The 56,272-nt window shown below is 73.3% G+C and carries 54 protein-coding genes (1 of these 54 cut by a window edge); 35 read left to right on the top strand and 19 right to left on the bottom strand.

Going from position 1 to position 56,272, the window contains the following annotated elements:
• A protein-coding gene (locus AB0C33_RS13520; protein ID WP_358286893.1) for a serine hydrolase crosses the window boundary here: on the top strand, positions 1-426 show its 3' portion. It extends 51 nt beyond the left edge of the window; only the last 426 of its 477 coding nucleotides appear in the window; its start codon lies off the left edge, out of view; it ends in the stop codon at positions 424-426.
• On the opposite strand, the gene AB0C33_RS13515 is transcribed toward AB0C33_RS13520, so the two are convergent.
• The gene (locus AB0C33_RS13515) at positions 419-1,006 is read right to left on the bottom strand and encodes a helix-turn-helix domain-containing protein (RefSeq protein WP_358286891.1); all 588 of its coding nucleotides are present in this window, start codon (positions 1,004-1,006) and stop codon (positions 419-421) included. The two genes, AB0C33_RS13520 and AB0C33_RS13515, sit on opposite strands and share 8 nt — an antisense overlap.
• Before the next feature lie 99 nt (positions 1,007-1,105).
• Between AB0C33_RS13515 and AB0C33_RS13510 the strand changes: the two genes are divergently transcribed.
• Positions 1,106-2,209 (top strand): FAD-dependent monooxygenase, encoded by a 1,104-nt coding sequence (locus AB0C33_RS13510; RefSeq protein WP_358286889.1) that lies wholly within the window; start codon positions 1,106-1,108, stop codon positions 2,207-2,209.
• Between the two features lie 25 nt (positions 2,210-2,234).
• On the opposite strand, the gene AB0C33_RS13505 is transcribed toward AB0C33_RS13510, so the two are convergent.
• Genes AB0C33_RS13505 through AB0C33_RS13495 form a run of 3 tightly spaced genes read right to left on the bottom strand, consistent with a single transcriptional unit; the run spans position 2,235 to position 4,995 of the window.
• The gene (locus AB0C33_RS13505) at positions 2,235-2,840 is read right to left on the bottom strand and encodes a response regulator transcription factor (protein WP_358286887.1); all 606 of its coding nucleotides are present in this window, start codon (positions 2,838-2,840) and stop codon (positions 2,235-2,237) included.
• Positions 2,837-3,973, bottom strand: a complete 1,137-nt coding sequence (locus AB0C33_RS13500) for a histidine kinase (protein ID WP_358286885.1) — start codon at positions 3,971-3,973, stop codon at positions 2,837-2,839. The genes AB0C33_RS13505 and AB0C33_RS13500 overlap by 4 nt, the downstream gene beginning before the upstream one ends.
• The gene (locus tag AB0C33_RS13495) at positions 3,970-4,995 is read right to left on the bottom strand and encodes a hypothetical protein (RefSeq protein ID WP_358286883.1); all 1,026 of its coding nucleotides are present in this window, start codon (positions 4,993-4,995) and stop codon (positions 3,970-3,972) included. Before AB0C33_RS13495 ends, AB0C33_RS13500 begins: the two co-directional genes overlap by 4 nt.
• Positions 4,996-5,253: 258 nt before the next feature.
• Between AB0C33_RS13495 and AB0C33_RS13490 the strand changes: the two genes are divergently transcribed.
• Positions 5,254-5,484 (top strand): hypothetical protein, encoded by a 231-nt coding sequence (locus tag AB0C33_RS13490; protein WP_358286881.1) that lies wholly within the window; start codon positions 5,254-5,256, stop codon positions 5,482-5,484.
• On the opposite strand, the gene AB0C33_RS13485 is transcribed toward AB0C33_RS13490, so the two are convergent.
• The gene (locus tag AB0C33_RS13485; RefSeq protein WP_358286879.1) at positions 5,468-7,108 is read right to left on the bottom strand and encodes a bifunctional metallophosphatase/5'-nucleotidase; all 1,641 of its coding nucleotides are present in this window, start codon (positions 7,106-7,108) and stop codon (positions 5,468-5,470) included. The two genes, AB0C33_RS13490 and AB0C33_RS13485, sit on opposite strands and share 17 nt — an antisense overlap.
• A 112-nt stretch (positions 7,109-7,220) precedes the next feature.
• Between AB0C33_RS13485 and AB0C33_RS13480 the strand changes: the two genes are divergently transcribed.
• Genes AB0C33_RS13480 through vph form a run of 8 tightly spaced genes read left to right on the top strand, consistent with a single transcriptional unit; the run spans position 7,221 to position 14,706 of the window.
• On the top strand, positions 7,221-8,084 hold the full coding sequence (locus AB0C33_RS13480; protein WP_358286878.1) for a MurR/RpiR family transcriptional regulator: 864 nt from the start codon (positions 7,221-7,223) through the stop codon (positions 8,082-8,084).
• An 8-nt stretch (positions 8,085-8,092) separates the two neighbouring features.
• Positions 8,093-9,328 carry an extracellular solute-binding protein gene (locus tag AB0C33_RS13475; protein WP_358286876.1) on the top strand — a complete coding sequence of 412 codons (1,236 nt, stop codon included), beginning with the start codon at positions 8,093-8,095 and terminating at the stop codon, positions 9,326-9,328.
• Positions 9,319-10,203: a sugar ABC transporter permease gene (locus tag AB0C33_RS13470; protein ID WP_358286874.1), complete on the top strand. Its 885-nt coding sequence runs from the start codon at positions 9,319-9,321 to the stop codon at positions 10,201-10,203. Before AB0C33_RS13475 ends, AB0C33_RS13470 begins: the two co-directional genes overlap by 10 nt.
• Positions 10,200-11,003, top strand: a complete 804-nt coding sequence (locus tag AB0C33_RS13465) for a carbohydrate ABC transporter permease (RefSeq protein ID WP_358286873.1) — start codon at positions 10,200-10,202, stop codon at positions 11,001-11,003. Before AB0C33_RS13470 ends, AB0C33_RS13465 begins: the two co-directional genes overlap by 4 nt.
• A 10-nt stretch (positions 11,004-11,013) precedes the next feature.
• Positions 11,014-11,760, top strand: a complete 747-nt coding sequence (locus tag AB0C33_RS13460) for an SIS domain-containing protein (protein ID WP_358286871.1) — start codon at positions 11,014-11,016, stop codon at positions 11,758-11,760.
• Positions 11,757-12,779, top strand: coding sequence for a hypothetical protein (locus AB0C33_RS13455; protein ID WP_358286869.1), 1,023 nt, complete (start codon positions 11,757-11,759; stop codon positions 12,777-12,779). Before AB0C33_RS13460 ends, AB0C33_RS13455 begins: the two co-directional genes overlap by 4 nt.
• The gene (locus AB0C33_RS13450) at positions 12,776-13,786 is read left to right on the top strand and encodes a BadF/BadG/BcrA/BcrD ATPase family protein (protein WP_358286867.1); all 1,011 of its coding nucleotides are present in this window, start codon (positions 12,776-12,778) and stop codon (positions 13,784-13,786) included. Before AB0C33_RS13455 ends, AB0C33_RS13450 begins: the two co-directional genes overlap by 4 nt.
• Positions 13,787-13,845: 59 nt before the next feature.
• Positions 13,846-14,706, top strand: a complete 861-nt coding sequence (vph, locus tag AB0C33_RS13445; protein ID WP_358286865.1) for a viomycin phosphotransferase — start codon at positions 13,846-13,848, stop codon at positions 14,704-14,706.
• Positions 14,707-14,727: 21 nt separating this feature from the next.
• Here vph and AB0C33_RS13440 read toward each other — a convergent pair whose 3' ends face one another.
• Entirely contained in the window at positions 14,728-15,264 is a 537-nt protein-coding gene (locus tag AB0C33_RS13440; protein ID WP_358286863.1) for a helix-turn-helix domain-containing protein, read from the bottom strand.
• Positions 15,265-15,317: 53 nt separating this feature from the next.
• Between AB0C33_RS13440 and AB0C33_RS13435 the strand changes: the two genes are divergently transcribed.
• A complete protein-coding gene (locus AB0C33_RS13435) occupies positions 15,318-16,211 on the top strand; it encodes an alpha/beta hydrolase (protein ID WP_358286861.1) in 894 nt (297 codons plus the stop codon).
• Positions 16,212-16,233: 22 nt separating this feature from the next.
• Here AB0C33_RS13435 and AB0C33_RS13430 read toward each other — a convergent pair whose 3' ends face one another.
• Positions 16,234-16,836, bottom strand: a complete 603-nt coding sequence (locus AB0C33_RS13430) for a TetR/AcrR family transcriptional regulator (RefSeq protein WP_358287569.1) — start codon at positions 16,834-16,836, stop codon at positions 16,234-16,236.
• A 121-nt stretch (positions 16,837-16,957) separates the two neighbouring features.
• On the opposite strand from AB0C33_RS13430, the gene AB0C33_RS13425 reads away from it, so the two are divergent.
• Together AB0C33_RS13425 and AB0C33_RS13420 are read left to right on the top strand one after the other, a co-directional pair.
• Positions 16,958-17,770: an SDR family NAD(P)-dependent oxidoreductase gene (locus tag AB0C33_RS13425; RefSeq protein ID WP_358286859.1), complete on the top strand. Its 813-nt coding sequence runs from the start codon at positions 16,958-16,960 to the stop codon at positions 17,768-17,770.
• A gap of 76 nt (positions 17,771-17,846) precedes the next feature.
• Positions 17,847-20,990 carry a BTAD domain-containing putative transcriptional regulator gene (locus tag AB0C33_RS13420; protein WP_358286857.1) on the top strand — a complete coding sequence of 1,048 codons (3,144 nt, stop codon included), beginning with the start codon at positions 17,847-17,849 and terminating at the stop codon, positions 20,988-20,990.
• A gap of 307 nt (positions 20,991-21,297) precedes the next feature.
• Here the strand turns inward: AB0C33_RS13420 and AB0C33_RS13415 are convergent, their stop codons facing one another.
• Positions 21,298-22,083 carry an alpha/beta hydrolase gene (locus AB0C33_RS13415; protein ID WP_358286855.1) on the bottom strand — a complete coding sequence of 262 codons (786 nt, stop codon included), beginning with the start codon at positions 22,081-22,083 and terminating at the stop codon, positions 21,298-21,300.
• A 134-nt stretch (positions 22,084-22,217) separates the two neighbouring features.
• Here AB0C33_RS13415 and AB0C33_RS13410 point away from each other — a divergent pair, with 134 nt between their 5' ends.
• Positions 22,218-25,022: a LuxR C-terminal-related transcriptional regulator gene (locus AB0C33_RS13410; protein ID WP_358286853.1), complete on the top strand. Its 2,805-nt coding sequence runs from the start codon at positions 22,218-22,220 to the stop codon at positions 25,020-25,022.
• A gap of 28 nt (positions 25,023-25,050) precedes the next feature.
• Here the strand turns inward: AB0C33_RS13410 and AB0C33_RS13405 are convergent, their stop codons facing one another.
• Positions 25,051-25,374, bottom strand: a complete 324-nt coding sequence (locus AB0C33_RS13405; protein ID WP_358286851.1) for a hypothetical protein — start codon at positions 25,372-25,374, stop codon at positions 25,051-25,053.
• A gap of 165 nt (positions 25,375-25,539) precedes the next feature.
• Here AB0C33_RS13405 and AB0C33_RS13400 point away from each other — a divergent pair, with 165 nt between their 5' ends.
• A complete protein-coding gene (locus AB0C33_RS13400; RefSeq protein ID WP_358286849.1) occupies positions 25,540-25,764 on the top strand; it encodes a hypothetical protein in 225 nt (74 codons plus the stop codon).
• A gap of 72 nt (positions 25,765-25,836) precedes the next feature.
• Positions 25,837-27,912, top strand: coding sequence for an NAD-dependent DNA ligase LigA (gene ligA / locus AB0C33_RS13395; protein ID WP_358286847.1), 2,076 nt, complete (start codon positions 25,837-25,839; stop codon positions 27,910-27,912).
• Between the two features lie 201 nt (positions 27,913-28,113).
• On the opposite strand, the gene AB0C33_RS13390 is transcribed toward ligA, so the two are convergent.
• Positions 28,114-29,727: a thiamine pyrophosphate-dependent enzyme gene (locus AB0C33_RS13390; protein ID WP_358286845.1), complete on the bottom strand. Its 1,614-nt coding sequence runs from the start codon at positions 29,725-29,727 to the stop codon at positions 28,114-28,116.
• Positions 29,728-30,032: 305 nt separating this feature from the next.
• Here AB0C33_RS13390 and AB0C33_RS13385 point away from each other — a divergent pair, with 305 nt between their 5' ends.
• Both AB0C33_RS13385 and AB0C33_RS13380 read left to right on the top strand, forming a co-directional pair.
• A complete protein-coding gene (locus AB0C33_RS13385; protein ID WP_358286843.1) occupies positions 30,033-31,169 on the top strand; it encodes an FAD-dependent oxidoreductase in 1,137 nt (378 codons plus the stop codon).
• 149 nt (positions 31,170-31,318) lie between these two features.
• Positions 31,319-31,663, top strand: coding sequence for a hypothetical protein (locus AB0C33_RS13380; protein WP_358286841.1), 345 nt, complete (start codon positions 31,319-31,321; stop codon positions 31,661-31,663).
• A 151-nt stretch (positions 31,664-31,814) separates the two neighbouring features.
• On the opposite strand, the gene AB0C33_RS13375 is transcribed toward AB0C33_RS13380, so the two are convergent.
• On the bottom strand, positions 31,815-32,192 hold the full coding sequence (locus AB0C33_RS13375; protein ID WP_358286839.1) for a hypothetical protein: 378 nt from the start codon (positions 32,190-32,192) through the stop codon (positions 31,815-31,817).
• A gap of 68 nt (positions 32,193-32,260) precedes the next feature.
• Between AB0C33_RS13375 and AB0C33_RS13370 the strand changes: the two genes are divergently transcribed.
• Entirely contained in the window at positions 32,261-33,478 is a 1,218-nt protein-coding gene (locus AB0C33_RS13370) for an FAD-dependent oxidoreductase (protein WP_358286837.1), read from the top strand.
• A 240-nt stretch (positions 33,479-33,718) separates the two neighbouring features.
• On the opposite strand, the gene AB0C33_RS13365 is transcribed toward AB0C33_RS13370, so the two are convergent.
• Both AB0C33_RS13365 and AB0C33_RS13360 read right to left on the bottom strand, forming a co-directional pair.
• Complete coding sequence (locus tag AB0C33_RS13365; protein WP_358286835.1) at positions 33,719-34,489, bottom strand: hypothetical protein; 771 nt, start codon at positions 34,487-34,489, stop codon at positions 33,719-33,721.
• The gene (locus AB0C33_RS13360) at positions 34,486-34,842 is read right to left on the bottom strand and encodes a hypothetical protein (protein WP_358286833.1); all 357 of its coding nucleotides are present in this window, start codon (positions 34,840-34,842) and stop codon (positions 34,486-34,488) included. The genes AB0C33_RS13365 and AB0C33_RS13360 overlap by 4 nt, the downstream gene beginning before the upstream one ends.
• 68 nt (positions 34,843-34,910) lie before the next feature.
• Here AB0C33_RS13360 and AB0C33_RS13355 point away from each other — a divergent pair, with 68 nt between their 5' ends.
• Positions 34,911-39,470: a CHAT domain-containing protein gene (locus AB0C33_RS13355; protein ID WP_358286831.1), complete on the top strand. Its 4,560-nt coding sequence runs from the start codon at positions 34,911-34,913 to the stop codon at positions 39,468-39,470.
• A 30-nt stretch (positions 39,471-39,500) separates the two neighbouring features.
• On the opposite strand, the gene AB0C33_RS13350 is transcribed toward AB0C33_RS13355, so the two are convergent.
• The 5 genes from AB0C33_RS13350 to AB0C33_RS13330 form a co-directional block, all read right to left on the bottom strand.
• Positions 39,501-40,412, bottom strand: a complete 912-nt coding sequence (locus AB0C33_RS13350) for a hypothetical protein (RefSeq protein WP_358286829.1) — start codon at positions 40,410-40,412, stop codon at positions 39,501-39,503.
• Complete coding sequence (locus tag AB0C33_RS13345; protein WP_358286827.1) at positions 40,409-41,239, bottom strand: hypothetical protein; 831 nt, start codon at positions 41,237-41,239, stop codon at positions 40,409-40,411. Before AB0C33_RS13345 ends, AB0C33_RS13350 begins: the two co-directional genes overlap by 4 nt.
• A 158-nt stretch (positions 41,240-41,397) precedes the next feature.
• On the bottom strand, positions 41,398-42,294 hold the full coding sequence (locus AB0C33_RS13340; protein WP_358286825.1) for a hypothetical protein: 897 nt from the start codon (positions 42,292-42,294) through the stop codon (positions 41,398-41,400).
• 178 nt (positions 42,295-42,472) lie between these two features.
• Positions 42,473-43,396, bottom strand: a complete 924-nt coding sequence (locus tag AB0C33_RS13335) for an endonuclease/exonuclease/phosphatase family protein (RefSeq protein ID WP_358286823.1) — start codon at positions 43,394-43,396, stop codon at positions 42,473-42,475.
• A gap of 79 nt (positions 43,397-43,475) precedes the next feature.
• On the bottom strand, positions 43,476-44,051 hold the full coding sequence (locus tag AB0C33_RS13330) for a TetR family transcriptional regulator (RefSeq protein ID WP_358286821.1): 576 nt from the start codon (positions 44,049-44,051) through the stop codon (positions 43,476-43,478).
• Between the two features lie 65 nt (positions 44,052-44,116).
• Between AB0C33_RS13330 and AB0C33_RS13325 the strand changes: the two genes are divergently transcribed.
• Together AB0C33_RS13325 and AB0C33_RS13320 are read left to right on the top strand one after the other, a co-directional pair.
• Entirely contained in the window at positions 44,117-45,070 is a 954-nt protein-coding gene (locus AB0C33_RS13325) for an SDR family NAD(P)-dependent oxidoreductase (RefSeq protein ID WP_358286819.1), read from the top strand.
• 155 nt (positions 45,071-45,225) lie between these two features.
• The gene (locus tag AB0C33_RS13320) at positions 45,226-45,624 is read left to right on the top strand and encodes a hypothetical protein (protein WP_358286817.1); all 399 of its coding nucleotides are present in this window, start codon (positions 45,226-45,228) and stop codon (positions 45,622-45,624) included.
• Here the strand turns inward: AB0C33_RS13320 and AB0C33_RS13315 are convergent.
• A complete protein-coding gene (locus AB0C33_RS13315; RefSeq protein WP_358286815.1) occupies positions 45,621-45,992 on the bottom strand; it encodes a nuclear transport factor 2 family protein in 372 nt (123 codons plus the stop codon). The two genes, AB0C33_RS13320 and AB0C33_RS13315, sit on opposite strands and share 4 nt — an antisense overlap.
• 70 nt (positions 45,993-46,062) lie before the next feature.
• Here AB0C33_RS13315 and AB0C33_RS13310 point away from each other — a divergent pair, with 70 nt between their 5' ends.
• The 12 genes from AB0C33_RS13310 to AB0C33_RS13255 all read left to right on the top strand — a co-directional run bounded on the left by AB0C33_RS13310 (position 46,063) and on the right by AB0C33_RS13255 (position 56,191).
• Positions 46,063-47,448, top strand: coding sequence for a LysR substrate-binding domain-containing protein (locus tag AB0C33_RS13310; protein WP_358286813.1), 1,386 nt, complete (start codon positions 46,063-46,065; stop codon positions 47,446-47,448).
• 47 nt (positions 47,449-47,495) lie between these two features.
• Positions 47,496-48,134, top strand: coding sequence for a TetR family transcriptional regulator (locus AB0C33_RS13305; protein ID WP_358286811.1), 639 nt, complete (start codon positions 47,496-47,498; stop codon positions 48,132-48,134).
• A 12-nt stretch (positions 48,135-48,146) separates the two neighbouring features.
• Positions 48,147-48,431, top strand: a complete 285-nt coding sequence (locus tag AB0C33_RS13300) for a DUF6204 family protein (protein WP_358286809.1) — start codon at positions 48,147-48,149, stop codon at positions 48,429-48,431.
• Positions 48,432-48,458: 27 nt separating this feature from the next.
• Entirely contained in the window at positions 48,459-49,019 is a 561-nt protein-coding gene (locus AB0C33_RS13295; protein WP_358286808.1) for an XRE family transcriptional regulator, read from the top strand.
• A 20-nt stretch (positions 49,020-49,039) separates the two neighbouring features.
• On the top strand, positions 49,040-49,570 hold the full coding sequence (locus AB0C33_RS13290; protein WP_358286807.1) for a GNAT family N-acetyltransferase: 531 nt from the start codon (positions 49,040-49,042) through the stop codon (positions 49,568-49,570).
• Between the two features lie 78 nt (positions 49,571-49,648).
• Positions 49,649-50,947, top strand: a complete 1,299-nt coding sequence (locus AB0C33_RS13285) for an alpha-amylase family protein (protein ID WP_358286806.1) — start codon at positions 49,649-49,651, stop codon at positions 50,945-50,947.
• 175 nt (positions 50,948-51,122) lie between these two features.
• Positions 51,123-51,797 (top strand): DNA/RNA non-specific endonuclease, encoded by a 675-nt coding sequence (locus tag AB0C33_RS13280; RefSeq protein WP_358286804.1) that lies wholly within the window; start codon positions 51,123-51,125, stop codon positions 51,795-51,797.
• A 61-nt stretch (positions 51,798-51,858) separates the two neighbouring features.
• Positions 51,859-52,452, top strand: coding sequence for a biotin transporter BioY (locus AB0C33_RS13275; RefSeq protein WP_358286802.1), 594 nt, complete (start codon positions 51,859-51,861; stop codon positions 52,450-52,452).
• Positions 52,452-53,792 carry an AMP-binding protein gene (locus AB0C33_RS13270; RefSeq protein ID WP_358286800.1) on the top strand — a complete coding sequence of 447 codons (1,341 nt, stop codon included), beginning with the start codon at positions 52,452-52,454 and terminating at the stop codon, positions 53,790-53,792. Before AB0C33_RS13275 ends, AB0C33_RS13270 begins: the two co-directional genes overlap by 1 nt.
• A 1-nt stretch (position 53,793) precedes the next feature.
• Complete coding sequence (locus tag AB0C33_RS13265; RefSeq protein ID WP_358286798.1) at positions 53,794-54,918, top strand: thiolase family protein; 1,125 nt, start codon at positions 53,794-53,796, stop codon at positions 54,916-54,918.
• Positions 54,915-55,589 (top strand): ABC transporter ATP-binding protein, encoded by a 675-nt coding sequence (locus AB0C33_RS13260; protein WP_358286796.1) that lies wholly within the window; start codon positions 54,915-54,917, stop codon positions 55,587-55,589. Before AB0C33_RS13265 ends, AB0C33_RS13260 begins: the two co-directional genes overlap by 4 nt.
• The gene (locus AB0C33_RS13255) at positions 55,586-56,191 is read left to right on the top strand and encodes an energy-coupling factor transporter transmembrane protein EcfT (RefSeq protein WP_358286794.1); all 606 of its coding nucleotides are present in this window, start codon (positions 55,586-55,588) and stop codon (positions 56,189-56,191) included. The genes AB0C33_RS13260 and AB0C33_RS13255 overlap by 4 nt, the downstream gene beginning before the upstream one ends.
• The last annotated feature ends 81 nt before the right edge of the window (positions 56,192-56,272 follow it).

Here is a 56,272-nt window from a genome sequence, read left to right as displayed (position 1 = left end):
AATGTCCCACGAGCCATCGCGCCGTGCCCTGCTGACGGTGGCGGCCCTGCTGACGGGCGCTTCGCGTTCTGCTCCGCCTTCAAGGCCCTGGCCGCGGCGGCGGTCCTGCACCGCAACCCGCTCGGCCACCTGGACGACCGCATCACCTACACCTGGGCCGACATCGACTCCGTCTCACCGATCACCCGGCGGCACGTCGTCACCGGCATGGCCGTCCGGCAGCTCTGCGACGCCGCCATCCGGCACAGCGACGGCACCGCGGGCAACCTGCTGATGCGTGACGCCGGCGGCCCGGCCCGGCTCACCGCCTCCCTGCGCGGGCTGGGCGACCGGGTCAGCCGCATCGACCACTACGAGCACGGCACGCCGCCCAGGGAGGCGCTGATCGCCGAGGCCACCCGGGTGATCGTCGCCTCGCTCACCTGACCAGCCCGAACCGGGTGGTGACGGCCCGCAGCCCCTCGATCACGTCGGCGGCCGAGGGCGCGGCCTGCGGGTCGTTGAGCCACTGGGCCATCACCCCGAGCAGCAGCGCGAGCTGCACCGAGCCGACGGCGCGCACCTCGCCGTCGCCGATCGCCTCCTCCGGCACCCCGGTGAGCTGCGCGGCCATGCCCCGCCGCCCCTCGCGCTGACCGGCCACGAGCTGCTCGCGCAGCTCCGGCGAGTGCTCCGCCTGGACCAGCGCCTCCAGGTTGGCCAGCCACAACGTGCGGTGCTCGTTGATCGAGCCGATCAGCTGCGCCCACAGCGCCTCGAAGCTCTCGGCGGGTGACCTGCCGGGGTCGTCGAGGGCGGCCAGGGCCGCGCCGACCTTCTCTCCCCATTCGCCCATGGCCTCGACCAGGGCCGCGTTGAGCAGCGCCTCACGCGAGCCGAAGTGGTAGCCGATGGCCGCCATGCTCACGCCCGAGGCCGTGGCGATGTCGCGGACGGTGGTGCGGCCCCAGCCCTTCTCCTCCAGGCAGCGCCGCGCCCCGGCCAGCAGGTCTTCGCGATTTCCCATGGCCGGAAGCCTAGCACGCACGCCTTAGACGCCCGTCTTGCGCGTTTGCCCAAATCTGCGTACGGTGTGGAGCGTTCACCGACGAAAGAGGACATGGCAATGCGCATCCTGATCTCCGGCGGCAGCGTCGCCGGCCCCGCCCTGGCCTACTGGCTGCACCGTCACGGCCACCAGGTCACCGTCGTCGAGCGCGCCCCGGCCCCGCGCGGCGGCGGCGCGGCCATCGACTTCCGCAGCTCGGCCCTGGACGTGCTGGACCGCATGGGCCTGCTGGCCGAGATGCGCCGGCACGCGACCACGATGACCTCCATGACGCTGGTCGACGAGGCCGGCGACGCGCTGGCGGTGCTGCCCGCCGACGCGATCTCCGGCGAGCTGGAGGTGCTCAAGTCCGACGTCACGAAGGTCCTGTACGAGGCCACCCGCGACACCGTCGAGTACCTGTTCGACGACACCGTCACCGCGCTCGACCAGGACGCGGCGGAGGTGCGGGTGCGGTTCGAGAAGGCCGCGCCGCGCACGTTCGACCTGGTGGTCGGCGCCGACGGGATGCACTCCAAGGTGCGCGCGCTCGCCTTCGGCCCCGAGTCGCGCTACGTGCGCGACCTCGGCATCTACGGCGCGCTGTTCACCACCGGCAACATCCTGGACCTGCGGGACGCGGGCCTGATGCACAACACCCCCGGCCGCAGCGCCCTGGCCTTCACCGCCCACGGCAACACCGAACTGCGGGTCGGCCTGTCGTTCGCCGCCGACGACCTGGTCTACGACCGGCGCGACCGCGCCCAGCAGGAACGCCTGGTGGCCGAGCACTACGCGGGAGCGGGCTGGCAGGTGCCCAGGCTGCTGGCGGCCATGCGGGAGGCCGAGGAGTTCTTCTTCGACTCCTCCGGCCAGGTCGTGATGGACACCTGGACGAACGGCCGGGTCACGCTGCTGGGCGACGCGGCCTACTGCGCGGCGCCGACCTCCGGCCGCGGCACCTCACAGGCCCTGATCGGCGCGTACGTGCTGGCCGGGGAGCTGGCCGAGGCGCCCGACCACGCCGCGGGCCTGGCCGCCTACGAGCACCGGATGCGCGACTACGTCGAGCGCAACCAGCGGCACGGCCGGGCCGCGGCCCGCTGGTTCTTCGGTGCGCCGGACGAGCCCATGCCGGACGACGTCGACGACACGGTCCCGCTCAAGGAGTACGCGCTCTGAGGCCGTGGCCGAAGACCCCGGCGGCTCAGAGCCAGCCCGCGTCGCGGGAGATGCGGATGGCGTCGATGCGGTTGCGCCCGCCGACCTTGCTGATCGCGTTCGACAGGTAGTTGCGCACGGTGGCCTGCGACAACGAGAGCTGGGTGGCGATCTGCGCGGTGCGGATGCCGGACGCGGCGGCGCGCAGCACCTCGGTCTCCCGGGCGGTGAGCGGGCTGCTGCCGGTCTCCAGGGCGGCGGCGACCAGCTCGGGGTCGATCACCCGTTCGCCGCGGGCGATGCGCCGGATGCCGTCGGTCAGGGTCTGGGCGGGGGCGTCCTTGACGATGAACCCCCGCGCGTGCACCTTCAGCGCGCGCAGCAGGTTCCCCGGCTGGCTGAGCCCGGTGAGCACGAGCGTGCGGCAGTCCGGCAGCCGCTGCGACAGCTGCTCGGCGGCCGACAGGCCGTCCAGGCCGGGCATGTCGATGTCGAGCACCGCGACGTCCGGGCGCACCCGGAGGGCGGCGGCCAGCACCTCGTCGCCACGCTCGATCTCGGCCACGACCTCCATGTCGTCCTCCAGCGAGAGCAGGGCGACCAGGGCCGAGCGGATCATGTGCATGTCCTCGGCGATCAGTACGCGGATCACGGGCCTTCCTCGGGAACCTCGACCGACAACCGGAAACGGCCGTCGTGGACGGCGGTGGACGACGAGCCGGACGCCGCGCGGGCGCGTTCGGTCACCCCGGCGAGCCCCGACCCCGGCCGCCCGACGCCGCGCACGCCGTCGTTGACGATCTGCAACCGTACCCTGCCGCCGCCGCGGGCCACGGTGATCGCGCAGGTCGTGGCCTCGCTGTGCCGCAGCAGGTTGGTGGTGCCCTCGCGGATGGCCCACGCCAGCGCGTCGTGGGCCGGGCCGGACAGCGGCGGCAGCGCGGCCACGTCGAGCCGGGTGCCCACCCCGGCCGCGCCGAGCAGGGCCGCCGCGCCGTCGATCTCGGTGCGCAGCGACACGGCCAGCTCGTCGCGGGTGATCGCGCGCACGTCCCTGAGGGCGTCGCGGGCGACTCCGGTCAGGCTCTCGATCTCGGCACGGGCCGCGCCGGCGTCCTTGACGAGCAGCCGCAGGGCCAGGTCGCCCTTGAGGGAGATGGCCGACAGGCTCTGGCCGAGCAGGTCGTGCAGGTCGCGCGAGACCCGGACGCGTTCCTCGCCGACCGCGGCCGCGGCCAGCTCGGCCCGGGTGGCCTCCAGCTCCTCCAGCAGCAGCACCAGGCGGGCCCCGGCGACCAGCGCCCCGCCGAACACGATCAGGCCGAGCACGGGGTAGACGGCCAGCAGGAGGGCGTGCGGGACCGTGTCGCCGTCGTGCAACATCTGCGCCACCTCCAGCGCGGCGGGGTGCAGGACCTGCGCGACGGCGGCCACCGCCCGCGCCGGGCCGCGCAGCAGCATGACGATCGAGGCCAGGGCGAAGATGGTCATGCCCTCCCACTGCGTGGCGAGCCACCACAGGGGCAGGTTCGCCAGCAGCAGGAGCGCCGCCAGGGTCCAGGGCCAGCCCGCCGGACGCGCGCCGCGGGCGGCGGCCAGGCTGTGGCGGAGCTGGAGCGCGAGGGCCACCAGGACGCCCAGTCCCGCCAGGACGGGGTTCCCGGGCGGCCCCTCCATGCCCATGCCGATGTAGACCGGCACCTGCGCGGCCAGCGGGACGTGCAGCGCGACGAACGGCCGGTGCGGATGCCGCAGCACCCAGGCCGGCGGGATCTGCGCGGTCATGCCGGCACCTCGATCGTCTCGGTCACGTCGTCGGCGCGGACCTCCAGCAGCACCCGACCGCCCGCGACGGTGGCGGCGATCGTGCAGGCGCGCACGCCGTCGGCGCGCAGCAGGCGCGTGACGGTGGCGCGCAGGGCCGCGCGCGGGCCGGGCGGGATCGTCTCCGGGACGCCCTGTCTGGGCAGTTCCAGGCGGGTCGGCACGCCCGCCGCCGACAGCAGCGTGGCGGCCGTCTCCAGTTCGGCCCGCAGCGACGGCTGCCGGTAGCCGCGCACCCGCCGTCTGGCCTCGGCCAGCGTGCGGCGCGAGTCGTCGGCGAGCTGGGCGAGCTCCGCCGCCAGCCCGGGGGCGGGGCCAGGGCTGTTTCCAGTGGTCAGGGCCGCCGCCGCGCGTTCGCCGCGGGCGGCGATCGACTCCAGCGCGCCGCCGAGCGTGCGGCGCAGGTCGTCGTCGATGCGCCGCCGCTCCTGCGCGACCGCCTGCTGGGCCAGCGCCTCCCTGGCCGCCTGCAGCCGGGTCAGCGCCGCGGCGAGCCAGACGAGCAGCAGCAACGCCCCGCCGCCGCACAACACCGAGAACGCCGGCCACGACGCGACCTGCCACGGCAGGCCCAGCAGCAGCGCCACCGGCGCGGCCGCCGCCACCAGAATGACGCAGGCCAGGTACGACCACCGCGCCGGCAGCACCAGCACGGCCGACACCACGAGCCCCGCGTACGCCCGCGGCCACATGTTCCCGGCCAGGGGCGTCACGCCGAGCACGACGACGGCCATGACCGCGAACGTCCAGCGACCGGCCGGCGGCCGGCGGGCGTGGGCGGCGTACCAGACGTGGCGCAGGTGCAGGGGGAGGTAGGCCGCGGTCGCGGCCAGGCTCCACAGCCCGGTGCGGCTGTCGTTGCCCTCGTAGCCGAACGACAGCGTCACCTGCAGCAGCGGCAGCAGGGCGCTGCACACGACGGCGACGACCGGCGCCAGCCGGACGACGCGGCCGGACCGCCAGAACTCCGCCTTGTCCGCCACCCTGCCCACCACCCGTCGACGTTCCCCGGCTGACCAGGGTAGGCCGCCCGGCCGGACGGCGGCGCGGCCCGGCCGCCGGGGCCGGACCACGGTGAGCGGCAGGGTCATGAGGGGTCGTCGCCGCCTTCCTCGGGGGATGTCGAGGGACTCAGCCTGCACCCGGAGGACGGCGGCGAACAGATGCAGATGTCATCGGTCGGCCCGTGAGATTCGCGGCGGGTTCGTCCGGGTTGCGGATGGGTTCAGCCCGTCTTGCGGATGGCCAGGCCGTGGTCGCCGCCGGCGGCGATGAACGTGAGCCCCGGCCCCCACGCGTTCGGCCGCGGCGGCATCGGCACCGGGACGCCGGTGCCCGTCTGGCCCGAGTTGTACTGCCCCCAGCCGTACGCCTCGCCGCCGCCGGTCAGGGCCAGGCCGAACGCGCAGCCGGCGACCCCGCTCGCCGGGAGCGCGGCGGGCGGGACGGAGGCGGCTAGTTCACCCGGGTGACCCGGTTCAGGGCCGGGGCGGGCAGCGGGCTCCTCGCCCGGATGTAGGACTCGAACGCCTCGATGTCGCGGACCTTCTCCACCCGCTCGGTGCCCTCGGTCAGCACCGAGAAGCCGTCGCCGCCGGTCGCGACGAAGGAGTTGGCGGTCAGGCGGTACTTCGCGGCGGGGTCGACGACGGCGCCGTTGAGCTTGATGCTCGCCGGGTCGACGCGGTCGCAGGCGGGCTTGGCGTTGTCGTAGGTGTAGGTGAGTCCCTGCGAGACGCCGAGCACGCGCGCGGTGCTCTGGCCGCACCACTGCTGCTCCAGCAGCCGTTCGAGCTGGGCGCCGGTGAGCGTCATGGTGACGAGCATGTTGCCGAACGGCTGTACGCGCAGCGCCTTGCCGTGCGTCACCAGGTTCGACATCTCGTTGCCGGTGGGGTTGACGATCAGATCGCCGCCGATGCCGCCGCCGTAGGGCGGCTGGACGGCGATCTGGGCGCCGCCGTTCTCGGCGGCGGAGGTGGCGAACAGGCGGGCGTCGGCCAGGGCGTGGCCGACGGTGGACTCGCCGGCGGCGTTGCGCTGGGCGGTCAGGTCGCGGGCGAGCAGGCCGACCGGCCGGTCGAGCAGCTTCTGCGCCTGCTCGTCGGTGCGGCGGCGCAGGGCGGCGATCCGGGCGTCGGGCTTGATGTCGTGGGTGACGGTGATGTTCTCGGCCTTGGCGGAGGTCGGGTTGCCGGTCGCCCGGTCTACGGTCAGGACGACCTTGGTGAGCTCGCGCGTGTGGGCGGAGGTCTGCGTGACGGGGATGCCGTTGACCACGCAGTTGTACGGGTTGTGCGTGTGCCCGGAGATGACGGCGTCGACCTCGGGGTCGAACCGCTGCACGATGTCCTTGATCGGCCCGGCCAGGTTGTTGCACTCGTTGGGCAGGCCGCCGCCGGTCTGCCCGCCGCCCTGGTGGATCAGGACGACGATCGTGCGCACGCCCTTGGCCTTGAGCTCGGCCGTGTAGGCGTTGACCGCCTCGGCCTCGTCGCGGCCCTCCAGCGGCTTGGTGGGGCCGGGGGCCTCGTTGAGGGCGTTCTTGTAGTCGACGCCGATGATGCCGACCTTGACGCCCTTGACCTCCTTGACGATGTAGGGCGTCAGCGCGGGCTTGCCGGTGGTGGTGTCGACGATGTTGGCGCCCAGGTAGGGGAACGCGGCGCCCTTGAAGCCGGGCAGCGCGCAGCCGTCGATCGGGTGGCAGCCGCCGTTCTCCATCCGGCGGAACTCGGCGATGCCCTCGTCGAACTCGTGGTTGCCGACGCTGGAGGCGTCCAGGCGCATCAGGTTGAGCGCCTGGACGCCCGGCTCGTCGTGCAGGGCGGTGGCGTTCATGGTGCTGGAGGAGTAGTTGTCGCCGGCCGAGAGCCGCAGCGTGCCGTCGGGGTTGTCGCGCTGGAGCCGGTCCATGTGGGCGGCCAGGTACTCGGCCCCGCCCGCCTCGACCGGCCCGGACGGCGTCATGGCGAAACTGGTCGGGAAGCCGGAGTGGAAGTCGTTGAAGGCCAGTAACTGGATGTCCACGGCGTCGGCGCGGGCGGGCAGCAGGCTGGTGCTGCCGAGCACCAGCGCCATGAGGAGGTTGCGCATGGCCACGAAAGTGACATAGTCCCATCGATTCCCACAAGAGGGAAATTTTCTAACATTGGACGTCGAATGTGAACTATTGACATACCTTGCGGGAAGCGGGAGGGTTCCTCCCATGTCACCGATCCTGGCCAGAATCCGAGGGATCGAGCCCACCCTCACGGCCACCCACCGGCGCATCGCCGAGACGATCCTCGCCGAGCCCGCCACCGTGGCCGCCTCGACCATCGGCGAGCTGGCGGAGCGGTGCGGCACCTCGCTCACCACCGTCACCCGCTTCTGCCGGCAGCTCGGGCTGGCCGGCTACCCCGAGCTCAGGCTGGCGCTCGCCGCCGAACTGGGCCGCAACGACGCCGCCCCGCGCGAGCAGGGCCTGATCGCCTTCTCCCCGGACGACCCCGCGAGCCTGGTGCTGCGCAGCCTGCTGGCCAGCGACATGCGCGCCATGGAGGAGACGGCGGCCCAGCTCGACCTTCAGGCCGTGGACCGGGCGGTCGAGGCCCTGGTGCGGGCCCGGTTCATCGACTTCTTCGCGGTCGCCGGCAGCGCGGGCGTGGCCATGGACCTGCACCTGCGCCTGCACGCCATCGGCCGCCCCGGGGCGTTGTGGACCGACGTGCACAGCGCCGTCTGCAGCGCCAACGCCCGCGACCGCGACGACGTGGCGCTCGGGATCTCCCACTCGGGCACCACGGCCGAAGTGGTCGAGCCGCTGTCCATCGCCAAGCGACGCGGCGCCACCACCGTCGCGGTCACCAACTTCCCGCGCAGCCCGCTGGCCGAGGTGGCCGACATCGTGCTGACCACCGCCGCGCAGGACACCCCCTTCCGCGCCGGCGGCGTGGCCGCCCGCCACACCCAGATGCTCGTCCTGGACTGCCTCTACATCGGCGTCGTCCAGCGCACCCACGAGACCAGCAACCAGTTGCTCACCGCGGCCACCGACGCGGTCGGCAAGCACCGCCTGCCCCCACGCTAGGAGTCCCCATGCGTCTCGCCGCCGCCGCTGTCGCCTTGGCGATGGCGGTCACCGCCTGTGCCCCTTCCGCCACGACGAGTGCCGATTCCGGCAAGATCACCCTCTCGGTCTGGGGCTGGGGCCCCGAGGCGAACTACGACAAGATGTTCGCCGAGTACGAGAAGCTCCACCCCGGCATCGACGTAGACGCCCGCTCGTTCACCACGGCCACCGAGTACGACACCATCCTGTCCACCGGCCTGGCCGGCGACAGCGGACCCGACCTGGCCTGGCTGCGCGCCGGCGCCAACCTCCAGCCGCTGGTCGAGGCCGGACGGCTGCTCCCGCTCGACACCGAGGACGTGCCCGGCCTGGCCGCCTACGACGAGAAGGTCCTGCGCTACGCCAAGGGCGACAAGGACGGCAAGGTCTACGGCGTGCCGTTCGCCGTCCAGACCCTCCAGGTGATCTACAACAAGAAGATCTTCGCCGACAACGGCCTCACCCCGCCGAAGACGTACGCCGACATGATCTCCGCGGCCGACAAGCTCAAGGCCAAGGGCATCGTGCCGTTCGCCTTCGGCGGCAAGGACGACTGGATGCTGCCGATCGTGGCCGGCATCTTCGGCACCGCCCACTGGGGCGGCGACGCGTTCATCGCCGACGTCAAGGCCAAGCGCAAGAAGTTCGCCGACCCGCGCTTCGTCGAGGGCATCGACCAGCTCAACAAGCTCAAGCCGTACTTCCCCGACGACGTGGCCGGCGTCTCCTACACCGACGCGCAGATCCTGTTCTCCTCCGGCAAGGCGGCCATGTTCCCCGGCGGCCTGTGGGAGCTGAACTTCTTCGGCGAGCACGCCAAGGGCGTCGACCTGGGCGTCTTCACCCCGCCCACGCCCGAGGGGGAGGGCGTCATGCCCGGCTTCACCGACGGCTCGTACGGCGTCAACGTCAAGACCAGGCACAAGGCCGAGGCGCTGAAGTTCGCCGCATGGCTGGCCTCCAAGGACTACGGCCAGCTCTACACCGACACCTTGCGCATCTTCTCCGCCGTGCCCGGCGTCACCCCCAAGGATCCGCTGCTCAACGAGGTCTCCGCCACCTTCGCCCAGCGCGGCGGCACCTACTTCATGAACGAGTTCGCCTACGGCAACCCGACCTCGGCCACCGTGTTCTCCAAGGCGTTGCAGGAGATGCTGCTGGGCCGCATCAGCGCCGAGGAGGCCGCCGAGCAGCTCGACAAGAGCGTGGCCACATGGCTCTAGCCGCACGGCGGGGATCGTCGTACCTGTTCCTGATCCCCGCCTTCCTCCTGTACTCGGCGTTCGTGGTCTATCCGCTGTTCACCGGGCTGACCTACAGCTTCTTCTCCTGGAAGGGCACCCTGCGCGACCAGCCGGCCGGGCTGGACAACTACGCGAACCTGCTGTCCGGCGCCTTCCTGGACCAGCTGCTGCCGGCGCTCGGGCACAACTTCCTGCTCTTCGCCGGCACCATGCTGGTGCAGAACACGCTGGGCCTGGCCTTCGCGCTGGCGCTGTTCCGCGTCCGGCGCGGCAAGCGGGCCCTGCAGACCATGTTCGCGCTGCCGTACCTGGTCAACCCGCTGGTCATCGGCTACCTGTGGACCCTGCTGCTCAGCCCGGCCTTCGGCCCGGTCAACGCGCTGCTCAAGCCGATGGGCCTGGCGATGCCGTGGCTGGGCGACCCCGCCACCGCGCTGCCGACCGTCATCCTGATCACCAGCTGGCAGTGGGTGGGCTTCCCGATGCTGCTGTTCAGCGCCGCGCTCGGCGGCATCCCGCAGGAGTACGCCGAGGCCGCCAGGACCGACGGCGCCGGCTCCTGGCAGGTGTTCTGGCGCGTCACGCTGCCGCTGCTCAAGCCGGCCATGGCCACCGTCACCATCCTCAGCTTCATCGGCAGCATGGGCACCTTCGCCCTGGTCTACGCCCTGGGCGGCTCCAACGGCGCCCCCGCGGGCGCGACGGACGTGCTCGGCCTGCTGTTCTACCGGACCGCCTTCGCCTCGGGCGACGTCAACGCGCTGGGCACGTCCTCGGCGCTGGCGGTCTTCATGTTCACCTTCATCTTCGGCTCGACGCTGCTGCTGGAACGGGTCCTGAGGAGGAAGTCGTGAAGGCCGTGGCGATCCGGGTCCTGCTGTGGGGCTACGCCGTCCTGTCCATGTCGCCGCTGCTGGTCATGCTGCTCAGCTCCCTCCGGCCGACCAGCGAGATCTTCGACCAGCCGCTCGGCTGGCCCAGCGGGCTCGGCAACTACGCCAAAGCCTGGACCGACGCCTCCTTCTCCACGTACGTGGTGAACTCGGCGATCGTCGTGGTCTGCTCGGTGCTGCTGGGCGCGGTCGTGTCGTTGCTGGCGGCGTACCCGCTGGGGCGCCGGGAGTTCCGGGGGCGCGGGCTGTTCGCCGCCTACTTCGTCTCGGGCATGACGCTGCCCGCCCATCTGGGCGTGCTGCCGCTGTTCTACCTGCTGGAGAGCATGGGCCTGGTGGACTCGCTGGCCGGGCTGGTGCTGGTCTACGCGGCCGGGTCGGTGCCGTTCAACGTGTTCGTGCTGACCGCGTTCTTCCGCCAGCTCCCGCACGAGCTCGACGAGGCCGCCGCCCTGGACGGCGCGGGCCCGTTCGCCACCTTCTGGCACGTGATGCTGCCGCTGGTACGGCCCGCGCTGGCGACCGTGGTGGTCTTCCAGTTCGTGCCGATCTGGAATGACTTCTTCTACCCCCTGGTCCTGATGCGGGACGAGAGCAAGCTGACCCTGCCGGTCGGCCTCACCCACTTCTTCGGCCAGTTCCAGAACGACTGGGGCACGCTCTTCGCCGGCCTGGTGATGACGACGATCCCCCTGGTCGTGCTCTTCATCCTGGCCACCCGCCAGATCGTCGCCGGGCTCACCGCCGGCATGAACCGTTGAGGACAGTTTGATGGATCTTGTGATGGCCTTCGCCGACGAGACGCGCTCGCGGCTGGAGCGGCTGATGGACGAGCAGCTGCCCGCCATCAGGCGCGCGGGCGCGCTGGTCGCGGCGACCGTGCGCGCCGGAGGCGTCCTGCACGCCTACGGCACGGGACATTCGGAGGCGGTGGCGCTGGAGGTGGCGGGGCGCGCGGGCGGGCTCATCCCGACCAACCGGCTCACCCTGCGCGACCCGGTGGTGCTGGGCTCGGCCGATCCCGGCGCGTTCGACCCGCTGGCCGAGCGCGACCCGCGCACCGCCCACCAGGTGCTGGCCCTGCACACGGTGCAGGACTCCGACGCGTTCGTGATCGCCTCCAACTCCGGCGGCAACGGCTCGACCGTGGAGATGGCCCGGCTGGTCAAGGAGCGCGGCCTGCCGCTCGTCGCGATCACCTCGCTGGCCCACTCGACCGCCATCACCTCGCGGCATCCGTCGGGGGAGCGGCTGTTCGAGCTGGCCGACATCGTGATCGACAACCTGGCCCCGTACGGCGACGCCGTCCTGCCGACCGAGCACGGCCCGGTCTGCGGCATCTCCTCGATCACCTCGGCGCTGATCGTGCAGCTCATGGTGGCCGAGGCGATCGGCGAGCTCCAGGCGGACGGCACGGTCCCGCCGGTCTACCTGTCGGCCAACATCCCCGGCTCCGACGCGCACAACGACGCCCTGGTGGCCCGCTACGCCGGCCGCATCAGGACGGGCGCGCTGTGACCCTGACGATCGCCGCCTTCTGGCCGCCCCCGCCCCACGAGACGACGGCCGCCCGCTACCGGGAGATCGCCGAGGCCGGGATCGACCTGGTCATCACCGGCAACTACCTGAGCGACCGGGTCATCCTGCGGCACGCCCTGGCCCGCGCCGAGGAGGCCGGGCTCGGCATGCTGGTCGCCTCCGACCCGCGGGTGGACGTGCTCATGCGCGACCTGGACGTGGACCCGGCGCCGCTGATCGCCCAGGTCGTCGAGGACTACCGCCCGTTCCGCTCCTTCCGCGGCCTCAGCCTCATGGACGAGCCGGTGGCCGGGCAGTTCCCGCGGCTGGCGGCCGGGGTCGCCGCCGCGCGGGCGGCCGGCGCGTTCGCCTACGCCAACCTGCTGCCGAGCCACGCCACCGGCCCCTACGACGCGTACGTGGGGGAGTTCGCCCGGGTCGTCCGGCCGGACGTGCTGTCGTTCGACCGGTACCCGTTCCTGACCGGCGGGTTCGACGAGGGCTACCTCGCCGACCTGGCCACTGTGCGCGAGCACGCCCGCAGGGCCGGGCTGCCGGCCTGGATGTACGTCCAGACGCTGGCCTACGACGGCCACCGCGAGCCGTCGGCCGCCGAGCTGGCCTGGCAGGTCAACACCGCCCTGGCCTACGGGTACACCGGCATCCAGTACTTCACCTACTGGACGCCCGACCCGGCGCGCGGCGAGGGCTTCCAGCCGGCGCTCATCGGCGGTGACGGCGTGCCGACCAAGCGCTACGACGTCGTGCGCGACCTCAACACCCGCTGGCTGCGCCCGGTGGCGGCCGAGCTGACCGGGTGGACGTCGGCCGAGCACGCCGGCGACGTCCTGGTCGGCCACTACGGCGAGCGGCGGCTGGTGTGCAACGCCCGCTTCGACCGGCCGGCGGAGGTCACGCTCGACGGGATCACGCAGGCGTTCGACCCGGCGACCGGCTCCTACCAGGCGTGCGGCGCCACCCTCACGCTGGCGCCCGGCGCGGCGCGGCTGGTCCGGTGACGCTCTTCGCCGGGGTGGACGCCGGCGGCACCACCACCCGCGCCGCCGTGCACGCGGCGGACGGCACCAGGCTCGGGCACGGCACCGCCGGTCCCGGCAACCCGGCCGCGCACGGGCCGGCCGCGGCCCGCCTGGCGATCGGGCAGGCCCTGCGCCGCGCGCTCGACGGCCTGGACCCCTCGCTGGTGGCCGCCTCGGTGGCCGGCGTGGCGGGCGGCGACGACGCCTTCGCCGCGACGCTGGGCCGGACCTGGGCCGAGTGCGGCATCGCCGCGCCGCCGCGCGTGGTCGGCGACGTGGAGATCGCCTACGCGGCCGGGACCGCCGCGCCGTCCGGCACGCTGCTGCTGGCCGGGACGGGCGCCGCGGCGGCCCGCTTCTCCGGCCGGACGGTGACCGCGGTGGCCGACGGGCTCGGCTGGCTGCTGGGCGACGAGGGCGGCGGGTTCTGGATCGGCCGGGCGGGGGTGCGCGCCGCCGTCCGCGCCCTGGACCGCCCCGCTGACCCCCCCGAAGCCCGCCTCCCGGACCACACCCGGGACCGCGCCGAGGGCCGCATGGGCCGTGCTCTGGGCGCGGACCTGCCGTACGGGCCGCTGGTGGATCTGGTGGGCGCGCACTTCGGGGTGAAGGGCGAGCCGCGGCGGCGGGCGGACCGGATCGTCCGGCTGGCCCAGGCCGACCGGATGCTCGTGGCCGCCGCCGCGCCGCTGGTGTCGCGGGCGGCCGCCGCCGGGGACGAGTGCGCGGCCGGCATCGTCGCCGAGGCCGCCCGGCGGCTGACCGCGACGGCGGCCCGGCTGTCCGGCGACGGGCCGCTGGTGCTGGCGGGCGGGGTGCTGACCGCGGACGGCCCGGTGCGCGCCGCCGTCCTGGCCCGGCTGGCCGGGCGGCGGGTGACGACCGCCCGCGACGCCACGGCCGGGGCGTGCTGGCTGGCCGCCCTCGACCGGCTGGGCGACCAGGCCGCTCACGAACGCTTCACGGCCCTTCCGCCGCCCCGCTAGTACTGTGACCGGGTCGGCGGGTATCGCGCCCGTGCCGCGGAAAGGACGGTTCGCACCACATGCAGGTTCCGCAGATGGATCGTGCTCTGCTGAGCCGGCTGCTGCCGGGTGTCGAACCGGAGCGGCTCACCGTTCGCCAAGGGCAGTTCCACCAGGTGGTGATCGGCGCGGATCGGGTCGTGTGCCTGCCGCGCACCGGGGCCGCGGCCGCCCGGCTGCCGCAGCGGGCGGCCGTCCTGCGCCTGCTCGCCGGGTTCGATCTCGGCTTCCGCACGCCCCGGCCGTTGCCGGAGGCCGGCGCTCCCGGCCCGGACGAGCCGCCGTTCCTGGTCCTCAGCCGCGTTCCCGGAGCCCCGCTGGAGGCGGGAGAACTCGAAGATCCCCGGGTGGCCGCGGCCGCGGCGGCGCAGTACGTCACGTTGCTGCGCGCACTGGCCAGGATCGGCGCGGAGGACGAGGTGCGGGCGGCGCTGCCGGCACCGCGGGATCGGTGGCGGGAGTTCACGGCGGGCGTCCGCGCCGAGCTGTTCGGGCTCATGGCCGGGCGCGGGCGTCAGCGGGCCGAGCGGGAGCTCGCGGCGCTCGACGGCCTTCCCGACATCACCGAGGCCGTGGTGCACGGTGACCTCGGCGCGGAGAACGTCCTGTGGGAGCACGACGACGGGCTGCCGGTGCTCAGCGGGGTGATCGACTGGGACGAGGTGACGATCGGCGATCCCGCCGAGGACCTGGCGGCCGTCGGGGCCGGTTACGGCACGCCGTTCCTGGATCGGGTGCTGAGGCTGGGGGGCTGGTCGGACGGCGCGACGGCCGCCCGCATCGCCGTCATCCGCGCGTCCTTCGCCCTGCAGCAGGCCCTGTCCGCGCACCGGGACGGTGACGAGGAAGAACTGGCGGACGGCCTGACCGGCTACCGCTGAGCTCGTCCGGGAGAACGGGGCTCAGGCGGACGGCTCCTCGGCCGGGAACAGGATCGGGCTGATCAGGTGGCGGGTGCGCTCGGGCGTGGGCGGGTTGGCGATGCTGGGCAGCAGCGCGGCGCGCAGGTCGGCGATCAGCGCGGCGCGTTCGTCCGGGGTGAGCCAGATGGCGTGCTGCCGGTAGCCGACCAGGTCGGCGGCCGGATCGGCCTGGTCGCGGTCGAGATAGGCGCCGAACTCGGCCAGCAGGGCCGCCATGGCCACGGCGAACGCGCGGCGGTGGTCGTCCCGCGAGGCCGCGGCGGCGGTGTCGGCGTCGATGGCCGCCCGCGCCGGGCGCAGCCGGTAGCGCCGCTCGACGGCCCCGCGCACGCGCTGCTCGCCCTCCACGTCGAGCAGGCCGCCCTCGGCCAGCAGGCCGACGTGCCGGTAGACGGTGGCCTTGGAGACGTCGGGCAGCAGGTCGCACAGGTCGGAGGTGGTGAGCGTGCGGCCGCCCGCCATGGCGTGCACGATGCGCAGCCGTACGGGGTGCAGAAGCAGGTCCACCGTGTCCATGGACGTACGATCTCACACCTGCTACCTTTCTCAAACCTGAGAAAGGATGAATCATGACCCACCACGCCCTGGACGCCCCTCCGCTGGGCCGCCTGCACGACGTCGGCGGTCGCCGGATCATGCTGCACCGCTCGGGCGCCGGCGGCCCGCCCGTGGTGTTCCTGCCCGGCGCCGGAGCCGTCGGCCTGGACTACCTCAACGTGCACGACCGCGCCGCCGAGCTGACGACCAGCGTGCTCTACGACCGCGCGGGCACCGGCTGGAGCGAGCCGGTCGAGCTGCCCCGCACCGCGGCCGAGGTGACCGACGAACTGCGCGCGGCGCTGGAGGCGGCGGGGGTGCGCGGCCCGTACGTGCTGGCCGGTCACTCCCTGGGCGGCGCGTACGCGCGCCACTACGCCCGCCGCTTCCCCGGCGACGTCGCGGCGCTGCTGCTGCTCGACCCCTTCCACGAGGACATGGCCGCCCGCGCGCCCCGGCAGGCGCGCGAGATGCTCGACCAGATGCGCGAGCAGGCGCTCCCGGAGCCGACGCCGGAGCAGCTCGACGCCGCCCGCCCGGCCGTCGAGCGGCTGCTGGCCGCCTGGCCGGACGGCGTGCGCGAGGCCCTGGTCGACCATCACCTGACCGCCTGGCGCACCGGCTGGCTGGAGGGCCGCAACCTCTACGACGAGGTCTCGGCGGAGTTCAGGGCCGCGCCGCCGGCGCCCGACGTGCCGGTGATCGTGCTGTCGGCCATGGGAGCGGACGCCACCCAGTCCCAGCTCTGGCCGGAGGACGTGCTGCGGGAGATCAACGCCGGCAAGCTCGCCCTGCACGCCGAGCTGGCCGCCTCCTTCCCGCGCGGCGAGCACCGGGTGCTGGACGACGCCGGGCACGGCTGGCTGCACGAGGAACGGCCCGACGCCGTGCTCCAGGCGCTGGCCGACCTGCTGCGGGTCCGGTGAGGCTCGGGGACCCGGCCGCGGCTCAGGGACGCAGGGCCTTGAGCGCCAGGTCTACCAGCGCGTCGGCGTACTGCGGGGTGAGCGGGCCGGTGCGCAGGAGCCAGCGCTGGTAGAGGGGGGCGTAGAGCAGTTCGAGCGCGAGGTCGAGGTCGGCGTCGGGGGCGAGCTGGCCGGCCTGCTGGGCGCTACGCAGGCGGGCCTTCTTGGCCTCGTCGACCGGGCCGGCCAGCTTCTCGCGGTACTGGGCGGCCAGCTCGGGGTCGGCGACGATCTCCAGGTTGAGCGCCCGGATCGGCGCCTCGAAGCCGGGGTCGGCGAACTCCGCCACGGTCGCCCGCATGACGGTCTTCAGGTCGGCCTCGATGTCGCCCGTGTCGGGCAGCGTCACGCCCTGGTCGCCGTGGCCGCCCTCGCTCAGCGCGAGGAAGGAGTCGAAGACCACGGCGCCCTTGGACCGCCACCACCGGTAGATCGTCTGCTTGCCGACGCCGGCCCGCGCGGCGATCGCCTCGACGGAGACCTTGGCGTAACCCACCTCGGACACCAGCTCCCTGGCGGCCTGGAGGATCGCCTGCCGGGAGCGCTCGCTGCGGCGCGCGGGATCGGGCTGCTTCACGCCACCCATCATAGCCCATCAACGAGACGAGACGGTCCGTCTTGACAGGTCACCGGCCCTAGCTGGCACACTGATGGACCTACGGCGAGACGGACCGTCTCGTCTTGAACGGAGAAGGAGGCGAGAGCGCATGCGCGTATGGTTCGTCACGGGTGCGTCCCGGGGGCTGGGCCGGGCGTTCACCGAAGCGGCCCTGGACCGGGGCGACCGCGTCGTGGCCGCCGCCCGCGACGTCGGCCCGCTGGCCGAGCTGGAGGCCCGGCACCCGGGCGCGCTCGTCCGGCTGCCGCTCGACGTCTCCGACCGCGCCGCGGTGCGGAAGGGCGTGGACCAGGCGGCGGCCGCGTTCGGCAGGCTCGACGTCGTGGTCAACAACGCCGGCGGCATGCTCTTCGGCATGCTGGAGGAGGCCACGGAGGAGCAGATCAGGGCGCACTTCGACGTGAACCTGTTCGGCGCGATCTGGGTCACCCAGGCGGTGGCGCCGTACCTGCGGGCCCAGGGGTCGGGGCACATCCTCCAGGTCACCTCGATGGGCGCGGGCGGCGGCATGGCCTCGGTCGGCCTGTACGCGGCGGGCAAGTCGGCGCTCGACTCGGTCACCCAGGCGCTGGCCATGGAGCTCGCGCCGTTCGGCGTCAAGGTCACCAACCTGCAGATGGGCGGCTACGACACCGGCCTGTTCACGCTGGGCACCACGGCCACCGAGCCCGACCCGGTCTACGACGGGCTGCGGGCCGAGCTGGCCGCCATGTGGGGCGAGGACGCGGGCCCGCCGCCGAGCAACGCCGCGCCCGTCGTCATGGAGCTCGTGGACCTGCCCGAGCCGCCGCGCCGGCTGATCGTCGGCAGCCGCTCGTACGACCTCGTCCAGCAGATGGACGAGGCCCGCACCGCGGAGTACCGCGCCTGGGAACACCTCAGCCGCAAGGCCGACGGCTGACCCCGGGGGACCGGTTCCAGGGGGCGGACGGGCGGGGATGGGCCGGGCGTTGTCCTGGTTCCGGCACAATTGCGGTGTGCGAGTCGGATTGCTGGGGCCCTTCGAGGTCCGGAACGCCCAAGGGGACGTGGTCGAGGTTCCCGGTGTCCGGCTGCGCGCGCTGCTCGCCGCCCTCGCCCTGGAGCCCGGCCGGATCGTCACGCGCGCGCGGCTGATCGACTGGATCTGGGGGGAGCGGCCGCCCGCCGACGAGGTCAACGCCCTGCAGGCGCTGGTGTCCAGGCTGCGCAGGGTGCTGCCCGACGGCGTGATCGAGGCCGATTCCGGCGGCTACCGGCTGGCCGTGCCGCGCGAGGCGGTGGACGTGTGCCGCTTCGAGCAGCTGATCGTCCAGGCCCGCGCCGCCGCGCCCGCCGCCCGCGCCGACCTGCTGCGCAGTGCCCTGGAGCTGTGGCGCGGCGCCCCCATGGCCGACATCGCGATGCAGGACAGCGACGCCTTCGACGCCGTGGTCACCCGGCTCGACGACCTCCACGTCGCCGCGCTCGGCGACCGCATCGACGCCGACCTGCGGCTCGGCCGGGGCGCGGAGCTGGTCACCGAGCTGACCGGGCTGGTGGCCGCGTACCCGCTGCGCGAGGGGTTCGTGGCGGCGCTGATGCGGGCGCTGGCCGAGGCGGGCCGCGGGAACGAGGCGCTGACCCTCTACCAGCGCACCCGCGAGCGGCTGGCCGACGAGCTGGGCGCCGACCCGTCGGCCGAGCTGTCGGAGCTGCACACCGCGCTGCTGCGCGGCGAGGTGGGCGAGCGGACGGACAACCGCAGGACGAACCTGCGCGCCGAGCTGACGAGCTTCGTCGGCCGGCACGACGACGTCTCCGCGGTCGCCGACCTGGCCACCAGGTACCGCCTGGTCACCCTGACGGGGGCGGGCGGCTCCGGCAAGACGCGGCTGGCCACCGAGACCGCCCGTACGATGCTCCCCGAGCTGCCCGACGGCGCCTGGCTCGTCGAGCTGGCCCCGGTCCGGGCCGGCGGCGAGCTGGCGCAGGCCGCCCTGACCACGATCGGCCTGCGCGACCAGGGCATGCTCGGCGGCGGGCGCGGCGGCGACCCGATGGACCGGCTCATCACCGCCATCCGCGACCGCTCGATCCTGCTCGTCCTGGACAACTGCGAGCACGTCATCGAGGCCGCCGCGTCGTTCGCGGACCGGCTTCTGGGCGAGTGCCGCGGCCTGCGCGTCCTGGCGACGAGCCGCGAGCCGCTCGGCATCACCGGAGAGGTGTTGTGGCAGGTCGAGCCGCTCACGCTGCCCGCCGAGGGCGCCTCGCCGGCCGAGAGCGGGTCCTCGCCCGCGGTGCGGCTGCTGCGCGACCGCGCGGACCTGGTGCGCAAGGACCTCGGCTCCGACGCCCCGACCCTCGCGGCCATGGCGCGGATCTGCCGGGCGCTCGACGGCAACCCGCTGGCGATCGAGCTGGCCGCGGCCCGGCTGCGCACGATGTCGGTCGACCAGCTCGCCCGCCGTCTCGACGACCGGTTCCGCCTGCTGACCAGCGGCAGCCGTACGGCGCTTGCCCGGCACCGGACGCTGCGCGCGGTCGTCGACTGGAGCTGGGACCTGCTGAGCGAGGCCGAGCGCGGCGTGCTGCGCCGGTTGTCGGTGTTCTCCGGCGGGGCGAGCCTGGAGGCGGCCGAACGCGTGTGCGGCGACGAGACGTCCGCCGGTGAGCTGGTCTTCGACGTGCTGACCGCGCTGACCGAGAAGTCGCTGCTGCTGGCCGACGACGAGGGCGCCCCGCGCTACCGGATGCTCAACACCATCAGGGAGTACGCGGCCCAGCGGCTGGCCGAGGCCGGGGAGTCCGAGGCTGCGCGGCGGGCGCACCTGGCCCACTTCACCGAGCTGGCCGAGACCGCCGACCCGCACCTGCGCCGGGCCGAGCAGCTGGAGTGGCTGGCCGTGCTCGACGCCGAGCACGACAACATCATCACGGCTCTGCGCGGGGCGATCGCCGAGGGGTGGGCGTACGAGGCGATGCGGCTGGTGGGGGCGGCTGGCTACTACTGGTTCCTCAGCGGCCACCGGGCCGAGGGCGCCGAGCTGAGCATCGCCGCGTCCGGGCTGGAGGGCGAGGTGCCCGACGAGGTGCGGGCGATGGCGTACCTCATGGTGACCATGTTCGTGACGTCCGGCGTGGGCGGCGACCAGTTCCAGGCGCGGGAGTGGATCCAGGAGGCCCACCGGCTGGCCCTGCGCAGCGGGTCCCGCAAGCCGCTGCTCGGGTTCGCCGCGCTGCTGGAGCGCACGCTGCAGGGCCCGGCGGCGTTCCTGCCCGCGTTCGAGCCGCTGATCGCCGACGCCGACCCCTGGGTGCGGGCGCAGGGCAGGCTGGCCGGCGGCCGGTTCCGGCTCACGCTCGGCGGCGACGAGACCGACGTCGATCTCGACGCCGAGACCGCCCTCGCCGAGTTCCGCGCGCTGGGCGACCGCATGGGCATCTCCCTGGCGCTGACCTTCCTGGCCGATCGGCTCGCCATGCGCGGCGAGTTCGCCCGTGCCTGCGAGTACTACGAAGAGGGCGCCGTGGCGCAGACCGAGGTGGGCGCGACCGAGGACGTCGTGGGCGTGTGGGCCCGGCTGGCTCAGCTGCACTGGCTGCTCGGCGACGAGCGGGCCAGCGCCGCCGCCATGGCCGAGGCCCAGCGGCACGCCGACGGGATCGTCTGGCCGGACTCCCTCGCCGAGCTGGCGCTCGGGCAGGCGAAGCTGGCGCGCTGGCGTGGCGAGGCGGACCGGGTGCGCGAGCACCTGGCCACCGTCCAGGCGGTGCTGCCCAACGATGAGATGGTCGGCTCCGTCCGTTCCACGATCATGGACCTGTACGGTTACCTCGCCGACGACGTCGAGCAGGCCCGCGCCTACCGGCGCAGGGCGTTCGACGCGGCCGTGGAGAACATGTTCCCGCCGACCATCGCCGAGGCGCTGGTCGGGATCGCCGACGTCGCGCTGCGCGAGGGCCAGGACGAGCAGGCCGTCCGGCTGATCGCGGCCAGCGAGGCGGTGCGCGGCACGCCGGACCGCTCGCTGCCGGACGCCGCCCGCATCGCCGGACAGGCGCGCGAGCGCCTCGGCGAGACGGCGTTCGCCGCGGCGGACCTCGACGGCCGCCGCCGCGACTTCCGCGAACTGGCCGAGATCACCCTCGCCCGCTGAACGTCCCGCGCGCCGACGGTTGTGCTTGCGGGGGCGGCCACGACGTGGGCCCGGCGTGGACGACCGGGCCGCCGCCCATTCGGCTGATGGTGACGTGCCGGTCCGGCCCCTGCTTGAGGGCGGCGAGTTCGCCGGAGACCGGGCGCGAATTCCTCGTAGGTCCTGCGTCCGAGCAGGAGGATGTCGGCTTCGTCGAGCTGTCCGGAGACGGCCGCGGCCATCTCCTCGTCGTAGTAGGGAAAGTGCCACTGCTCAGGGGCTTCCACGACACCGTCCACCGACACGAACAGCTGCGAGACGATGGTGGTCATGCTGTGGCCTCGGTGAAGAACGCGGCGAGCGCGGGGGCGATGGCCTCGGGGGCCACGTTGTGCGGCTGACCGGTGAGGGTGGCTCGCCGGACGTCCGGCAGCAGGTCGGCAACGGCCTGCGCCGTGCTGCTGATCCACGGGATGGTCTCGCCGTCGATCACCAAAGTGGGCGCCGTGACACCGGTCAGCCGATCGGCGGGCAGGGAGAAGTCGCCGGTGATGGTGGCGTCGTAGATGAGCGTGTGGGCCACGGCCTCCATCGCCGGCCAGCCCGGGAAGTCGCGCATCGGGGCCACGAACTCGGCCGGGATGCCGACCGCGGCGGTGAGGAACAGCTCGCACATGTCGCCCCTGCGGCCCTCGGCCAGCAGCGCCACGAGCTGCTCGCGGTAGTCGGCAGGCACCGGCGTACGGGTGCCGGGCAGGATGTAGGGAACCTCCCACACCGCCAGCCTGTCGACGGCGAGCCCGCGGGCGGCGGCCTCCAGGGCGATGATGCCACCACCGGAGGTGCCGTACAGGTGCGCCGACCCGCCCGCCGCGGCGATGATGGCCTCGATGTCCTCGAACTCGCGGTCCACCGCGTAGGGGGCGGTGTCACCGCTGTCGCCACGGCCGCGCCGGTCGTAGTTGTAGACGGTCAGGTCCTTGGCCAGCAGCTCGGCCAGGGGCGCGGTCGCGGATCGGTCGTTGGGGCCGGCGCCGATGAGGATCACCGCCGGGCCCTGTCCGATCCGGTCGTAGGCGATCGCGGTGCCGTCCTGCGAGATGACCTTGTCCATGTCGTTTCCCTCGTGTTCGTGTTCGTCGCTTGCATGATCAGAATGCTTCACGTGGCGGCTGTCCCACATCCGTGGTCTCCACTGATTCGCTACTGAGACATCCGTGACGTCCGCACGTACGTGATGATGTCCGGATGATCGCAAAGGTGTCCCAGCGTGAGGCCGAGGTGCTGGCGGCGGTGGCGGCGCGGCTGTCGAACGCGCAGATCGCGAACAGGTTGCGCATCTCCGTCCGCACGGTCGAGAGCCACGTCGCCTCGCTGCTGCGCAAGTACGGCGTGGCCGACCGGCAGGAGCTGGCACAGCAGGCGGTGCAGGCCGGTGTGGACCGCGACATCCCGGATGGGCCGCCCCCCGGGGTCCCCACCCCGATGACCTCGTTCGTCGGGCGCGAACGGGAACACGAGGCGGCCCTGGCGGCATTCGGCGCCTCCCGGCTGGTCACCCTGCTGGGTCCTGGCGGCGCGGGCAAGAGCCGCCTCGCGGCGGAGATCTGCTCCTCCTACCCGGCCGGCGGGGCGTTCGTGGATCTGGTTCCCGTACGGGACGGGTTCGTCGCGCAGGCGGCGGCCAAGGTGCTCAGGGTCAGTGAACGCGCCCAGCACCCGTTGGAGGATGCCGTCATCGAACGGCTTCGCCGCGATCGGGCGCTGCTCGTCCTCGACAACTGCGAGCACGTCCTGGACACCGCTGCCGGTTTCGCGGAGCGAATGCTGGCAGCCTGTCCGGGCACCCGGATCCTCGTGACGAGCCGCGAGCGCCTCGGCGTGCCCGGTGAACGAACCGTGCCGATCGGCCCGCTGCCCCTGGCCTCCGACGCGGAGGCGCTCTTCCTCGACCGGGCCACCGCGGCCGATCCGGAGTTCGACGCCGACCCGGCCCTGCTGACGGAGATCTGCGCCCGGCTCGACGGCATTCCCCTGGCCATCGAGCTCGCCGCGGCCCGCAGCGCCTCTCTGGGGCTTGCCGGACTGCTCGTCGCGCTCGACGACACGCTGAGGCTGCTCACCGGAGGACGGGCAGCCGACCAGCGGCATCGATCCCTGCGCGCGGTGCTCGAATGGAGTCACGACCTGCTCGACGAGGAGGAGCAGGCACTGTTCCGACGACTGTCGATGTTCTGCGGCGGCTTCGACCTGGCCGCCGTGACGGCGCTCACCGCCGGCCGTCCGTCCGGCGCCGTGAGCCATGTGCTGGGGCGACTCGTCGACAAGAGTCTCGTCGTACGCGTCCCGGGAACGGCGAGCCGATGGCGGCTCCTGCAGACCGTCAGAACCTTCGCCGAGGACTTGTCACGAGGCGCCGGCGAGTACGACGCGGCTCGGGAACTCCACCTGCTGTGGGCGGCCGGTACCGCGACGGCGATGCGGGAACGGCTGATCGCCGCCGGACAGCGGGCCAGGGCGGCGGCGCCGACCGAGGGCAGCGAACAGGACGGCGAACAGGACGGTGCCGAAGTCTGGCGGCGGGAGTTCGACGAGGTCGCAGACGATCTGCGTGCGGCGCTGGCCGCCGCACCGCCTGGACCGGGCGGGGCGGCGCACAGCCTGGCCCGCTCGCTGGGTCACCTCACCTTCGTCCGCCGATTCCTGGCCGAGGCCCAAGGCCACTTCCGGCAGGCAGCCGAACGAGCGCCCGGTCCCGCCGAAGCAGCCGAAGACCTGCGGAACGCGGCCGACTGCTCTCTGGACAACATCTCCGGGCAATACATGTTCGACCTGCTGCTCGCCTCGGCGGCGCAGGCCCACGCCGCGGGCGACGAGAACGGCCGCGCGGTCGCCCTGGCCCGTGCGGTGGAAACAGCGTCGAGGTTTCTCGCCTCCTTCCCCGAGGGCATTCCCGTCGAGCGGCTTCGCCGTCATCTCACCGAGGCCGCCGAGGCCGGAGACGCGGGCGTCCCGACCGTGGCCGCGGCCCTCACCACGGCGGCAGCCTGGACCGATCGGCCGGGCGCCTTCGATCCGGACCCGGCCTTGGCCGCCCGGGCGCTCGCCGTCGCACGGACGACGGGCGACGCCGTGCTCATCAGCGCGGGGCTCGACGCTGTGACGACCGCCGCCGTACGGGCCGGCCGGCATCGCGAGGCCCGGCGATACACCGAGGAGCGGCTGGCGCTGCTGTCGGAGATGGATCGAGACGACCCGCGTTCGGCCATCGAGATCGTGGACACCCTGCACGTGGCCTGCACCGACGCGATCGTCGCGGGAGATCTGCCCGCGGCGATCAACGCCGGTCGGCTCATGATGGCCGACGACCTCGTCGGGGACCACCCCTACATCTCGGCCAGCAGGCTGATCCCCGCGCTCGTCCTCACCGGAGACCTCGGCGCGGCCCTGCGCTACGGCGAACGGATGTGGGAGGGCTGGGAACGAGCCGGCCGGCCCCCGGCCGGATGGCTGCTGCCCTCCGTGTCGGCCATCGCGCTCGCCCATGGGCTTCTCGACGACCAGGTCCGTTTCCGGCTCTGGCGTCACAGGGCCGGCGTGGTGGTCGGCCACGCGCAGGCCGGGCATGCCCGGCCGACTTCCTTCGGCGCGTTCGTCGATGCCCGGGCCGCGCTGCACTCCGGCGACCTGAGCGACGCCACCGCCCTGGTGGAGCGGGCTTTCGGCACGTTCTCGATGGGACGTTACGCGGCGTACGCGCAGGCGGCGGGAGCCGAGCTCGCGGTCGTCGCCGGGCTGCCCGACGCCCCGGACCGGCTCGCGACCGCGCTCCTGACAGCCGGTGAGAACCACTGGGCCTCGGCCTGCCTGGCTCGCGCCGGCGGCAGGCTCCACGCGGACCCGGACGCGCTGGCGGCCTCGGTCGCCCGGTGGGAGGGCATCGACGCCCGGCTGGAACGGGCCCATACCCTCCTGCTGATCCCGCATCGCGCCGAAGAGGGCCGAGCCGCCCTCGATGCACTGCTCACGAGTACGGGTAGGAGAACCCTGTAACTCGTCCGCTCCCGCCCGTGCGTACCGGCTATGGGGCGTTCGTGCCGTCGCGCGCTGCGATGGCCGCGGCCATGAAGTCCTGGAAACGCGCGAACTGCTGCTGATCCATCTTCAGCGTCACCCCGTTGACGATCCGGTCCTTGTACCGGGTGCCGATCGTGACCTTGAAGCCGTCACCGTGTGGTTTCGCGTCCACGCCGAGGAACGCCACGTGGTATCGCCTGGCCTCCGTCAGGCAATGGAAAATTTCGAAGGTCCTCCCGTCTTGCACCAGGATGTACTCACCGATCGCGAACTCCGCTGCCATGGTTTCCCGTTCATGCCGCTTGATGTGTCCGGGGTCAGGGGTCACCCCAGGCACTGTCGTCGAACTACGAGCCCCTGCTCGGCCTCTGAGGAGCTGGCAGGCCTCCTTCGTGCACGCGCCTGCCCGGACGCGCTTCCGGGGAACACGGCCGGACATCGAGCCGGCACGACGGGCGGTGGGCCCGGCTCGTAACAATCATGAACCGCAATCGTGAACCACCGCAAAGCCACCTGGCGGCTGGGTCATGTGCGGGAGAAGATCCCGACGGGGAGGGCAGCCGGATTCCTCCCGCCCAGGGATCAGCTTGCCTTCACCGGCCTGGCGCAACGCGTCCGCGGTGATCGCGCGATGTGGTACCGGTTGATGAACCGCCACGCGCCCGTCGACGAGTCACTCGCCGACGATGTCACCGCGATGCTTGCCCGGCTGTCGTGACGCCGCTGCCCGATCGTCGCTTGGAAGTGCCACGAGTCGCGGATTGTCGGTTGCGAACGGCATTGTTATGGCATGACCGAGACGCCCCCTTTCACCGTCCTCGCTGATGACACGGCCTACGCCGAGGCCGTGCAGCTCGCCGTGGACTCCGCCGCCGCCTACTACGCCGACGGCACCTCCACCCTCGACGACGACGCCTACGACCGGCTGGTGCGCGGCATTCAGGCGTACGAGGAGGCCCATCCCGAGCAGGTGCTGCCGACCTCGCCGACGGGCAAGGTCGCGGGCGGCGCGGTCGTGGGGGACGTGCCGCACACCGTGCCGATGCTCAGCCTGGACAACGTGTTCGGCGCCGAGCAGCTCGCCGACTGGGCCGCCTCGGTCGAGCGCAGGCTCGGCCGTCCGGTCACGGCGTGGAGCGTCGAGCCCAAGCTCGACGGCCTGGCCATCTCGGCCCGCTACCGCGGCGGCCGGCTGGCCCAGCTCGTCACCCGGGGCGACGGCACCGCGGGCGAGGACGTCTCGCACGCCGTCGGCACCATCGTCGGCCTGCCCGAGCGGCTGGCCGAGCCGGTCACGGTGGAGCTGCGCGGCGAGGTCATGATGACGACGTCGCAGTTCGAGGAGGCGTGCGCCAAGCGCTCGGCGCACGACGGCACCACGTTCGCCAACCCGCGCAGCGCCGCCGCCGGCACGCTGCGCGCCCAGGACCGGCCGTACGTGTGCGAGCTGACGTTCTTCGGCTACGGCGCGCTGCCCGCGCCCGGCGACGACTCGGAGCTGGCGACGCGCCTGCGCGAGCTGCCGCACAGCCAGGTCATGGAGTGGGTGGCCGGTCAGGGCGTGCAGACCACGGCCGCCACCGCGGTCGCCGGGATCGTCACCGACACGCTGGAGCGGGTGCAGGAGCGCGTCGGCGAGATCGCCGCGGCCCGCGCCGGGCTGCCGTTCGGCATCGACGGCATCGTGATCAAGTGTGACCTGGCCTCCGACCAGGCCGAGGCCGGGTTCAGCTCGCGCGCGCCACGCTGGGCGACCGCCTACAAGCTGCCCGCCACCGAGAAGATCACCAAGCTGGTCGGGGTGGAGTGGAACACCGGCCGCACCGGCGTCATCGCCCCGCGCGCCGTGCTGGAGCCGGTCGAGCTCGACGGCAGCGTCGTCACCTACGCCACCCTGCACAACGTCGCCGACATCACCCGGCGCGGCCTGATGCTGGGCGACAGCGTGGTGGTCTACAAGGCGGGCGACGTGATCCCGCGCGTGGAGTCGCCGGTGGTGCACCTGCGCACCGGCGAGGAGCGGCCGATCCCGATCCCGCAGGTCTGCCCGATCTGCGGCGACGCCATCGACCGCTCGCAGGAGCGGTGGCGGTGCGTGCGCGGGCGGGCCTGCCAGGCGATCGCGTCCATCATCTACGCCGCCGGACGCGACCAGCTCGACATCGAGGGCCTGGCCGAGAACCGCATCAAGCAGCTGCTGGACGCCGGTCTGATCGCCGACTTCGCCGACCTGTTCTTCCTGACCCGCGAGCAGCTGCTCAGCCTGGAGCGCATGGGCGAGACCAGCACCGACAACCTGCTGGCCGCCTTCGAGCAGGCCAAGGGCCGGCCGCTGAGCCGGGTGTTCGCGGCGCTCGGCGTCCGCGGCACCGGCCGGTCGATGAGCCGCCGGATCGCCCGCCACTTCGGTTCGATGGAGGCCATCCGGGCCGCCGACGCCGAGGCGATCCAGGCGGTCGAGGGCATCGGCCCGGAGAAGGCGCCGGTCGTGGTGGCCGAGCTGATCGAGGTCGGGCCGCTGATCGACAAGCTGGTCCAGGCGGGCGTGAACATGGCCGAGCCGGGCTGGACGCCCCCCGCCGAGCCCGGCGCACCGGAGACCGGCGGCGGGTCCGGGCTGCCGCTGGCCGGGATGTCGGTCGTGGTGACCGGCGCGATGAGCGGCACGCTGGAGGCGTTGAGCCGCAACCAGATGAACGAGCTGATCGAGCGGGCCGGCGGCAAGGCGTCCTCCAGCGTCTCGGCCAAGACGTCGCTGCTGGTGGCCGGGGAGAAGGCCGGTTCCAAGCGGGCCAAGGCCGAGAGCCTGGGCGTGCGGATGGTGACGCCGGAGGAGTTCGCCGAACTTGTCAGCTCCTTTCTGTAGCTTCATGAGCCAGAGCAGGTTCTGTGGGGGCGAGCTGCGGTCGCGGGTGGCCTCGGCTCCGCAGCTGGGATCTGCTCGGGAGGGCCCCAGCCCCCCGGCCCCTCCTAGGACGGCCTGGCGGCCCAGCCGAACAGTCAGACAGAGGACCCGCCCGCCCACCCACCTTCCTCATTGCGTCAGGAGGTGGGTTCGGGCGGTGGTTCAGGGCAGCACTGCGGGCAGGCCGCGCGAGTCGACCTTCGCGACGATCAGCGCCGGGGCGCTGGACGACGCCTTCACGGCGGCGAGCGCCTGGTCGAGCTCTGCCGCCGTGTCCACGGAGTACGTGGACCGCACGCCCAGAGCGTTGGCGAACTTGACGAAGTCCCATTGGTTGAGCAGGACGTAGGGCTTCGGCGTCACGCCGGGGTCGGTGAAGTAGTCCGAGTCGATGAGGTACTGCTCCAGGCCGTAGATGCCGTTGTCGATGACCACGACGACGGGGTCGCGGTCATAACGTACGAACGTGGACAGTGCCTGGGCGGTCATGTGGAAGCCGCCGTCGCCGCAGATGACCAGAGGACGCCTGCTCGACCCGAAGGACGCACCGACGGCAGCGGCCACGGAATGGCCGATGGAGGCCCACACGGCGCTGCTCAGGAACCCGTCGCGGCCTTTGATCGGCAGGCTCGCCGCCGAGGCGCCACCGAGGAAGGTGTCAGGCATCGCCAGCCATGAGGCGTCCAGGGCGGCGCCGACGCGGTCGAACACCTGGGCGTAGGTCAGCGGGCCGGTGGCGACGGGCGGGGCCGGGTCGACGGCCGCGGAGACGGGAACCGGCGCCTCCTTCGCCGCCTCGGCCACGAGCGCGGTCACCAGGGCGGTGATGTCCGCGTTCTGCTTGCTCCCGTTCTTGATCTTCACCTTGCCGTCGTAGGCGGTGACGAGGTGGTCGGTGTTGTCCCGGATGAACGCGGCGTAGCTGCCGGGGAAGACGCAGCCGAGCATCACGATCAGGTCCGCGTCCCGGACCTCGGGGGGCTGGCAGCTCGGCGGGGCGAAGACCCCGACCCAGCCGTCGTCCTGTTCGGACAGCACCGATTTGGCCAGCACTTGGGTCGACCAGCGGACACCGAGCTTGGCGATCAGGGCGGCGACCTCGTCGGCCAGTCCGTAACGCTGGACCTCGACGCCCAGCAGGAGCACGGGCTTCGTGGCGGCGCGCACGAGCCCCACGATCGTGGTGGCGAGCTGCTGCTCCGTGCCCGCCGCCGGATTGGTGACGGGCAGCGCCCCGGCCGGGGGCGTACAGGCCGCCGTCCAGATGGTCCGATCGATCTCGATGTAGACCGGCCGTTTCTTCCTGATCGCCGTCGAGATCGCGCTGTCGACCAGGGCGGGCACGTCGGCGGCCTGCCCGGCGCGGGCTGCGCTCGCGGTGACCAGCCGGTAGGCGTTGAGGTCTCCGTCGGGCTGGCCGGTCGAGTGCGAGAACAGGACGTCCAGGTTCTTCAGGTTGGCCAGGTTCGCGGCGCTCGGGCCGCCGTTCACGACGACGACCGGGCTGCGCTCGACGAACGCGCCGGCGATGGCGTTGATCATGCTGAGCATGCCGACGCCGTTGGCCACCGCGGCGGCGCCCAGGCCCTTCGTTCGCGCGTAACCGTCGGCCGCGTATCCCGCTTCGAGGTCGGTGGCGGTCACCACCGGCGTGATGTGGTGCGCGCCCACCGCGTCGAACAGCGGGGCACCATATGCGGCGGGCACACCGAACAAGGTGTCGACCTGTTGCTGGCTCAGCCGCTCGAGGATGTAGTCGGCAACGGTGAAGGGCACGATGACGCTCCTGGGCATGCCCGCCGTACGGCAGATCAGTCGAAAGGGATAGGCGCGGATCGTCCGGCCGTTTGGGACGCCTACCCGCGCAGCCGGCCGGGCGAACGCGCGGGAGCCGTGCCTTGACCTTACTCAGGGCGGGTGTTTCCACAGGTCAAGGCGTCCACGTGCGGCACGGCCGGACGTCGTCGCCGCCTTGGAAACAGTCGTCCTGAGGCCGGTCAAGCGTTGGAGTCCGGGGAAGGTCCGGACGCCCGCACGGGTATGCGTACCGGTGGCCAAGCATCTGATCAACGGAGCCCGACATGCTGCTGGACGAGCGTGGAGTGAGCACACCTGCCAACCTGCCCACTCCGGACTTCACCTTCGATCCCCATCAGCCGGGCGCGTGCCTCGCGGGTCTGAGGCCCTACCGCACGCACTCGTATCGGCTCGAAGGAGAGGAGCTTGGCGACAGGTTCGTCATCCACAACTACGGCCACGGCGGTGGAGGCATCACGCTGAGCTGGGGCTGCGCCGCCGCGGTACGAGACATGGTCCTCAAACGTCAGGCCGACACCAAGATCATCGAAAGGGAGATCGCGGTGATCGGCGCAGGCGTCATGGGAATGACCGCCGCGACCCTGCTGCTCGACCTCGGGCTGAACGTCACGATCTATTCCGACCGCAAGCCGGTCGAGACCACGTCGTACAAGGCCGGCGGCCAATGGGCCGCGTCGATCCTGGAGTATTCCAAGGACTTCGCCAAGGTGCAGGAGTTCCAGTACATCCTCGCGACCGCCTACACGATGTTCAAGGCCAGCATCGGCAAGGGCTTCGGCGTGTCCGAGGTCGACAACTACAGCGTCCGCCCCACCTCGGGCATCGACGTGGTGCATGAACTCGTGCCGGGACTGCTGCCGCCGCGCGAATATCTTCCGCGCCTGCCGTTCCAAGGACACAACACCTCCGGATACAGGTACCGGACGTTGCTCGTCGAACCGCCGATCCTCATTCCCAGGCTGGAACGCGACCTGAGGGCGCGCGGCGTCATGTTCGTGAGCCGGAGATTCATCAACAGCACGGACGTGCTCACGTCCCTGACGCAGAAAGTCATCATCAACTGCACCGGGCTCGGCGCGAAGGAATTGTGGAACGACAACGACATGATCTCGTACCGAGGACAGCTCGCGATGTTGCGGCCGCAGGTGAACCTGGAATACCTGTACGGGCAGAAGGGGTACATGTTCCCGCGTCATGACCATGTCGTCATCGGGGGCACCGTCGAGGAGAACGACCACGAGGTGTTCGACCCCGACAAATGCAAAGAACTGGTGGACTACATGGCCGGCGTGTTCGGCCAGGGGCCCGCAGTGCCGATGCCGGACTTCCACGTTCACCATCCGCGCAACGAGCGCCTGGTCGATCCGAGACTGTCGATCGCCCATGACGCCGAGAACTGAACGCGGGAATGTCAGCAACCACAGGAAGTGACGAGGCGTCAATGACTCAGACAGTTCAGGGATTCAGCGTCCAAGCCAAATGTCTCACCCAGGACGGCGAGCCGTGGCATCTGCCCGGACCGGACGACACAGCGGAGAAGGGGGAGAGAGTGACCCTGCACATCACTGCCCGCCTTCTCAACTCGTCGCAGCCCTCCACGGACCTGGCGATGATCGAGTGCGAAATGCTCCGCGGATTCACGCCGGTCACGGACTCGCTCGACGCCCTCGTCGCAGGCGGCCTCGTCACCTTGTACGACATAGATGAGACAGATCAGTTGAACCAGCGACTGGAGCTCTACCTCAAGGAAGTCGGCAGCACCCCCACCGAGATCGCCTTCGAGATCGAGTGCGAACACGCGGTCCACGACCTGAAACCATCGACGATCGAACTGTCCGACTCCTACGACGCCGACAGCGCCGTGACCACCACGTATCCCACGGTCAAAGAATGACGAGCCAGTCGTTGAGGGCAGCGACGGGGATGGCGGCTTCGTAGCGGACAGCACCGGCGCCGGGCCGCCGGTTCCGCCGGATTCCCGGCGGATGCGGGCTACCCCCAGCACGGACCCTGGGCGCTGTCGACCCAGTCGATCTTGGTGACGGTCACGGGCAGAGGGTAGGTCTCATGTCCCCCCCGACGTCACCGTCCTCAGCGCGGTGAACGCACATCGACCCGCTCTGGCCGGCCGAATTGACGAACGAGACCACGACGTGGTCCTCGGTGGCGGGCCAGCCGTAGTTGAAGAAGGACCGGACGTTCTTGTAGGGGCTGAAGAGCACCCCGATGGCCGACCAGTCTTCGCCCCGGCCGATGCCGATCTTCGTTGCTTCCGAGATGACCTCTGTCGAATACACGCAGAAATCTCCCCGCCCGCAGCCATACAGGCGATCGTGAAGGCTTGCCGCGCTCGCGGGTGACACGAACGCCAGCCCTGCGAGAGAGATGGCAGCGACAGCAGCCGGGATGAGTCTTCTCAGCATGAGATCTCCTCGTTAGTTGTCCGAGCAAGCCCAAAGGCCGTGAAACGCCTGCCCGTTGTTCTCGGCTGGTGGGCGATCCAAGCGACGCACTCCTGATCGGATGGCTCGGTGGGCGCCGCTGCCATGGGGCCGGAGACGAGTGTTCGTGCGAGAATCGGGTCGTGGAGCGGCCTGGATGTGTTGCTGTCATCGGGGTGGGCGTTCTCGGAGCCTGTGTGGGCTGGAATGTGGCACGGCACGGCGTCAAGGTGGTCTTCGTCGACGCCGGCCGGCCGGGTGAAGGGGTCACCGACTGGTCGTTCTCGTGGGTCAACGCCAGTGCCAAGACCGCGAGCAGGTCCTACTTCGACCTGAACGTCGCGAGCATGGCGGCGTACCGCGAGCTTGCCGGGATCATCGGGCCGGACCCATGGTGGCACCCCGGCGGCCACCTGCGCTGGGCGGACGACCCCGCGACGGAGGCGAGCCTCCTGGAAACGGCCGGGCTGCTGGCCGGCTGGGGCTACCGGGCCGAGGTACGCACGGGAGCCGAGGTACGCCGCCACCTCGAACCCGCGCTCACGCTGTCCGACGAGGTTCCGGTCGTGTTCTTTCCCGACGAAGCCTGGGTGCACGGACGCCATCTCGTCGGCCGCCTGGTCGGCCAGGCCGTCGCGGCCGGCGCCGAGCACCGGTTCGGCACCACGGTCCATGACGTCGGCACCGGCGCCGACGGGAGCATACGGGCCGTCGTCCTGTCCGACGGCAGCCGTCTCGACGTCGACGCCGTCGTGAACGCCGCGGGACCCGGCGCCGCCCACGTCGCCGGGCTCGTCGCGCGGCACTTGCCGATGCGCCGGGAGCCCGGCCTCGTCACCCGGATCGAGTGTGCCCAGGTGCCGATCCGCCGGACCATGCACGCGCCGCGCGTCGCGATCCGTCCTGACGGAGACGCTTCGGTGGTCTTCCACAGCCGCGAGGTCGACGCGCTCATCGACACCGGCGAAGAGCCGGCGGCGCTCGAACGGCTGCTGCACGAGTCGGCGCGGCACGTCGTTCGCGGGTTCGAGGACTCCCGCATCGCCGGGACACGGGTGGTCGACCGGCCCATCCCGGGCGACGGATACCCCTCGGTGGGAGCGGTGCCGTCCGTGCCGGGCTACTACGAGGCCGTCTCCCACAGCGGCATCACGCTCGGGCCGGTGATCGGCCGGCTGCTCGCGTCGGAGATCGTCAGCGGGAGGAGGGACGAGACGCTCGCCGACTTCCGCCCGGAACGGTTCTCCCATGACGACCCGGCGAGTTGACGGTACGACCTCCTCCGCAGCGGGCCTCAGCCTCCCGAGGGCACACCACCACGAACGCCCAAGAGCGGAGAATCAAGATCGCCAGACTGCGCGGGTGGCCAAGCTGAAGAAGGCCGGGTCCAAGCGGGCCAAGACCTAGATCCTGGGCGTGCGCATCGTCCACGCCGGAGGAGTTCGCCGAGCTCGTCGCCTCTCTGCCGTAACTGCACGGGCCGCACCGGGCCGCCCGGAGTCGGGCCCTCACTCCGGGCGGCGGCGCGCCGGGAGGTCGGGGCCGCCCTTGTGCAGCCGGGCGTTGATCTGGCCGGCCTCCTCCGCCGTGATCACGCCGTGCTGCAGCTCCACGCCCAGCGCCGTGGCCAGGTCGCGCTGGCGGACGTCCACCAGGCTCTCCACCAGGGTCGCGTACGCGTGGGCATGGCGCCGGCCGGCCGTCCAGCCGCCGGTCACCAGGGCCGCCGCGACCACGGCGCCGGGCCACCAGGCGCAGCCGAGGAGCGCGTACAGCAGGCCCCAGCTCACGGTGAGCGCGGCGGTGTCGAGCGCCGCGCGGGCGTCGCGTACGGGTACGCGCTGGTGATCCTCCAGCAGCGACCACAACCGGGGCCACACCAGGGAGACCCGCAGTCCGTGGTACTCGGCCCGCACCCGCTCCTCCAGCAGCGCGAGCCGCCGCCCCGGCCAGGTGAGCCTGCGTCCGCGCCGTTCCAGCAGCCACAACCGCTCGACCGCGCCCACCGCCAGCCGGGCCAGGCCCGCCGCCACGGCGGCGGCCAGCACCGCGATGACCCCCACCGTCACCAGCGCCACCGGGTCGAGGCCGATCCGGGTCAGGCCGGCGCGGGTGCGCCGGACGAGCAGGCCCAGATCGAGGGCGTGGGCATGGCCGAGGGTGACCGTGCACCAGGCCGCCGCCGCGAAGCAGAGACCGAGCGGCCAGGCCGGGGACAGCCAGCGTTCGGTGGCCTTCTTGCCGACCTCGGTGAGCAACCCGTCGAGCACGGCGGTCACGACTCCGTGAAACGCATGGGCCGCCGGCGCAGGGCGCAGACGGGGGGCCGGTTCGCGGCGTCGCGACCCGACCGGCGGGGGCACCAGCCGTCGGGGCAGACGTACACGCCGCGCAGCTCGGGCCCGGCAGCGCCGAACAGCAGATACGGCTGCGGATGCGGATCTCCGCGCGACTCGTCGGCGTCTTCGGCCGTGGCGGGGTCGAGCAGCGTCAGCACGTCGCGGGCCGTGCCGCCCTCGTCGAGCACGGTCAGCGCGTCGGCCAGGGCCGCCGTCCAGCCGCCGGCGGCGGCGTCCCGCCGCAGAGAGGGAAGTTCGGCGCAGAGGTACGCCCGCGCCTCGTCCTCGGTCATGATCACATCGTCCACGATGGACGGCCCTCTCCGGTATCCCGCGATTCCTCCGGCCGCTCTGAGCGGACATGGAACCCGACCCGGCCGAGCTGCTGGCCCGCTTCGAACGCGAGGACGACCTCGAAGCCCTCGACCAGGCGGTAGACCTGTACGCCCGGGAGGGCGGCACGCCGTACGGCAGGGCGTTGCTGATGCGCCACGGCCGCACCGGCGGCCGGGACGACCTGGACCAGGCCGTCGCCGCCTGCCTGACCGCGCTGGAGAATCCTCCCGCGGACGTGCGGGAACGACTCACGGGCCTGATCGCCGCGGCTGACGCGCTGGTCGCGAAGTGGGACCTCACCGCCGCCCCGGCCGACATCGACGCCGCGATCGTCCGGTATCGGCAGGCGGCCGACCTCGCGCCCGACTCCGCCGCGGCGCTGTCGAAGCTGGGACTGACCGTCGCCAGACGCCGCATGATGGGCGGGGGAGAGACCGGCGACCTCGCCGGCGCGCTGGAGCTGTGCCGCCGGGCGATCGCCCTGGGCCGTCCCGACGGAGACTCCGACCTGGACCGGGCGGCGGATCTGAACAGGCTGTCGGTGGTGCTGAGCGTGCGGGCGACGGAGGCCGGGGACCCGGAGCTCGCCCGGACGGCGATCGCGACCATGGACGAAGCGATCGCGCTCCTGCCCCACACAGGGCTGCACCGCCGGCGGTACGAGATCGGCCGGTTGACGATCGTCGGCAACCGCTACGCCATGCTGGAACGCCCCGAGGACCTCGACGACCTGCTCACCGGCTGGGCCGCCCTGGCGGACGACCTGCCCGCGGACCTGCCTGCCCGCCGCTTCGCCGTGCTCCAGCACGGTTTGATGCTGTACGCCCGGTTCGGCGCCACCCGGCTGCCCGCCGACCGGGACGACGCGATCACCCTCCTGCGCCGGGCCCTCGGCGACCCGCGCCCGGGGTTGTCCGCACTCGACCGGTTCGCGGACCAGGTGCTGCGCAACCTGCTGTGGAACCGCATCTCCCAGGGGGCGCGTCTGGATGACGTCGACGAGCTCGCCGCCCGCGTCCGCGCCCTCCTGCGGGACCGGCCCGACGACCAGGAGCTGCGCGAGGAGTTGCAGGCGACGAGCACCGCCCGCTTCTCCGTCACCGGCGACCAGGCCGATCTGGGCTCGGGCGAGGACCTGCAGGACGAGGTGAGCCGGGCCACGGCCAGGGTCATGAGGGCGATCACCGCCGATCCGGACGAGCTGGAGGCGGCCATCGCCCAGGCCGACCGGGCCCTGACCACGCCCGGTCACGACGAGGACCGGCTCCACCTGCTGCGCTTCACCCTCACTGGAGCCCTGTACGCCCGCTACGCGGCGCGCGGCGACCGCCGGGACCTCGACCGCTCCGCGGACATGCTCGCCGACCTGACCCGGACCGACCTTCCGGTCACCGGCCACCTGAAGGTGCAGCTCGCTCTCGTCCGGTGCGCCGTCCACGACCTGACCGGCGAGCGGGCCGTCCTCGACGACGCGCTCGCCCTCGTCGCGGAGGCGGACGCGCTCATGCCGCCCGGCCACGACGACCGCAGGCTCGTCGAGCACGTCCGGGGCATGACGAGGTCGCGCCTGCACCGCCAGGACGGCGATCCGGCCCACCTGAAGGCGGCCGTGGACGCGTACCGGGCGGCGCTCGACGCGACGCCCGCGACCCACCCCAACCGCAGCGTGCTCGAGTCGGAGCTCAGCATCGTGCTGCAGGACGGCGCCGCCCACTCCGCCGGCGCCGGCGCCGACGCCGCCCTCGACCTGGCCCGGCAGGCCGCACGTTCGGCGCCGCCCGGCGAGCGGCGCTTCAACGCGCAACTGGCGCTGGGCCGGGCCCTGGCCCAGAACTCCCGGCTCGCCGCCGACCCCGGCACGCTCGACGAGGCGATCTCCGCCCTGCGCCGGGCCCTGCCCGAGTTGCCGGACGGGCACCCCAACCGGGCCTTCGCCCTGAACGTGCTGTCGCAGGCCCTCACCGCGCGGGCCGAGTCGACCGGGTCCCCGGCCGTCCTGGACGCGGCGATCGCGGCGGGCGAGGAGGCGCTGCGCCTGCCGGTGCGCGGATCCGTCCGGGCGAACGCCATGCTCAACCTGGCCGAGGCGCAGCGCATCCGCGGTCAGCGCACCGGCGACCGCGCCGACGTCGAGTCTGCCGCGCGGACCCTCACGCAGGCGCTCGACGAGCTGCCCGAGGACCACCCGCAACGGCCGCCCTGCCAGACCCAGCTGGCCATCGTGCTGTCGCAGCGGTACACGATGCTCGGCGAGGTCGCCGACCTCGACAGGTCCGTCGACCTCGCCCGCTCCGCGCTGGCCGCGCTGCCGTCGCGCTCTCCGCTCACGGGCCCCACGCTCCAGGCGCTCAGCGGCGGCCTGTGGAAGCGGGCCGACCACCGCGGCGACAGGGGGGACCTCGACGAGGCGGCCGAGACGATCGAACGGGCCCTGGCCGCTCCCACCGCCGACCTGACGCAACGGGCGCCGATGTTGTACCACAAGGCGGGCGTGCTGCGCCGCCGCGCCGACGTGCGGGGCAGGCCCGGCGACCTCGACGAGGCGATCGCGGCCGGCCGCGAGGCCCTGGCGATGCTCCCGCCCGGCCACGCCTTCCGGCCCGTCCTCACCAAGGGCCTGTCGCTGCTGTACGTCAGCCGCTACGACGACCACCCCGGCGACCTGGAGGAGATCGTCCGCCTGGGCCGAGAAGGGCTGGCCGCCACGTCCAGGGACGACCCGTCGTGGGCCGGCCAGCAGCACCTGGTGGGCCACGGCCGGCTGCTGCGCTTCTGGCGTACGGACCGGATGCGCGACCTGCGCGCCGCCATCCGGCACCTGGAGGCGTCGGTGGACGCGACCCCGCCCGACGACCCCCTGCTGGCCGCCCGCGCCTCCCAGCTCGGGCTGGCCCTGAACGAGAGGTACGAACGCCGCCGCCGCAGCCGCGACCGCGACCGCGCCATGGCCGCCTTCCGGCTCTCCGCCGGCGTCACCTCGCAGGACTCCCTGGCCCGGCTGGAGAACACCCGCATGTACGCCGGCTACAACCTGCGCCACGGCCACCCGGTCGAGGCCCTGGAGCAGTACCGGGTGTGCGTGCAGGAACTGCTGCCGCTCGCGGCCTGGCGCGGGCTCGACCGGGGCTCGCAGGAGTACCAGCTCAGGCAGGCGGCGGGGCTGGCCACGGAGGCGGCCGCCGCGGCGCTGGTCGCGGGAGCGCCGAGGGCCGCCGTCCAGCTGCTCGAACAGGGACGCAGCGTGTTGTGGGCCCAGCTGCTCCAGACCAGGAGCGACCGGAGCGAGCTGCGCGCCCGTCATCCCGGGCTCGCCGCCGAGTTCGACGAGGTGAGCGCCGTCCTGGACAGGCCGTCGGCCGGCGAGTCACTGCAACCCGACGAACTCGGCTCGATCGGGCGTCCCGACCGGCGGCTCGAAGCCGACCTGCGGCGCCGGGCGACGGCCCGCTTCACCGAGCTGTGCGACCGGATCAGGGAGCTGCCGGGCTTCGCGTCGTTCCTCCGGCCACCTGACTTCACAGCCCTGCGCACGGCCGCCGACCGCGGTCCCGTCGTCCTGGTCAACCTGGACCGGCGGCGCTGCGACGCGTTGCTCCTCACCTCCGGCGGGCTGCGCGTGCTGCCGCTGCCGCGGCTGAGCCGCGAGGAGGCCGCCGGGCGGGCCCGGGAGTTCCGCCGCACGCTCGGAGCGGCGCACGGCGGCATGGCGGCGCGCATCTCCGCCGCCCAGACCGTGCTGGCCACCCTGGAATGGTTGTGGGACGCCGTCACCGGCCCCGTGCTGCACGAGCTCGGCCTGCCCGTGGCCTCGGACGGAGACCCGCCCAGGCTCTGGTGGTGCCCCACCGGGCCGCTGGCGGGCCTGCCGTTGCACGCCGCCGGACGGCACCGTGACGGCGGCCCGTGGGCGGGCGACCACGTCGTGTCCTCCTACACGCCGACCCTTCAGGCCCTGCTCCGCGCCAGGGCCATGCCGTCGGCGCCGCCGTCCGCGCCGGTCCTGGTGGCCGCGCTGGCCGCCACCTCGCGCCCTGACCGGCAGTACGCGAACCTGCCCCAGGTCCCCGCCGAGGTACGGGCCATCCGCGACGCCCTGGGCCCGCGGGCGGTCGTGATCGAGGACTCGGCCGCCACCCGGCGCGCCGTGCTCGACGCCATTCCCGCCTACCGGCGGGTCCACTTCGCCTGCCACGGCGACCAGGACGACGCCGCCCCCTCCGCCAGCCGCCTGGCGCTGCACGACGCCGACCTGACCGTGCTCGACCTGACCACGGTCGGCGTGGACGGGGGCGATCTGGCCTTCCTGTCGGCCTGCGAGACCGCGCAGGGCGACGCCGCGCTCACCGACGAGGCCATCCACCTGGCCGCGGCGTTCCAGCTCGCGGGCTACCGCAACGTGATCGGCACCCTGTGGTCGATGTACGACGCCTCGGCCGCCGAGGTGGCCGCGGACGTGTACGCCGTTCTCGCCGCGGGCGCCGCCGACCCCGCGGTGGCGCTGCACCGGGCCGTCACCCGGCTGCGCGGCACCGCCCGTTTCGGCAGCCCGATGTTCTGGGCCCCGTACGTGCATATCGGCGTGTAACCGCGACCAGCGGTCGGCCGGGGCGGGCGGTCAGGGCGGGCAGTCGGGGGGCATCCGGAACACGCCGAACTCCAGGCGCAGCGAGTCGTCGGCGGGCAGGGCGATCGCCCGCGCCGACAGGTCGGACATCCAGCAGGCGGGCAGGAGGAAGTACCGCTGGTTGGAGTTGATCAGCAGGCGCAGGCCGGCGTAGCGGAAGCGGTACATCGCGCCGGGGTCGGGCAGGACGGTCTCGGTGATGCCCGGCCCCTGCAGGTTCAGGCGCCGGGCCGCGTAGACCACCGTGTTCGGCAGCCTGCGCATGTCGGCCAGCGTCCGGTCGGCCTCCCGCTCACCGCGTGACTGCGCGAAGAGGGTGATCCCCCACAGCAGCAGGAACAGCAGCAGCGCCGTGCAGAGCGTGCGCCGGACGAGCCGGTCGGTGGCGGAGGGCGTGAGACGCGCATCGAGCCGTTGCCGCAGGGAGGAGCCGTAGACCAGCAAGAAGACGCCCAGGCCCAGGCAGAGGGGCATGGCGTAGGGCGGCAGCGGCCGCCATCCGGCCAGGCTCGCGATGCCCACCGCGGCCCCCGCCACCCCGAGGACGGCCATGATCCTGACCGCCCACCTGGCGAAGGCGCGATGCCGCTCGGCGGACCGGGTCAGCCACGCGTGCGCCGGCGGCGCGACCAGGGCCGTCACCAGCACGAGGATCAGCGGCTCTGCCGCCAGCGTGACGCTGCGCAACGCGTAGTCCTCCAGGGACAGGCCCAGCATGCTCTGGTCCACGCCGAGGCGGGCGTACATGGTGTTGGTACGGACCGCCCCGAAGTACACCATGATGGCGGCGATGAAGGTGGTCGGCGTCACGACGTGGGCGAGGATCCGCCACAGGCGGGACACGTCCTGCCCGGTGCCGCCGTCGTCGTCCGGGGGTTCGGCGGCGGGCGGTGGGGCGGTCACGACGGGCCCGGCGCCGGGCCGGTCTCCTCCGGCGGCGGCTCGGAGTGGTCGCCGGGCGGCCCGGTCCCGCCGCCGGTGTCCGGGGGCTCGCCGGGCGGCTCGGTGCCAGGCGCTTCGGAGGACGGCTCGCCCGGCTCCGACGGCTGCGCGGGCCCGGACGTGAGCTCGGACGAGGGCCGGGACGAGGGCTCGGACGAAGGCTGCGAGGGGCCGGGCGGGGCGGTGAGCGTCGCGCACTCCGGAAGGGTCTCGGTGCCGGACACCACCGCGCACGCGTTCCTCAGGTAGCCGTCCGGGAGCTGGCCGCCCTCCCGCTTGATGCGGGCGATGACCTGCCTGACCCTGTCGCGTTCGCCCAGCGCGGCGGCGCTCTCCAGTTCCGCCTGGTCGATCATGGCGAACAACGGCGCGCGCATCTGCCGGGGAATGTCCTTCCGGTGACGGTTCGCGGCGTCGGCCCGCTTGATCGACTCGTCCCATTTCCCGCTGTTCGCCTTGATCACCGCGCCGCAGGCGTTGGCCACCGCCTTCTGGCTGTCGGAGCTGCCGGGGTCGGCGGCCACCTCGTCGATCTTCCGCGCCGCCGGTCCGGCGAAGTCCCGGTCCTGGAGGATCTTCTGGCAGTCCAGTCCCACCTGCGCGGTGGGGTCGGGGAGGTCGCCGGCGTCGTCGGGGACGATCGGGGTGTCCGGCGTGATCACGGGCCGGGCCTGCCTGGGCGCGCCGGGCCCGGCCTCGCCCGCTCCGGAGCTGTCCGGACCGCCGTCGCCGCAACCGCCGGTCAGCGCCACGGCGGCGAGCAGTGTCACCGCCGCTCGCCAGGACATCCCCACCGTTCCCCCGAATGCTCCACGACCTATCGGAAACAGGTCATACCGCTTGCGGTCGGACGCCACTCTCGGACGACCCGAAGCTGGGGAATCCTTTGTCCTGGGGGATCGGGCGGAAGGCGGCCGGGCCGGTGGTCGCGGCCCGGCCGGGTGCGTCAGGCGGGCGGCACCGCGCCGTTCTTGGAGACGGGCACGGCGAGCTGCGAGGGGCCGGTGAGCCGCAGCTCCTCGGCGGGCAGGTTAGCCAGCACCGGGTTCAGGTGCTTCAGCGTCAGCGACACGATGGGGGTCGCCGGGCTGGAGGCGTCGAACTTCTCCAGGTCGACCCAGCGGACGAGGGCGAACACGTCCGCCGGGATCTGGTCGCCGCCTTTCTGCACCGGGACGCAGAGCTGACGGGCGGCGGCCACCTGCACGGTCCTGGGCGGGATCTGGTTGACCAGGACGGGGTTGAGCTGGGTGAGGTTCAGCGCCTTGTTCATCGACGGGTTCGGCGTGTGCGCGTAGCACAGCAGGTCGATGTGCGAGACGACGTTCAGCACGTCCGGCGGCGGGACGACGCCGTTCTTGCTGACCGGCACGCACAGCTGCTGCGGCGAGCTCAGCGTGACGCTGAGGCCCGGCAGGCCCTGCAGGACGGGGTTGAGGTGGCGCAGCGACAGGGGCAGGTTGATCTGCGGGCCGCTCACCCGGTAGCAGGACAGGTCGACGAACCTGACGAAGTCGAGCGCGGGCGACGGCGGGATGACGTTGTTCTTGGCCACCGGCACGCAGACCTGCTCACGCGGGCCGAGCGTGACCTGCACGGGCGGCTGGTTGGCGAGCACCGGATTGATGTGCTTCAGCGTCAGCGCGACGGCCGGCGGCTGGTACGTCGTGGTCTTGAAGCAGTCGAGGTCGAGGCTCGACACGAACTCCTTGGCCGTCGGCAGCGCCAGGGCCCCGGCGGGGGTCGCGACGAGGAAGGCGGCGGCGAACACGGCCAGACCAGCGGATAAGAGACGTCTTACCGCGGTCGTGGCGTGACGGTGGGGGGCAGGTCTTCCGTTCATCCATCCTCCTGGGCGGTGATGTGCCTTGACTGTGCGCCCGCGCGACCTGCCCGACAAGGTGGATGGCCGCTGTTTGACAGCCCCCCGTCAGCAGGGGGTGCGGCCGGAGCGGTGAGCGTCCGCCTGCCGGAAAGGCCGTGGCCCGCCCCGAGCTCCCCGGGGTGGGCCACGGCCGTGCTCACGACAGGGTGACGGTCCCGACCAGCACGCGGTGGTCGGAGCACAGGCCGCCCGGGTTGCCGGTGCACGTGGTCGCGGGGGCGAGCGAGTCGGCCGCGTAGGCGCCGCTGATCCGGTCGGCCCTGGCGAAGATCATGTCGAGCTTCGTGCCCGAGCCGCAGGGGCCCTTGCCGTCCGGCGTGCTGACGGTCAGCTCGCCGTAGCCGGGGCAGTTGCCCGCGTCGGCGTCGTCGAGCTCGTGGTAGCGGCCGGTGTTGCCGCGGTTGTTGGGGGTGTTCACGGTGGGGGAGTAGTAGCCGTTCAGGCGGGCGGCGTCGGGCGGCAGGTTGAAGTCGCCCGCGACGACCACCGTGTCACCGGCCGCGTGGTACGCCTCCAGCCTGGTCAGCACGGCGTCGAGCTGGGCGGCGCGGTAGGCGTCCACGTAGGTGGTGTGCGTGACGCAGAACCGCAGGCCGGGGCGGGACTGCAGGGGGGCGCAGAGCATCTTCCGTTTCTCGGTCTTGCCGTCGTCGGGCAGGGTGATCCGCTCGGCGGCTCCGAGGGGCTGCTTGCTGAACAGGGCGTTGCCGTACTCGCCGCCGCCGCACGGCCCGCCGGTCTGGGCGGGGTAGGTGGCGACGAACCGGGCGAAGTTGCCGTCGTCAGCGGGCCAGCCGGCCTCCCGCAGGCCGGTGACCAGCGACTGGTACTGGCTCGCGCACAGCTCGTTGAACGAGACGAGGGTCGCGCCCCGCGCCACGATCGAGCCCACGGCGGCCCGGACCATGCCGTTGCCGGTCGAGCCGTGGTTCAGCGTGTTGCCGGCCGCGTTCCAGTGCCAGACGGTGACGGGCGTGGCGGCTCGGGCCGCGCCGGGCACGGCCGAGACGGCCAGGACCGACGAGACGATCACAGCGGCCAGGCGCCTGGGAAACCACACGGGCTCGCTCCCCGAAGTCGATGATCAGTGACGTACAGCGGACCAGAGCCGGGTCCGCCGCGTCAACGCCCCGACGCCGTCAGGCGCGCTCGGGCCAGCCGGACTCCAGCAGATCGAAGACGGCGTCGAGGGCGGCACGCGGGTCGGGCTCGGCGCCGGCCAGCTCGGGGATCTCCAGCACGTACCGGGCCAGCGCGCGCACGGTCATGTCGGCGGGGTCGCGCCCTGTCTCGGCCGCGATCGCCTCGGCCAGCGAGCCCTCGGCGGCGATCCAGAGCCGGCGCGAGTACTCCCGCAGGGCGGGCGTGCCCACGATCAGGTCGCGTTTGCGCCGCTGCTCGGGCGGCAGGTCGCCGGCGAACGGCCCCCGCTCGGCCAGGCAGTTCCGCAGGGCCGCCAGCACGCTCTGCCCGGGGGGCCGCTCACGGACGGCGGCGGCCAGCCAGACGTGCCGCTCGTCGCCGTCGTCGAAGATCAGCGCGTCTTTGCCGTCGGGCACGTGCGCGAACAGGGTGGCGATGGAGACGTCGGCCTCGTCGGCGACCCGGGCGACGGTGACGCCGTCGTAGCCGTGCTCGGCGAACAGCCGCACCGCGGCCTCGGCCAGGGCCTTGCGGGTCTGCGCCTTCTTGCGTTCGCGGCGTCCTGTCGTCATGCTCTCATCGTAGCAAAAACTAGAATGATTCTGAATTCATAGCGACTACAGAAATGAGCGCTCCCGTGTCCTCCTCCTCCGCGCCCTGGGACGTCCGGCGCCTGCCGTCCGCACAGGGCAGGCACTTCCTGGTCACCGGCGGCAACGCCGGCATCGGCTACTTCGTGGCCGAGCAGCTCGCCGGCACCGGCGCCACCGTGATCCTGGGCAGCCGCGACCCCGCCAGGGCGGAGACCGCCGCGCTGTCCATCCGCGGCCGGGTCCCCGGCGCGCGCGTCCGGCAGGTGCCGCTCGACCTGGCCGACCTCGCCTCGGTCGGGGCCGTCGTCGCGGCGCTTGGACTGCCGAGCCTGGACGCCGTCGTGTGCAACGCCGGCGTGCTGCTCGACGACCCGCCGCGGCGCGAGACGAAGGACGGCCACGAGCTGATGTTCGCCACCAACCATCTCGGCCACTTCGCGCTGGTCGCGCACCTGGCGCCGCTGCTGGCCGCCGCCCCCGCCGCCCGCGTCGTGACCACCGGCAGCCTCACCGCCAGGTCCGAGACCCTGGACCTGGACGACCTGCAGAGCCGCGGCGACGTCCGGCCCAAGCGGGTGTACGCGCGCTCGAAGCTGGCGCAGATGCTCTTCGGCTTCGAGCTGGACCGCCGCCTGCGCGCCGCGGGCGCCACCACGGCGAGCGTGGTCACCCATCCCGGCGGCGCGCTGGACTCCCTGACGCCCTCACGGCCGATCCGGCCGCGCACCGCCGGCGAGCGGCTGCGCGGCCTGCCCGCCGGGCTGCTGCTGCAGGGCAAGGAGGCCGCGGCGTGGCCGGCGGTGCGGGCCGTGCTGGATCCGTCCGTACGCGGGGGCGAGCTGTGGGGGCCCAGGGTGCTGGGGATGCGCGGCCTGCCGGCCCGCGAACCGGTGCGCGGGCACATGGCCGACCGCGAGCTCGCGGCCCGGCTGTGGGCCGCCAGCACCGCCCTGACCGGCCTGGACCCCTTCGCGCCCGGCCGCACGCCTTCCGGGTGACCAGCGTCCCCTCGTCGCTGACGCCGTGGTGCTACGCTTCGACGATCGTGCCCGGATGAGGGCTCAACGACGGCTCAACACAGGCTCAACGCCCCGATCGCCATGCTCAGGGCAGTCCCACCCGTTCAAGGGGAAGGGCGTCCGGAGGAGATGCGATGACAGGCATCATGGACAAGGCCAGGCCGGCTCTGGCCGGCGAGCTGGAGAGCCTGTGCGGCCGGTGGTCCGAGCGCACGGGGATCACCGTGGAGATCTGGGCGCTGCCCGCCGGTCCCGTCGCGGCGGCGTGGCGGCGGGCCGTGCTGGCGGTCGCGGAAGAGGCGCTGGCCAACGTCGAGGCCCACAGCGGCGCGAGCACCGCCTCGCTCGCCGTGACCGCCGGGCCCCGGGGCCTGCGCCTGACGATCAGCGACAACGGCCGCGGCTTCGCCTCCACGGCTCCGGGCGGCGGCTTCGGCCGGATGCGCGAGGCGTTCGCCGAGCTGGGCGGGCGCCTGTCGGTGCGCGGCGTGCCCGGCGAGGGCACCACCGTCAGCGGCGCCGTCCCGGCCTAGGCGCGCTCGCCGGGCTGGACGAACTCGGGCTGGTCGAGGACGCGCAGCCAGCTCCCGTCGGGCTGGCGCCGCACGACCTGGGCGCGGGCGCCCGAGCCGTCCTTGGGCGGGGTCGAGGTGAGGGCGAGGTCGCCGCTGACCAGGGTCGGCAGCGGCTGCTCCGGCTCGAAGCGCGGGCGGCCGGCCAGCACCTTCTCCCACAGCTCCTGGATGGCGGCCCGTCCGACGGTGCGGCTGCCGGGCGGGTAGGCCAGCACGGCGTCCTCCTCGTAGAGCGCGGCGACGCCGGCCGCGTCGCCGGCGTTGGAACGCTCGACGAACAGGCGGGTGATGTCCTCGGGCTGCATGGCCTTCTCGTATGCGGTCATGGTGCCAGCCTGCCGACTTTCGCTCCAGAAGTCCAACAGATGATTGTGATGGCTACTACAATCTGAGGTTATGGAACTGAGGCAGCTGGAGTACTTCGTCGCGGTGGCCGAGGAGCGCAGTTTCACCCGCGCGGCCGAGCGGGTGCACATCAGCCAGTCGGGCGTCAGCGCCCAGATCCGGCAACTCGAACGCGAGCTCGGCGCCGAGTTGTTCGACCGGTCGGCCCGGGTGGCCACGCTCACCGTCGCGGGCAAGGCGGCGCTCGAACACGCCCGCGCCGCGCTGGCCGCCGCCGGTGCGGTGGGCCAGGCGGTGGGCGAGGTGACCGACCTCATCCGCGGCACGCTGACGGTCGGCATGGTGCTCGGCTGCACGGTCACGCCCCTGTTCGACGCGCTGGCCGCCTTCCGCCGGGCGCATCCGGGCGTGGAACTGTCCCTGCTGGAGGACAACTCCGACAAGCTGGTCGAGGGGGTCCGTGGCGGCGCGCTCGACCTGGCGCTCATCGGCGTCGCGAACGGCGTTCCCGAGGGCCTGGAGGCGCTGACGATCGTCAGCGAGCGGCTGGTCGCGGCCGTCCCGCCGGAGCATCCGCTGGCCGGGAGGGGGCGGATCGCCCTGCGCGACCTGGGCGAGCAGGCGATCGTGTGCATGCCGCGCGGCACGGGGCTGCGGGCGGTGTTCGACGAGGCGTGCGCGGCCCAGGGGCTGCGGCCGCCGATCGCACTGCAGGCCGGCGCCGCCGACGCCATCGCCGGCCTGGCCGTCCGCGGCCTCGGGGTGGCGATTCTCAGCGAGTCGATGGCCGCGCTCCACCGCGACCGGCTCACCGCGCTGCTCATCGACGACGTGCGGACGCCCGCGCTGCTCGCCCTGGTCTGGCGGGAGGGCGGCGGCCCGGCGGTGCGGGCGCTCGTGCCGCACGCCCGCCGCGCGTTCGCCGGCGGCCTCGACGGCGAGCCCGATCTCCGTCAGCCTTCCCTTGACACGGCGGCGCGTCAAGGGAAGGCTGACAGCATGATGACACGCAGCGAGAGCACCCGGGAGATGACGCCCGTCGAGCAGCTGGCGACGAGGTGTTCGTTCTGCGGCAAGCCGCACGAGGAGGCCAGGAAGGTGGTCGCCGGGCCCGGCGTCTACATCTGCGACGCCTGCGTCGACCTGAGCCACCAGATCGTCCACGCCGAGCTCCTCAAGGCGCCGGCCGGCGACGGCGGGCGCGTCCACTGGGGCCCTGCCCCGGACGACAAGTACGTGACCGGCATGTCCGACGACGACGTGCTGGCCTCCCTGCCCCGCCAGGCGCTCACCCTTGAGCAGGCCGAACGCGACCTGCGCGCCTGGGTGGCCATCCTGCGCGCCCGCAACGTGACGTGGGCCAGGATCGGCGAGGCCCTGGGCATCACCCGCCAGGCGGCGTGGGACCGGTTCGCCGCCGACGTCGAATCCCGATGACCTCCACAAAACTGCAATCCATTTCATTTTTGCAGTAGAGTCCTGTCATGACCGAAGGGCTTCGCGAGCGCAAGAAGCGCAAGACCCGCCGGCACCTCTCCGACGTGGCGATCGGGCTGTTCGTCGACCGCGGCTTCGACCAGGTCACGATCGCCGAGATCGCCACGGCGGCGGAGGTGTCGGTGAACACGCTCTACAACTACTTCACCGCCAAGGAAGATCTCGTGCTGCCGCCCGAGGAGGCCTCGCCGCAGCGGCTCGCCGACATCGTGCGCGAGCGCGCGCCGGGCGTGTCGGCGGCGCGGGCGGTGCTGGGCCGCCTGCGCGAGGAGGTGCGCGAGCGCGAGCGCAGCCTGGGGCTGACGGCCGGGTTCGGCCAGGTGCTGGAGATGATGCTGGCCGCTCCCACGCTGCGGGCGCGCCTGGAGGAGCTGGGCCGGCAGATGACCGACGCGCTCGCCGACGCGCTGGCCGAGGAGACGGGGGCCGAGCCGGGCGATCCGCTGCCGCGGGCCGTCGCCTGGCAGATCGGCTGCCTGCACTCGCTGGTGTACGCCGAGGTCGGCAGGCGGGTGGCGGCCGGACAAGGGCCCGACACCATCGCCGAGGCCGTGCTGGAGCTGCTCGACGTGACCGAGGGCCTGCTCGGCGAGCCCTTGCTGACCTATGCCGTACGGGAGGGCTGAGCGTTGTTCCGGGTGACCATCCGCGGGAAGTTCGACGGGATCGACGAGGAGGGGCGGGCCGCGGTGCTGGCGGCCCACGACACGGCGTTCACCGAGGCGGGCACGTTCACCCACGACGGCACCGTGTCGGCGTTCACCTTCCGCTGCCAGGTGCCCGCCGGGCCGGACGACGGTGAGCACGAGGCCACCGGGCGGGCGGTCGCGGCGCTGGAGGCGTACGGGGTGCCGTACCGGGTGCTGCAGGTGGCGGTGACCGACATGCGGGACATCAGGATCCGCCGGAAGGGTCGCCGCTGATCCCATATCTGGGATATCGTCCCGAACATGGGACAGGATCTGGACGAGCGGCTGGCCGGGCGGCTCGCCGAGCTGCGGGTCGAGCGCGACTGGTCGCTCGACGACTTGGCCGGGCGCGCCGGCATCAGCCGTTCGACGTTGTCCCGGCTGGAGCGCGGCGAGATCAGCCCCACCGCCGCCCTGCTCAACAAGCTCTGCGCGGTCTACGGGCGCACGATGTCGCGCCTGCTGGCCGAGGTGGAGCCGGAGCCCGCGCAGGTGGTGCGGGCGGCGTCCCAGGCGGTGTGGCGGGACGAGAGCTCGGGCTTCGAGCGACGTTCCGTCTCGCCGCCGCATCCAGGGTTGCGCGGCGAGGTCGTCGAGGGTCGGCTGCGGCCGGGCGCGGACATCGCCTACGACGAGCCGCCGGTCCCCGGGCTCGAACAGCACGTCTGGGTGCTGGAGGGCGTCGTGGAGATCACCGCCGACGGCCGCGTCCATCGGCTGGAGGCGGGCGACTGCCTGCGGTTCCGCCTGTGGGGGCGGTCGCGCTTCCGCTGCCCGGGGCCCTCGCCGGTCCGTTACGCCCTGGTCGTCGTCCTGCCGTGAGCACCCGAAGGAGCCCTGTCGTGCACACCGTCACCCGCATGTCCGCGCAGGAGTTCGCCGGCAGCGTCGAGGAGCTGGCCGTGCTGCTGGCCGACGCCGTCGAGGGCGGCGCCTCGGTCGGCTTCCTCAAACCGTTCGGCCCGGAGGAGGCCGCGGCCTGGTGGCGGGAACAGGCGGCGGCGGTGGCCGAGGGCGGCATGGCGGTGTGGGCCTGCCGCGACGCCGACGGCTCCCTGGCCGGCACGGTCAGCCTGGTCCTTGCCCGCAAGCCCAACTCGCGGCACCGGGCCGAGCTGGTCAAGCTCCTGGTGCACCGCCGGGCGCGCGGGCGCGGCCTGTCCCGCCTCCTGCTGGCGGCCGCCGAGGACGGCGCCGTCGCGGCCGGGGCCGGCCTGCTGGTGCTCGACACCGAGACCGGCAGCGCCGCCGAGCACGTCTACCGCACCGGCGGCTGGACCCGCTACGGCGTCGTGCCCGGCTACGCCGGCGCCCCCGACGGCACCCTGCTCGACTGCAGCTTCTTCTACAAGCGCCTCCCGACCGGCGCGTGAGCCGGTCGGGGCCCCGGCGGGCGGCTCCCGGCGGGGCCCCGCCTAGAATGAGCTTCGGATCTTCATCGGGGGGTTGACGTGCCGTCCTGGGCAGAGCAGGCGATCTTCTGGCACGTCTACCCGCTGGGCTTCCTGGGCGCCGAGCGGGCCGCCGTGCCGCGGGTCACCCACCGGCTCGCGGGCCTGACGCCGTGGCTCGACCACGCGGCCGCGCTGGGAGCCGACGGGTTGCAGCTCGGCCCGATCTTCGCCGCCGAGACCCACGGCTACGACACCCTCGACCACTTCCGCGTCGATCCGCGCCTGGGCGACGACGGCGACTTCGACGCTCTGGTGTCGGCCGCGCACGAGCGCGGGCTGCGGGTGCTCCTCGACGGCGTCTTCAACCACGTGGGCCAGGGTTTCCCGCGCTTCCAGCAGGCCCTGCGCGAGGGGCCGGGCTCGGCGGCCGCGCGCTGGTTCCGGCTGCGCTGGCCGGCCGGCGGCGGCGCTCCCGCGCACGACGACTTCGAGGGGCACCAGTCGCTGGTCGCGCTCGACCACGCGGAGCCGGCCGTCGCCGAGCACGTCGCGGCGGTGATGGCCCACTGGCTCGACCGCGGCGCCGACGGCTGGCGGCTGGACGCCGCCTACGCCGTGCCGCCGGAGTTCTGGGCGCGGGTGCTGCCTCAGGTGCGCCGCGGGCGGCCCGAGGCGTACGTGGTGGGGGAGGTCATCCACGGCGACTACGCCGCGTTCGTGGCCGAGACCGGCGTGGACGCGGTCACCCAGTACGAGCTGTGGAAGGCGATCTGGAGCTCGCTCAACGACCGCAACGCCTTCGAGCTGGCCTGGGCGCTCAAGCGCCACACCGCGTTCGCCGAGTCCTTCGCGCCGATGACGTTCGTCGGCAACCACGACGTCACCCGCCTGGCCAGCCGCCTGGCCGACGAGCGCCACCTGCCGCACGCCCTGGCCGTGCTGATGACGGTCGCCGGCACGCCCTCGCTGTACGCCGGCGACGAGTACGCCCTGCGCGGCGTCAAGGAGGAACGCGAGGGCGGCGACGACGCCGTGCGCCCGGCCTTCCCCGCCTCCCCGCTGGAGATGCCGCCGACCGGCCTGCCGGTCCTCGCCCTGCACAAGCGGCTCGTCGCGGTGCGCCGCCGCCACCGGTGGCTGTCCCGCGCCCACACCACCGACCTGGTCCTGTCCAACCAGCTCTACGCCTACGAGAGCCGCTCCGGCGGCCACGCGCTGGCCGTGGCGCTGAGCACCGCCGACGAGCCGTCGCAGGTCACGCTGCCGTTCTCCGGGAGCCTGGCCGCCGGCGACGGCGTCCTGGACGGCTCGCTGCTGACCCTGCCCCCGCACGGCTGGGCCGTCGTCGAACCCTGAACAGGGCGACCTACCTGTAATCACTACGAACAGTAGCGTTCCAGCAACGTTCCGCTACAACGCCGTCGGGGCATCACTATCGCGACAAAGCCGACGCGCTCGCCGACAGGGCGAAGCAACCCGCCGACGCGGGCCCGTCGTGCGTCCCCCGCGAGAGGACTGCCTTCTCATGCCCATGACCCGGCTCCCCCCTGTCCTGTGCGCCGCCGCGCTGGCGGCCGCCACCCTGACGGCCCCCGCCCAGGCGGCCGGCCCCAGCACCAGCACCAGCCCCAGCACCGGCCCCAGCGCCGGCACGGACGCCGCCGCCTGCATCCGGCACCTGGCCAAGAACCACACCTACAAGGACGGCTCCCGCACCTACACCACCGACGGCGCCGGACGGCCCGCCCAGGCCCTGGCCCCCCGACTGGCCAGGAAGGCGGCCGCGCGCAGCGGGTGCGAGGCCACCGTCGGCAACTGGGGCGGCAGCGGCGACTGGCAGGGCGGCCATCTCATCGCCTCCTCCTTCTCCGGCGCCAGCCTGCGCTACAACCTGGTCCCCATGCGCGGCAGGCAGATCAACCAGGGCCTGATGCTCCGCGTCGAGAACGGCGCCCGCGCCTGCCTGGAGGCCAAGGGCGGCGCGGTGGCCGACTACCGCGTCGAGGTGCACTACCCCGACGGCACGACGGTGATCCCCGACCGCATCCACGTCTCCATGGCGGCGACGATCTCCGGGGTGTCCCGGCGGGTCACGGTCACCTTCCCGAACGCCACCCTGTCGGCCCGCGAGCTGGACTCCTGGCACACGAAGATCACCAACGCGTTCAGGACGGCGCACTGCATGAGCGCCTCTGACAAGGCGTAGCCGCCGGTGTTGTGGGAACCCTGCATGCGGGATCGACCCGTTCTGGTGTGGGATCGTCCTCATGACGAACGCAGGAAGACGGCGGCGGTTCCCCACCGGTGACCTGGCCAGGATCGCGGTGTTCGCCGCGCTGATCGCGGTGCTGGGCGCGCCGGGGGCGGTCAACGTTTTCGGCAACGCGGTGCCGATCACTCTCCAGACGCTCGGCGTCATGCTGGCCGGGGCCATTCTCGGCAGCCGGCGGGGGGCGCTGGCGGTGGTCGTGCTGCTGGTGCTGGTCGCGGCCGGGCTGCCGCTGCTGGCGGGCGGGCGCGGCGGGCTCGGCGTGTTCACCGCCGCCTCCGCCGGGTTCCTGCTCGGCTGGGTCCCGGGGGCCGCGGTCACCGGGCTGCTGGTGGAGCGGGCGGGCCGGACGCCGAGCGTCCTGCGGCTGCTGGTGGCGTGCGCGGTGGGCGGGATCGGAGTGGTCTACCTGGTCGGCGTGCCGGTGCAGGCGCTGGTCACCGGGCTGCCGCTCACCAAGGCGCTGGCCCTCAGCGCGGTGTTCCTGCCGGGCGACGCGCTCAAGGCGGTGGTGGCCGCGCTGGTGGCCAGAGGCACGCAGCGTGCCTATCCCGACGCCGTGCCGGCCGTCCACCGCGAACGGGTGCGCTGATGCCGGTCGCCGAGCACGTCCTGCGGCACGCCGCCGACGGCCCGTCCCGGGTCGCGCTGCGCGGCCCGGGCGGCTCGCTGACCTACGGCGAGCTGGCCGGACGCGTCCAGGGCGGCGCGCGGCATCTTCGCGGGCGCGGCGAGCTGGCCGCCATCGCCCTTCATGACCCGGTCGAGCTGCTGATCGCAGTGCTGGCGGCCGATCTGGCGGGGGTGACGCCGCTGGTGGGCGATCCGGCGTGGAGCGCGGAGCGGTTGGCGCGGGTGGCCGGGGCAGCGGGCGCCGATCTGCGGGTCGAGGAGCCGCTGCCCTCCGCGCCGGGCGCGCCCCTCGTGCCCGAGCCCCGTCCCGGCGACCGGGCGTGGGCGTGCTTCACCTCCGGCAGCACGGGCCGGCCGCGCGCGGTGGCGCGCACCCGCGCGTCCTGGACGCGTTCCTTCCCGCACCTGACCGAGCTGACCGGCATCGGCCCGGCCGACGTCGTCCTGGTGCCCGGCCCGCTGGTCTCCTCCCTGTACGCCTTCGCCGCCGTGCACACGCTGGCCGTCGGCGCGACCGCCGTCGTGCCGGGCGGGCGGCCCACGGCGGCGTCGCTGCGCGCGGCGACCGCGATCCATCTGGTGCCCCACCGGCTGTCCGAGGTGCTGGAGCAGGCGCCCCGCCTGCGTACGGCCGTCGTCGGCGGCGCGGCGCTGAGCGGGCAGGCCCGGGACCTGGCCGAGCGGGCGGGGGTGCGGGTGATGTCCTACTACGGCGCGACCGAGCTGTCGTTCGTGGCCTTCGACCCCGACGGGAGCGGGCTGCGGGCCTTTCCTGAGGTCGAGATCGAGGTCAGGGCCGAGCCGGGGCGCACGCTGGGCGAGGTGTGGGCGCGCTCGCCGTGGCTGGCCGACGGCTATCTGGGCGGCGCGAGGGGTCCGCTGCGCCGCGACGGCGCGGGCTGGCTGACGGTCGGCGACCTGGCCGAGCCGTACCGGGCCGGGCAGGTGCTGCGGGTGCGCGGGCGCGGCGACGGCGCGATCCAGACCGGCGGCGCGACCGTCGTGCCCGAGGACGTCGAGGCGGTGCTGCGGAACGTGCCGGGGGTGGGGGACATCGTGGTGATCGGGTCGCCGCACCCGTCGCTCGGCTCGGTGGTGACCGCGGTGGTCGAGGGCGCCTCGCCGCCGCCGCGCGCGCTGCTGGAGGCCGTCGCGCGCAGCGGGCTGGACGTGGCGCAGCGGCCCCGCCGCTGGTACGCCGTGCCCGTCCTGCCGCGCACCGGGTCGGGCAAGCCGGCGCGCGGCCTGGTGGCCGACCGGCTGGCCGGCGGCGACCCCGAGCTGCGGAGGCTGGTCTGAGGTGGCTGGACGACCCGTCGTCGTGGCGGCCCGCCGTACGCCGATCGGCACGGCCGGGCACGCCTTCAAGGACGTGACCGTCGACCGGCTGGCCGCCCCCGTGATCGAGGCGGTGGCCGCCGAGGCCGGCCGGCCGGTGGACGACGTGGTGCTCGGCAACTGCATGGGCCCCGGCGGGAACGTGGCCCGGGTCTCGGCGCTGGCCGCCGGGCTCGGTCACGGCGTGCCCGGCCTGACCGTCGACCGGCAGTGCGGCAGCGGGCTGGCCGCGATCCTGGTGGCCGGGCAGGCGGTGGCCGCCGGGGAGATGGACCTGGTGATCGCCGGGGGAGCCGAGAGCGCCTCGACCGCGCCGCTGCGCACGCCGCGGGGCGCGGACCGTCCCTACGACCGGGCGCCCTTCGCCCCCCAGGGCCATCCCGACCCCGACATGGGCCCGGCCGCCGAAGCCCTGGCCGGCGCGTACGGCATCAGCCGCGCCCGCCAGGACGACTACGCCCGCCTCAGCCACGCCAAGGCGCTGGCCGCCCGCGCGGCGGGCGCCTTCGACCAGGAGATCGTGCCGGTCGGGGGCCGGTCGGAGGATCAGCGTCCCAGGGCGCTGCGGGCGGCGTCGCTGGCCCGGTTGCCCGCGGCGTTCGTACCGGGCGGTACAGTGACCGCCGGTAATTCCTCCCCGGTCAGCGACGGCGCGGCCGCCGTGGCGCTGGCGCCCGAGCGGCCCGGCCTGCCGGGGTTGCGGCTGTTGGCCGGGTCCGTCGTCGGGTGCGATCCGGCGCTGCCCGGATGGGGGCCGGTGCCCGCGGTCCGCCGGGTGCTGGCACGTGCGGGGGTGGACATGGGACGGGTGGCCGCGGTGGAGATCGTGGAGGCGTTCGCGGCGCAGGTGCTGGCCGTCACCGACGCGCTCGGCCTCGACCCGCTGGAGGCCGACCGCGATCGGGTGTGCGCCGGCGGCGGCGCGCTGGCGCTCGGGCATCCGTGGGGCGCGACCGGTGCGGTGGTGGTGACCAGGCTCTTCTCCAGGCTGGTACGGGCCGGGGCGCCCGTGGGCACGCTGGGGCTGGCGGCCGCGGCGGTGGGCGGCGGGCTGGGCGTGGCCGCGCTGTTCGAGGTGGTCGCGTGATCGAGTTCGCCGACGTGCACGTCCGGCTGGGCACCCGCGACGTGCTGCGCGGCGTCACCGCGAGCCTGACCGAGCGCCGGGTGGGCGTGGTCGGCGCGAACGGCTCGGGCAAGAGCACGCTGGCCCGGCTGATCAACGGCCTGGCGGTGCCCACCTCGGGCGAGGTCACCGTGCTCGGCCTGGACGCCCGCCGGCAGGCCGCGCGGATCAGGCGGCGGGTGGGGTTCCTGTTCACCGACCCCGACGCGCAGATCGTCATGCCGACCGTGGCCGAGGACGTCGCCTTCTCCCTGCGCCGCAAGGGCCTGCCGCGCGAGGAGGTCGAGCGCCGGGTGCACGACGTGCTGGCCCGGCACGGCCTGGACGGGCACGCCGACCATCCCGCCCACCACCTGTCCGGCGGCCAGAAGCAGTTGCTGGCGCTGTGCGCGGTCATGGTGCTCGAACCCGACATCCTGGTCATGGACGAGCCCACGACGCTGCTCGACCTGCGCCATTCGCGGCAGGTGGCCGCGTTGTTGCGGGAGATGCCGCAGCAGGTGGTGGCGGTGACGCACGACCTGCCGCTGCTGGCCGGGTTCGACCGGGTGCTGGTGCTGGACGAGGGCCGGGTGGTCGCCGACGGCACGCCGGCCGAGGCGATCGGCCACTACACCGAGCTGATGGCGTGAACGGGCTCACCGGGGCGTACGTCCCGGGCGGCTCGTGGCTGCACCGGCTGCCCCCCGGGGTCAAGCTGGCGGGGCTGGCGATGTCGTGCACGGCGCTGGTGCTGGTGCGGCCGCCGGCGGCGCTGGCGGGGGCGGCGGTCGTGGCGGCGGCGCTGTACGCGTCGGCGCGGGTCGGGGGGCGGGCGGCGTGGGCGCAGGTGCGGCCGGTGCGCTGGTTCGCGGTCATGCTGTTCGTGCTGCAACTGGTGTTCGCGGACCTGGACGCGGCGGTGTCCTCGACGTTGCGGGTGGTGCTGGCCGTGGCGCTGGCGGGGCTGGTGACGCTCACCACGCGGACGGCCGACATGCTGGCGGCGCTGGAGCGCGTCCTGTCGCCGGTCAGGTTCGTGGGGCTGGACCCGTTCCGGCTGTCGTTGCTGCTCTCGCTCACCGTGCGCAGCGTGCCGGTGGTGGCGTCGCTGGCGGTGCGGATCCGGGAGGCGCAGCGGGCGCGGGGGGTCGAGCGCAGCATGCGGGCGTTCGCGGTGCCGCTGGTGGTGGGCGCTCTGCGGCACGCGGACGCGCTGGGTGAGGCGCTGTCGGCCCGCGGGCTCGACGACTGACCCGCACTTCATCACAAAGCGGACATAAGGCAGTTACAACTTACACCTCCACTTTTGGTCAAATATAGCCTTCTTGCGTAA

The organism is Nonomuraea sp. NPDC048881, assembly GCF_040649795.1.
GTDB lineage: Bacteria > Actinomycetota > Actinomycetes > Streptosporangiales > Streptosporangiaceae > Nonomuraea.
Note: the sequence above shows the minus strand (reverse complement) of the source record. Positions and strands in the feature narration are given on the sequence as shown.

Coding starts and splice junctions, on each gene's coding strand:
- AB0C33_RS13315 (WP_358286815.1), bottom strand. CDS start 45,992: ATGACCGCATACGAGAAGGCCATGCAGCCCGAGGACATCACCCGCCTG.
- AB0C33_RS13510 (WP_358286889.1), top strand. CDS start 1,106: ATGCGCATCCTGATCTCCGGCGGCAGCGTCGCCGGCCCCGCCCTGGCC.
- AB0C33_RS13415 (WP_358286855.1), bottom strand. CDS start 22,083: ATGGACAAGGTCATCTCGCAGGACGGCACCGCGATCGCCTACGACCGG.
- AB0C33_RS13435 (WP_358286861.1), top strand. CDS start 15,318: ATGACCCACCACGCCCTGGACGCCCCTCCGCTGGGCCGCCTGCACGAC.
- AB0C33_RS13345 (WP_358286827.1), bottom strand. CDS start 41,239: ATGTCCTGGCGAGCGGCGGTGACACTGCTCGCCGCCGTGGCGCTGACC.
- AB0C33_RS13430 (WP_358287569.1), bottom strand. CDS start 16,836: ATGGGTGGCGTGAAGCAGCCCGATCCCGCGCGCCGCAGCGAGCGCTCC.
- AB0C33_RS13330 (WP_358286821.1), bottom strand. CDS start 44,051: ATGACGACAGGACGCCGCGAACGCAAGAAGGCGCAGACCCGCAAGGCC.
- AB0C33_RS13485 (WP_358286879.1), bottom strand. CDS start 7,108: ATGCGCAACCTCCTCATGGCGCTGGTGCTCGGCAGCACCAGCCTGCTG.
- AB0C33_RS13305 (WP_358286811.1), top strand. CDS start 47,496: ATGACCGAAGGGCTTCGCGAGCGCAAGAAGCGCAAGACCCGCCGGCAC.
- AB0C33_RS13425 (WP_358286859.1), top strand. CDS start 16,958: ATGCGCGTATGGTTCGTCACGGGTGCGTCCCGGGGGCTGGGCCGGGCG.
- AB0C33_RS13515 (WP_358286891.1), bottom strand. CDS start 1,006: ATGGGAAATCGCGAAGACCTGCTGGCCGGGGCGCGGCGCTGCCTGGAG.
- AB0C33_RS13480 (WP_358286878.1), top strand. CDS start 7,221: ATGTCACCGATCCTGGCCAGAATCCGAGGGATCGAGCCCACCCTCACG.
- AB0C33_RS13320 (WP_358286817.1), top strand. CDS start 45,226: ATGACAGGCATCATGGACAAGGCCAGGCCGGCTCTGGCCGGCGAGCTG.
- AB0C33_RS13470 (WP_358286874.1), top strand. CDS start 9,319: ATGGCTCTAGCCGCACGGCGGGGATCGTCGTACCTGTTCCTGATCCCC.
- AB0C33_RS13375 (WP_358286839.1), bottom strand. CDS start 32,192: ATGCTGAGAAGACTCATCCCGGCTGCTGTCGCTGCCATCTCTCTCGCA.
- AB0C33_RS13360 (WP_358286833.1), bottom strand. CDS start 34,842: ATGACCGAGGACGAGGCGCGGGCGTACCTCTGCGCCGAACTTCCCTCT.
- AB0C33_RS13340 (WP_358286825.1), bottom strand. CDS start 42,294: ATGAACGGAAGACCTGCCCCCCACCGTCACGCCACGACCGCGGTAAGA.
- AB0C33_RS13280 (WP_358286804.1), top strand. CDS start 51,123: ATGACCCGGCTCCCCCCTGTCCTGTGCGCCGCCGCGCTGGCGGCCGCC.
- AB0C33_RS13500 (WP_358286885.1), bottom strand. CDS start 3,973: ATGACCGCGCAGATCCCGCCGGCCTGGGTGCTGCGGCATCCGCACCGG.
- AB0C33_RS13460 (WP_358286871.1), top strand. CDS start 11,014: ATGGATCTTGTGATGGCCTTCGCCGACGAGACGCGCTCGCGGCTGGAG.
- AB0C33_RS13355 (WP_358286831.1), top strand. CDS start 34,911: ATGGAACCCGACCCGGCCGAGCTGCTGGCCCGCTTCGAACGCGAGGAC.
- AB0C33_RS13310 (WP_358286813.1), top strand. CDS start 46,063: ATGGAACTGAGGCAGCTGGAGTACTTCGTCGCGGTGGCCGAGGAGCGC.
- AB0C33_RS13385 (WP_358286843.1), top strand. CDS start 30,033: ATGCTGCTGGACGAGCGTGGAGTGAGCACACCTGCCAACCTGCCCACT.
- AB0C33_RS13440 (WP_358286863.1), bottom strand. CDS start 15,264: ATGGACACGGTGGACCTGCTTCTGCACCCCGTACGGCTGCGCATCGTG.
- AB0C33_RS13275 (WP_358286802.1), top strand. CDS start 51,859: ATGACGAACGCAGGAAGACGGCGGCGGTTCCCCACCGGTGACCTGGCC.
- ligA (WP_358286847.1), top strand. CDS start 25,837: ATGACCGAGACGCCCCCTTTCACCGTCCTCGCTGATGACACGGCCTAC.
- AB0C33_RS13410 (WP_358286853.1), top strand. CDS start 22,218: ATGATCGCAAAGGTGTCCCAGCGTGAGGCCGAGGTGCTGGCGGCGGTG.
- AB0C33_RS13270 (WP_358286800.1), top strand. CDS start 52,452: ATGCCGGTCGCCGAGCACGTCCTGCGGCACGCCGCCGACGGCCCGTCC.
- AB0C33_RS13490 (WP_358286881.1), top strand. CDS start 5,254: ATGGCCAGGCCGTGGTCGCCGCCGGCGGCGATGAACGTGAGCCCCGGC.
- AB0C33_RS13475 (WP_358286876.1), top strand. CDS start 8,093: ATGCGTCTCGCCGCCGCCGCTGTCGCCTTGGCGATGGCGGTCACCGCC.
- AB0C33_RS13295 (WP_358286808.1), top strand. CDS start 48,459: ATGGGACAGGATCTGGACGAGCGGCTGGCCGGGCGGCTCGCCGAGCTG.
- vph (WP_358286865.1), top strand. CDS start 13,846: ATGCAGGTTCCGCAGATGGATCGTGCTCTGCTGAGCCGGCTGCTGCCG.